At 35.1% G+C, this 56924-nt stretch carries 66 protein-coding genes, 1 other RNA gene and 1 other annotated feature (1 of these 68 running past the window's edge); of the genes, 9 read left to right on the top strand and 58 right to left on the bottom strand.

Going from position 1 to position 56924, the window contains the following annotated elements:
- Nucleotides 1-223 precede the first annotated feature (223 nt).
- The 16 genes from F5ESL0230_RS08445 to F5ESL0230_RS06260 form a co-directional block, all read right to left on the bottom strand.
- Nucleotides 224-520: a hypothetical protein gene (locus tag F5ESL0230_RS08445; protein WP_147441359.1), complete on the bottom strand. Its 297-nt coding sequence runs from the start codon at nucleotides 518-520 to the stop codon at nucleotides 224-226.
- A 431-nt stretch (nucleotides 521-951) separates the two neighbouring features.
- Nucleotides 952-2307 carry a DEAD/DEAH box helicase gene (locus F5ESL0230_RS06190; RefSeq protein ID WP_122022057.1) on the bottom strand — a complete coding sequence of 452 codons (1356 nt, stop codon included), beginning with the start codon at nucleotides 2305-2307 and terminating at the stop codon, nucleotides 952-954.
- Complete coding sequence (locus F5ESL0230_RS06195) at nucleotides 2300-3256, bottom strand: bifunctional oligoribonuclease/PAP phosphatase NrnA (protein ID WP_122022058.1); 957 nt, start codon at nucleotides 3254-3256, stop codon at nucleotides 2300-2302. The genes F5ESL0230_RS06190 and F5ESL0230_RS06195 overlap by 8 nt, the downstream gene beginning before the upstream one ends.
- Before the next feature lie 55 nt (nucleotides 3257-3311).
- The gene (dinB, locus tag F5ESL0230_RS06200) at nucleotides 3312-4451 is read right to left on the bottom strand and encodes a DNA polymerase IV (RefSeq protein WP_233551658.1); all 1140 of its coding nucleotides are present in this window, start codon (nucleotides 4449-4451) and stop codon (nucleotides 3312-3314) included.
- Complete coding sequence (gene zwf / locus F5ESL0230_RS06205) at nucleotides 4444-5892, bottom strand: glucose-6-phosphate dehydrogenase (protein ID WP_122022060.1); 1449 nt, start codon at nucleotides 5890-5892, stop codon at nucleotides 4444-4446. Before zwf ends, dinB begins: the two co-directional genes overlap by 8 nt.
- A 93-nt stretch (nucleotides 5893-5985) precedes the next feature.
- A complete protein-coding gene (gene yajC, locus F5ESL0230_RS06210; RefSeq protein WP_122022061.1) occupies nucleotides 5986-6375 on the bottom strand; it encodes a preprotein translocase subunit YajC in 390 nt (129 codons plus the stop codon).
- Nucleotides 6376-6437: 62 nt separating this feature from the next.
- A complete protein-coding gene (gene ruvB / locus F5ESL0230_RS06215; RefSeq protein ID WP_122022062.1) occupies nucleotides 6438-7451 on the bottom strand; it encodes a Holliday junction branch migration DNA helicase RuvB in 1014 nt (337 codons plus the stop codon).
- A gap of 43 nt (nucleotides 7452-7494) precedes the next feature.
- Nucleotides 7495-8079 (bottom strand): Holliday junction branch migration protein RuvA, encoded by a 585-nt coding sequence (gene ruvA / locus F5ESL0230_RS06220; protein ID WP_122022063.1) that lies wholly within the window; start codon nucleotides 8077-8079, stop codon nucleotides 7495-7497.
- A gap of 2 nt (nucleotides 8080-8081) precedes the next feature.
- Nucleotides 8082-9965 (bottom strand): DNA mismatch repair endonuclease MutL, encoded by a 1884-nt coding sequence (gene mutL, locus F5ESL0230_RS06225; protein WP_122022064.1) that lies wholly within the window; start codon nucleotides 9963-9965, stop codon nucleotides 8082-8084.
- 2 nt (nucleotides 9966-9967) lie between these two features.
- Nucleotides 9968-12547 carry a DNA mismatch repair protein MutS gene (mutS, locus tag F5ESL0230_RS06230; protein ID WP_122022111.1) on the bottom strand — a complete coding sequence of 860 codons (2580 nt, stop codon included), beginning with the start codon at nucleotides 12545-12547 and terminating at the stop codon, nucleotides 9968-9970.
- A 149-nt stretch (nucleotides 12548-12696) separates the two neighbouring features.
- A complete protein-coding gene (gene pcp, locus F5ESL0230_RS06235; protein ID WP_122022065.1) occupies nucleotides 12697-13344 on the bottom strand; it encodes a pyroglutamyl-peptidase I in 648 nt (215 codons plus the stop codon).
- 21 nt (nucleotides 13345-13365) lie between these two features.
- Nucleotides 13366-14289, bottom strand: a complete 924-nt coding sequence (locus tag F5ESL0230_RS06240) for a DUF979 domain-containing protein (protein ID WP_122022066.1) — start codon at nucleotides 14287-14289, stop codon at nucleotides 13366-13368.
- Nucleotides 14290-14952 carry a DUF969 domain-containing protein gene (locus tag F5ESL0230_RS06245; RefSeq protein ID WP_090093864.1) on the bottom strand — a complete coding sequence of 221 codons (663 nt, stop codon included), beginning with the start codon at nucleotides 14950-14952 and terminating at the stop codon, nucleotides 14290-14292.
- Between the two features lie 558 nt (nucleotides 14953-15510).
- A complete protein-coding gene (gene groL / locus F5ESL0230_RS06250; RefSeq protein ID WP_122022067.1) occupies nucleotides 15511-17139 on the bottom strand; it encodes a chaperonin GroEL in 1629 nt (542 codons plus the stop codon).
- Nucleotides 17140-17155: 16 nt separating this feature from the next.
- Complete coding sequence (gene groES, locus F5ESL0230_RS06255) at nucleotides 17156-17440, bottom strand: co-chaperone GroES (RefSeq protein WP_090093860.1); 285 nt, start codon at nucleotides 17438-17440, stop codon at nucleotides 17156-17158.
- Between the two features lie 185 nt (nucleotides 17441-17625).
- Nucleotides 17626-18258: a redox-sensing transcriptional repressor Rex gene (locus F5ESL0230_RS06260; RefSeq protein ID WP_090093857.1), complete on the bottom strand. Its 633-nt coding sequence runs from the start codon at nucleotides 18256-18258 to the stop codon at nucleotides 17626-17628.
- A 262-nt stretch (nucleotides 18259-18520) separates the two neighbouring features.
- On the opposite strand from F5ESL0230_RS06260, the gene F5ESL0230_RS06265 reads away from it, so the two are divergent.
- Together F5ESL0230_RS06265 and F5ESL0230_RS06270 are read left to right on the top strand one after the other, a co-directional pair.
- Nucleotides 18521-20431: an ABC-F family ATP-binding cassette domain-containing protein gene (locus F5ESL0230_RS06265; RefSeq protein WP_122022068.1), complete on the top strand. Its 1911-nt coding sequence runs from the start codon at nucleotides 18521-18523 to the stop codon at nucleotides 20429-20431.
- 53 nt (nucleotides 20432-20484) lie between these two features.
- On the top strand, nucleotides 20485-20889 hold the full coding sequence (locus tag F5ESL0230_RS06270) for a GNAT family N-acetyltransferase (RefSeq protein ID WP_090093853.1): 405 nt from the start codon (nucleotides 20485-20487) through the stop codon (nucleotides 20887-20889).
- Nucleotides 20890-20936: 47 nt separating this feature from the next.
- Here F5ESL0230_RS06270 and tsaD read toward each other — a convergent pair whose 3' ends face one another.
- The 41 genes from tsaD to F5ESL0230_RS06470 form a co-directional block, all read right to left on the bottom strand.
- On the bottom strand, nucleotides 20937-21974 hold the full coding sequence (tsaD, locus tag F5ESL0230_RS06275; protein ID WP_122022069.1) for a tRNA (adenosine(37)-N6)-threonylcarbamoyltransferase complex transferase subunit TsaD: 1038 nt from the start codon (nucleotides 21972-21974) through the stop codon (nucleotides 20937-20939).
- Between the two features lie 19 nt (nucleotides 21975-21993).
- Nucleotides 21994-22524 (bottom strand): ribosomal protein S18-alanine N-acetyltransferase, encoded by a 531-nt coding sequence (gene rimI / locus F5ESL0230_RS06280; RefSeq protein ID WP_122022070.1) that lies wholly within the window; start codon nucleotides 22522-22524, stop codon nucleotides 21994-21996.
- Entirely contained in the window at nucleotides 22508-23248 is a 741-nt protein-coding gene (gene tsaB, locus F5ESL0230_RS06285; RefSeq protein WP_122022071.1) for a tRNA (adenosine(37)-N6)-threonylcarbamoyltransferase complex dimerization subunit type 1 TsaB, read from the bottom strand. The genes rimI and tsaB overlap by 17 nt, the downstream gene beginning before the upstream one ends.
- Nucleotides 23249-23273: 25 nt before the next feature.
- Nucleotides 23274-23792 carry a folate family ECF transporter S component gene (locus F5ESL0230_RS06290; RefSeq protein ID WP_122022072.1) on the bottom strand — a complete coding sequence of 173 codons (519 nt, stop codon included), beginning with the start codon at nucleotides 23790-23792 and terminating at the stop codon, nucleotides 23274-23276.
- A 57-nt stretch (nucleotides 23793-23849) separates the two neighbouring features.
- Entirely contained in the window at nucleotides 23850-24587 is a 738-nt protein-coding gene (locus F5ESL0230_RS06295) for an acyl-[acyl-carrier-protein] thioesterase (RefSeq protein ID WP_122022073.1), read from the bottom strand.
- A gap of 9 nt (nucleotides 24588-24596) precedes the next feature.
- Nucleotides 24597-25457, bottom strand: a complete 861-nt coding sequence (gene rsmI / locus F5ESL0230_RS06300) for a 16S rRNA (cytidine(1402)-2'-O)-methyltransferase (protein ID WP_122022074.1) — start codon at nucleotides 25455-25457, stop codon at nucleotides 24597-24599.
- Between the two features lie 12 nt (nucleotides 25458-25469).
- Nucleotides 25470-25805: a DNA replication initiation control protein YabA gene (gene yabA, locus F5ESL0230_RS06305; protein ID WP_090093887.1), complete on the bottom strand. Its 336-nt coding sequence runs from the start codon at nucleotides 25803-25805 to the stop codon at nucleotides 25470-25472.
- An 11-nt stretch (nucleotides 25806-25816) separates the two neighbouring features.
- On the bottom strand, nucleotides 25817-26677 hold the full coding sequence (locus F5ESL0230_RS06310; RefSeq protein ID WP_122022075.1) for a DNA polymerase III subunit delta: 861 nt from the start codon (nucleotides 26675-26677) through the stop codon (nucleotides 25817-25819).
- A complete protein-coding gene (locus F5ESL0230_RS06315) occupies nucleotides 26678-27001 on the bottom strand; it encodes a cyclic-di-AMP receptor (protein WP_118895924.1) in 324 nt (107 codons plus the stop codon). It lies immediately after the preceding gene.
- Between the two features lie 5 nt (nucleotides 27002-27006).
- Nucleotides 27007-27654: a dTMP kinase gene (tmk, locus tag F5ESL0230_RS06320; protein ID WP_122022076.1), complete on the bottom strand. Its 648-nt coding sequence runs from the start codon at nucleotides 27652-27654 to the stop codon at nucleotides 27007-27009.
- A 103-nt stretch (nucleotides 27655-27757) separates the two neighbouring features.
- Nucleotides 27758-27988 carry a YaaL family protein gene (locus tag F5ESL0230_RS06325; protein WP_090093835.1) on the bottom strand — a complete coding sequence of 77 codons (231 nt, stop codon included), beginning with the start codon at nucleotides 27986-27988 and terminating at the stop codon, nucleotides 27758-27760.
- Nucleotides 27988-28587 carry a recombination mediator RecR gene (recR, locus tag F5ESL0230_RS06330; RefSeq protein ID WP_118895926.1) on the bottom strand — a complete coding sequence of 200 codons (600 nt, stop codon included), beginning with the start codon at nucleotides 28585-28587 and terminating at the stop codon, nucleotides 27988-27990. The genes F5ESL0230_RS06325 and recR overlap by 1 nt, the downstream gene beginning before the upstream one ends.
- A complete protein-coding gene (locus F5ESL0230_RS06335; RefSeq protein ID WP_090093831.1) occupies nucleotides 28588-28917 on the bottom strand; it encodes a YbaB/EbfC family nucleoid-associated protein in 330 nt (109 codons plus the stop codon).
- Nucleotides 28918-28931: 14 nt separating this feature from the next.
- The gene (gene dnaX, locus F5ESL0230_RS06340) at nucleotides 28932-30722 is read right to left on the bottom strand and encodes a DNA polymerase III subunit gamma/tau (protein WP_122022077.1); all 1791 of its coding nucleotides are present in this window, start codon (nucleotides 30720-30722) and stop codon (nucleotides 28932-28934) included.
- A gap of 55 nt (nucleotides 30723-30777) precedes the next feature.
- An RNA gene (gene ffs, locus F5ESL0230_RS06345) (signal recognition particle sRNA small type) lies at nucleotides 30778-30871 on the bottom strand.
- 28 nt (nucleotides 30872-30899) lie between these two features.
- Nucleotides 30900-31430 (bottom strand): tRNA adenosine(34) deaminase TadA, encoded by a 531-nt coding sequence (gene tadA / locus F5ESL0230_RS06350; RefSeq protein WP_122022078.1) that lies wholly within the window; start codon nucleotides 31428-31430, stop codon nucleotides 30900-30902.
- Nucleotides 31430-32050 (bottom strand): class I SAM-dependent methyltransferase, encoded by a 621-nt coding sequence (locus tag F5ESL0230_RS06355; protein WP_122022079.1) that lies wholly within the window; start codon nucleotides 32048-32050, stop codon nucleotides 31430-31432. The genes tadA and F5ESL0230_RS06355 overlap by 1 nt, the downstream gene beginning before the upstream one ends.
- A gap of 131 nt (nucleotides 32051-32181) precedes the next feature.
- The gene (locus F5ESL0230_RS08450; protein ID WP_158592431.1) at nucleotides 32182-32319 is read right to left on the bottom strand and encodes a hypothetical protein; all 138 of its coding nucleotides are present in this window, start codon (nucleotides 32317-32319) and stop codon (nucleotides 32182-32184) included.
- A 449-nt stretch (nucleotides 32320-32768) separates the two neighbouring features.
- Entirely contained in the window at nucleotides 32769-32966 is a 198-nt protein-coding gene (locus F5ESL0230_RS06360) for a hypothetical protein (protein ID WP_122022080.1), read from the bottom strand.
- 13 nt (nucleotides 32967-32979) lie between these two features.
- On the bottom strand, nucleotides 32980-33891 hold the full coding sequence (locus F5ESL0230_RS06365; protein WP_122022081.1) for an SLAP domain-containing protein: 912 nt from the start codon (nucleotides 33889-33891) through the stop codon (nucleotides 32980-32982).
- Between the two features lie 506 nt (nucleotides 33892-34397).
- On the bottom strand, nucleotides 34398-34760 hold the full coding sequence (gene rplL, locus F5ESL0230_RS06370; RefSeq protein WP_090093824.1) for a 50S ribosomal protein L7/L12: 363 nt from the start codon (nucleotides 34758-34760) through the stop codon (nucleotides 34398-34400).
- 48 nt (nucleotides 34761-34808) lie between these two features.
- Nucleotides 34809-35318, bottom strand: coding sequence for a 50S ribosomal protein L10 (gene rplJ, locus F5ESL0230_RS06375; protein WP_118895930.1), 510 nt, complete (start codon nucleotides 35316-35318; stop codon nucleotides 34809-34811).
- Nucleotides 35319-35352: 34 nt separating this feature from the next.
- Nucleotides 35353-35478, bottom strand: a sequence feature (ribosomal protein L10 leader region).
- Nucleotides 35479-35510: 32 nt separating this feature from the next.
- Complete coding sequence (gene phoU / locus F5ESL0230_RS06380) at nucleotides 35511-36179, bottom strand: phosphate signaling complex protein PhoU (RefSeq protein ID WP_118895931.1); 669 nt, start codon at nucleotides 36177-36179, stop codon at nucleotides 35511-35513.
- 19 nt (nucleotides 36180-36198) lie between these two features.
- Nucleotides 36199-36954, bottom strand: coding sequence for a phosphate ABC transporter ATP-binding protein PstB (gene pstB / locus F5ESL0230_RS06385; RefSeq protein WP_122022082.1), 756 nt, complete (start codon nucleotides 36952-36954; stop codon nucleotides 36199-36201).
- Nucleotides 36955-36966: 12 nt separating this feature from the next.
- Nucleotides 36967-37767, bottom strand: coding sequence for a phosphate ABC transporter ATP-binding protein PstB (pstB, locus tag F5ESL0230_RS06390; protein ID WP_090093816.1), 801 nt, complete (start codon nucleotides 37765-37767; stop codon nucleotides 36967-36969).
- A 9-nt stretch (nucleotides 37768-37776) separates the two neighbouring features.
- Nucleotides 37777-38670 carry a phosphate ABC transporter permease PstA gene (gene pstA / locus F5ESL0230_RS06395; RefSeq protein ID WP_122022083.1) on the bottom strand — a complete coding sequence of 298 codons (894 nt, stop codon included), beginning with the start codon at nucleotides 38668-38670 and terminating at the stop codon, nucleotides 37777-37779.
- A gap of 7 nt (nucleotides 38671-38677) precedes the next feature.
- Nucleotides 38678-39670, bottom strand: coding sequence for a phosphate ABC transporter permease subunit PstC (gene pstC / locus F5ESL0230_RS06400; RefSeq protein ID WP_122022084.1), 993 nt, complete (start codon nucleotides 39668-39670; stop codon nucleotides 38678-38680).
- A gap of 2 nt (nucleotides 39671-39672) precedes the next feature.
- Nucleotides 39673-40539, bottom strand: a complete 867-nt coding sequence (locus F5ESL0230_RS06405; protein WP_122022085.1) for a phosphate ABC transporter substrate-binding protein — start codon at nucleotides 40537-40539, stop codon at nucleotides 39673-39675.
- A 140-nt stretch (nucleotides 40540-40679) separates the two neighbouring features.
- On the bottom strand, nucleotides 40680-41372 hold the full coding sequence (gene rplA / locus F5ESL0230_RS06410) for a 50S ribosomal protein L1 (RefSeq protein ID WP_090093808.1): 693 nt from the start codon (nucleotides 41370-41372) through the stop codon (nucleotides 40680-40682).
- A 71-nt stretch (nucleotides 41373-41443) separates the two neighbouring features.
- Nucleotides 41444-41869 (bottom strand): 50S ribosomal protein L11, encoded by a 426-nt coding sequence (gene rplK, locus F5ESL0230_RS06415; protein WP_090093806.1) that lies wholly within the window; start codon nucleotides 41867-41869, stop codon nucleotides 41444-41446.
- 125 nt (nucleotides 41870-41994) lie between these two features.
- Nucleotides 41995-42543, bottom strand: a complete 549-nt coding sequence (gene nusG / locus F5ESL0230_RS06420; RefSeq protein WP_090093805.1) for a transcription termination/antitermination protein NusG — start codon at nucleotides 42541-42543, stop codon at nucleotides 41995-41997.
- A gap of 99 nt (nucleotides 42544-42642) precedes the next feature.
- Complete coding sequence (gene secE, locus F5ESL0230_RS06425) at nucleotides 42643-42813, bottom strand: preprotein translocase subunit SecE (RefSeq protein WP_090093804.1); 171 nt, start codon at nucleotides 42811-42813, stop codon at nucleotides 42643-42645.
- A gap of 6 nt (nucleotides 42814-42819) precedes the next feature.
- Nucleotides 42820-42969, bottom strand: coding sequence for a 50S ribosomal protein L33 (rpmG, locus tag F5ESL0230_RS06430; RefSeq protein ID WP_118895935.1), 150 nt, complete (start codon nucleotides 42967-42969; stop codon nucleotides 42820-42822).
- A gap of 138 nt (nucleotides 42970-43107) precedes the next feature.
- Nucleotides 43108-43326 carry a hypothetical protein gene (locus F5ESL0230_RS06435; RefSeq protein WP_122022086.1) on the bottom strand — a complete coding sequence of 73 codons (219 nt, stop codon included), beginning with the start codon at nucleotides 43324-43326 and terminating at the stop codon, nucleotides 43108-43110.
- Nucleotides 43327-43390: 64 nt separating this feature from the next.
- Nucleotides 43391-43963, bottom strand: coding sequence for a sigma factor (locus F5ESL0230_RS06440; RefSeq protein WP_122022087.1), 573 nt, complete (start codon nucleotides 43961-43963; stop codon nucleotides 43391-43393).
- 274 nt (nucleotides 43964-44237) lie between these two features.
- Complete coding sequence (gene rlmB / locus F5ESL0230_RS06445) at nucleotides 44238-44993, bottom strand: 23S rRNA (guanosine(2251)-2'-O)-methyltransferase RlmB (RefSeq protein ID WP_090093800.1); 756 nt, start codon at nucleotides 44991-44993, stop codon at nucleotides 44238-44240.
- Nucleotides 44980-45420 carry a Mini-ribonuclease 3 gene (locus tag F5ESL0230_RS06450; protein ID WP_090093799.1) on the bottom strand — a complete coding sequence of 147 codons (441 nt, stop codon included), beginning with the start codon at nucleotides 45418-45420 and terminating at the stop codon, nucleotides 44980-44982. The genes rlmB and F5ESL0230_RS06450 overlap by 14 nt, the downstream gene beginning before the upstream one ends.
- Nucleotides 45413-46837: a cysteine--tRNA ligase gene (gene cysS, locus F5ESL0230_RS06455; RefSeq protein WP_122022088.1), complete on the bottom strand. Its 1425-nt coding sequence runs from the start codon at nucleotides 46835-46837 to the stop codon at nucleotides 45413-45415. The genes F5ESL0230_RS06450 and cysS overlap by 8 nt, the downstream gene beginning before the upstream one ends.
- A 121-nt stretch (nucleotides 46838-46958) precedes the next feature.
- Nucleotides 46959-48458, bottom strand: a complete 1500-nt coding sequence (gene gltX / locus F5ESL0230_RS06460) for a glutamate--tRNA ligase (protein ID WP_122022089.1) — start codon at nucleotides 48456-48458, stop codon at nucleotides 46959-46961.
- A gap of 73 nt (nucleotides 48459-48531) precedes the next feature.
- On the bottom strand, nucleotides 48532-49908 hold the full coding sequence (gene radA, locus F5ESL0230_RS06465; RefSeq protein ID WP_118895938.1) for a DNA repair protein RadA: 1377 nt from the start codon (nucleotides 49906-49908) through the stop codon (nucleotides 48532-48534).
- Nucleotides 49908-50459 carry a dUTP diphosphatase gene (locus F5ESL0230_RS06470; RefSeq protein WP_122022090.1) on the bottom strand — a complete coding sequence of 184 codons (552 nt, stop codon included), beginning with the start codon at nucleotides 50457-50459 and terminating at the stop codon, nucleotides 49908-49910. The genes radA and F5ESL0230_RS06470 overlap by 1 nt, the downstream gene beginning before the upstream one ends.
- A 188-nt stretch (nucleotides 50460-50647) precedes the next feature.
- On the opposite strand from F5ESL0230_RS06470, the gene F5ESL0230_RS06475 reads away from it, so the two are divergent.
- The 7 genes from F5ESL0230_RS06475 to F5ESL0230_RS06505 all read left to right on the top strand — a co-directional run bounded on the left by F5ESL0230_RS06475 (nucleotide 50648) and on the right by F5ESL0230_RS06505 (nucleotide 55950).
- Nucleotides 50648-50947 carry a hypothetical protein gene (locus tag F5ESL0230_RS06475; RefSeq protein ID WP_122022091.1) on the top strand — a complete coding sequence of 100 codons (300 nt, stop codon included), beginning with the start codon at nucleotides 50648-50650 and terminating at the stop codon, nucleotides 50945-50947.
- A 79-nt stretch (nucleotides 50948-51026) separates the two neighbouring features.
- Nucleotides 51027-52373: an aminopeptidase C gene (gene pepC / locus F5ESL0230_RS06480; RefSeq protein WP_122022092.1), complete on the top strand. Its 1347-nt coding sequence runs from the start codon at nucleotides 51027-51029 to the stop codon at nucleotides 52371-52373.
- Between the two features lie 235 nt (nucleotides 52374-52608).
- A complete protein-coding gene (locus F5ESL0230_RS06485; protein WP_122022093.1) occupies nucleotides 52609-53292 on the top strand; it encodes a hypothetical protein in 684 nt (227 codons plus the stop codon).
- Nucleotides 53289-53993, top strand: coding sequence for a rhodopsin (locus tag F5ESL0230_RS06490; protein WP_122022094.1), 705 nt, complete (start codon nucleotides 53289-53291; stop codon nucleotides 53991-53993). The genes F5ESL0230_RS06485 and F5ESL0230_RS06490 overlap by 4 nt, the downstream gene beginning before the upstream one ends.
- 12 nt (nucleotides 53994-54005) lie before the next feature.
- Entirely contained in the window at nucleotides 54006-54641 is a 636-nt protein-coding gene (locus F5ESL0230_RS06495) for an ATP-binding cassette domain-containing protein (protein ID WP_122022095.1), read from the top strand.
- Nucleotides 54631-55152, top strand: a complete 522-nt coding sequence (locus F5ESL0230_RS06500; RefSeq protein WP_122022096.1) for a hypothetical protein — start codon at nucleotides 54631-54633, stop codon at nucleotides 55150-55152. Before F5ESL0230_RS06495 ends, F5ESL0230_RS06500 begins: the two co-directional genes overlap by 11 nt.
- Before the next feature lie 12 nt (nucleotides 55153-55164).
- Nucleotides 55165-55950, top strand: a complete 786-nt coding sequence (locus F5ESL0230_RS06505) for a hypothetical protein (protein WP_122022097.1) — start codon at nucleotides 55165-55167, stop codon at nucleotides 55948-55950.
- A gap of 180 nt (nucleotides 55951-56130) precedes the next feature.
- Here F5ESL0230_RS06505 and F5ESL0230_RS06510 read toward each other — a convergent pair whose 3' ends face one another.
- Nucleotides 56131-56924: the 3' portion of an AAA family ATPase gene (locus F5ESL0230_RS06510; RefSeq protein ID WP_122022098.1), read on the bottom strand. It continues 142 nt past the right edge of the window; the window shows 794 of its 936 coding nt (coding positions 143-936); its start codon lies off the right edge, out of view; it ends in the stop codon at nucleotides 56131-56133.

Consider the following 56924-nt stretch of genomic DNA (forward strand, 5'->3'; position numbering starts at 1 on the left):
ATCAGATGCTCTCGACTCTGTCAAGAACTTTTTTTCTGACCCGCGCTGCCGCTTCTTTAAACAACAGCGCTTTTTATATTACTAAACTCAGTCGCTTTTGTCAACTGGTTTTTTATATCTTTTTTGCCGCCTCGCCTTTGCCTTACTGGCTTTGCCCTGACGACAGTTATTTATATTAGCAACCTTTTTTTGTTTTTGCAACCCTTTTTTAAAAAAATTGCATTTATTTTTTTAATGTCTTGGTATTACTTTCTAAGTGCTCTAATAGTAAATTGATTGATTGGTAGACATCACGAATATCAGGTTTACAATCATTTAATATCCAATTGAAAATAATTGCATAAATCCCGTTTGATATAACTTCAACTTGTCTTACTGAAAATGATCCTCTCGGTCGCATATAAAGTTCAATCGCATGAGCAATTTCTTTGCGTAAGGTTGAATAGAACTCTCGCGGTTCTTTTGTAATCATTAGCATATTTAGATAGAAAAGCTTATTATCACGAATTTTAATTAGCATCTGATAAAACAGTTTTTCTATCGTCTCGTTGCTCACACTTCTAAGTGCTCTTCTTATTTGTAAAGATAGAACTGAGATAAACAAATCACTAATATTTCTATAATAATGATAAAATACTCCTCTATTTATATTGGCATCTGCACAAAAACTGATAACTGTATATCTGTGCACGATATTGTTTGAAAGTTTATTTTGCAAAATATGTTCTGCTTTTACTGTTATCAACTGTATTTACCACCTTTTATTATTTTGCAAAACAAATATATCAATAAATAGTCAAATATACAATATTTTTTTATTAAAAAATATGTGTAATTTAAAACTTGATAAATAAGTAGATATTAACTAATATAACCATAAATAAATCTAATAAAATATTCGTATTATGACAATTAAAACAGGCAAAGTTAAAATTTAACTTTGCCTGTTTATTATTTATCGCGTCTTTTTTTGCGTTGAGCTTTTGCTTTACGAATTTTATGTCGTTGCTCAATTTTACTTTTTTGAATCTTATCTTCCTTAATTGCTTGCTTAATTTTTTTCTTATACCCAGGTTTACGCTTATGCTTTACCTTTTTCACATAACCTTTAATCCTACTATCAACTTTATGTGCAGCAAAATTTAAACTTTCTCGACGATTGTGATGTTTACGTGCAACTAGCTCGCCATTTTTTATTTCAACAAAATCAAAGTGAATTCCAGATTTTTCTAATCCAGTAATGCGATTTAGTTCCTCTTCCCGAATTAAGGTTACTGCATGCCCTGATAGCCCATTACGTCCCGTTCTACCTATGCGGTGCACAACAAATTCTAAATCACGAGGAATTTCATAATTGATTACTAGACTAACGCCTGCAATATCCAGTCCTCGCGCTGCTAAATCAGAAGCAACAACATACTGGTATTTTCCTGCTTCTACATCCCTAATGGTTCTCTTTCGTTCACGTTCAGTAATCCCACCATGAATTTTAGCGACCCTTAGGCCTTCTTGTTGTAAATATGTAGTTAATTCATCAACCTTTTGCTTCGTATTGGCAAAAACTAAAGCTAAATATGGTTGCCCCATCGTCAATAATTGATATAAAATTTTCTTTCGACTTTTAGCACCAATATCAATTAAATCATTCTTAATTGTTGGCGCAATCACTGCTGGATTATCAATTACGATTTGTTTCGGTTTTGACATATATTTTTGCAAAAAATTAGTTAATTTAACTGGGATAGTAGCTGAAAAAGCAGCAATTGTAGTATTTTTAGGTAATTTTTGTACAATAAAATCAATATCATTCAAAAATCCCATATCTAACGTCATATCTGCTTCATCAATCACAAAATTTCTTACATAGTCTAAAAATAAAATTTTCTTTTCCACAAAATCATATAATCTTCCTGGAGTTGCTATCACAATTTGTGGTCTTTTACTGCCAATTTTTTTTAATTGTCGCTCACGGTCCGTCCCACCAGCTATATGAGCAATTGATATGTTAAGTTCAGCAGCATCACGCAATTGACGTACCACCTGATATAATTGATCCGCCAATTCTCTACTTGGAGCAGTTAAAACAGCTTGCGTATAGCCTAAGCTTTCGTCAATTTCATTTAAAATTGGAATTAAGAAAGCATGGGTTTTTCCTGATCCAGTAACAGCTTGTACGACTGCATTTTTGTGTTCTAGCAAAACAGGGATTACTTTTTCTTGCACTTTTGTTGGCTCGGCAAAGTTAATATTACTTAGTCCGTTTTGAATTTTGGGTTTAATGCGATTACTTTTAAAAATATTATTCATGTGTTTTTCGGTATTCCTTAGTTACTTGTACCAGTTCAGCAAAAATTTGCTTTACTTCAACCATATCCTTAGCATTGGCTCCACTAGCTAAAGCATGACCACCACCATCGTGTTTAGCTGCAAGTTCATTAATAACTGGACCTTTTGAACGGTAATGTACTCTAAATGTTTTATCAGGTTTTTCTACAAAAACATTCCAAGCAATAATGTCCTTAATTCGCCCTGGTGTTGAGACTGTACATGAGGCTTCATTAAAATCAATCCCCAATTTAGTCAAGGTTTCTTGGGTTAAAATTGCATATGCAGCACCACTTGCATCAACTTTCATATATTCTAATACTTCAGCCTGTAGCTTAGCTTGGGCAAAGGTAACATCACTAATATTACGGGCAATTTCATTAATATTGATACCAGTTGCAGCTAATTTAGCTACCACTAAAAAAGTATGTGTCGAAGTTTCAGGATACATAAAACGACCAGTATCACCTACAATACCAGCATATAAAGGATAGGCAACTTCTTTAGTAAGTGGTAAATTTTGAGCAATAATAAAATCTGCCACTATTTCTGAAGCAGCTGGTGCTTCATCATCAACAAAACTTAAATCGGCATAAGGTTCAACATCTGGATGATGGTCAATTTTTATTAAAAAATCACCCTGATCATATAGTTTATTAGCAATTCTAGCTGTATTAGCTGTGTCTGTAGTAATTACTAACGCACCTTGATAATCACTAGCAGTTACTTTATCCATCTCATTGATCCAAATCAAGTCACCCTCATCATTTTCTCCTGCGCATAGAATCCGCTTATCAGGAAACTTAAGTTTTAAAGATCTGGCTAATCCAGCTTGTGATCCTAAGGCATCCGGATCTGGACTAGTATGGCGGTGCAAAATAATAGTAGAATATTGCTTGATTTTTTCATATATTTTTGGAAAGGTATTCATAATTTCTCCTTTAATCCTTCATTCAGTACTTTAGTTAGTTTACCAGAAAATGTAATTAATCCGAAAATAAGTCTAAATCAATATTTGTAAAATCCGCTTTAGAAAAATCGGTCACGGTTATCCCCAATAATCTGATGCCTGAACTTAAAAATGAATTAGCAAGTGGCATAAATAATTCTTTAGCAACATCATAAAATTCAAATGAATTTCTGCTTGCATGAGCTAATTTTTGTCTTTTGGTAATAGTTTGAAATTCATTATTACGAATTTTCAAAACTAAAGTATGAGCATAGAGATCACTTTTTTCTAATTTTCTACTTAAAGTTACAGTGTAATTACGTAATTTGGTCAAAGCCGTTTGTTGATCATAAATACAAGGTTCATATGTACGTTCAATTCCAATTGACTTACGCTTCTGTTCATCATCAGGAACTACTCTAGATGGATCAATTCCATTAGCATGAGCAGCCATTAGATAACCCAGCTTGTTAAAATACTTGATTAGAGTTCGTACGTTCGTTTGTTGCAAATCTTTTCCAGTATAGATACCCATTTCAGCTAATTTTGCTTGCGTTTTGGGACCAATACCATAAAAGTTGGTAAGCTTTTGTCTAGCTAGAAATTCTTTTGCTTCACCTGGTAAAATGACTGTGCGCCCGAAAGGCTTTGCATATTCTGATCCCATTTTTGCCAAAAACTTATTATAAGTAGCTCCAAAGGAACAAGTTAATCCGAGTTCTTGAACTATTTTTGTCTGTAATTTGACTGCAATTTCAACTGTTGATGTCAAACCCAACTTATTTTTAGTTACATCTAAATATGCTTCATCCCATGCAATTGACTGAACCATATCAGTAATTTCATACATCAGCTCGTGAATTTCAGCCGATACTCTATGATATTTTTCAAAATCCGGCTGCAAAAAAACTAATTTTTCAGCTGGTATTAACTGCAATGCCTTAATTGAAGGCATTGCTGAATGGACACCAAACTTTCGGGCAATATAATTAGCCGTAGCTACAACACCATGCCCATTATTTTGACGAGGGTCTTGCCCAATAACTAAGGCCTTATTCTTTAAAATAGGATTATCCCTCATCTCTATTGAGGCATAGAAGGCATCCATATCAAGGTGAATTATCCGGCGATGGGTATCATTTTTAGGTAATAATTCAGCCGTCACGACACTATTCATAAATCCAATGCTCAGTTGGCAAGTCAAAAATTTGCTCAGCCGCTTTTGGCCCCATCCGATATGGCAAATACTGCTCTGGTTTTTGTCCAGTTTCATTTTCTTTTGCCCAGGCAGATTCTATTGCATCAATGAACTTCCAATAATTTTTTAGTTCGCTCCAATGAGTAAAATTAGTAGAATCATTTACAAATACATCATGCAAAAGGCGCTCATAACCATCTGGAATCTCTTTTTGCTCTGAACTAGAAAATTGATAAATTAAATTTTGCCGACGGATCCCTAAAGCATTAATTTTTTTACCATTAATTGTAATATACACTTGCATTTCGGGATCAACAACAATAGTAATAATATTGGAATGTGCTTGACCATATATATTAGATTTTTGCTTTAAAACAATATCTATTTGAGTTTTCTTTTCCCGCATCTCTTTACCTGTTCTAAAGTAAATTGGTGTTCCTACTAGTGGGCCAGCAGCAAATTTAACTTCGCCAGCTACAAAGGTTTCTGTATTCGAATCTGCAGCAACATTCGGTTCTTGACAATAGCCAAAAGTCATATCACTACCAAGATATTGACCACGTACAAAATGCGCTGCAATTTCATTTTCATTTGGAATAATTAAGCTATTAAGTAATTCACCTTTGGCTTCATGTATGCACTTAGCAGTTAAAGCTTTAGGTTCAGGCATTGCCAGCAAAGTAATAATTTGAAAAATATGATTTTGCACCATATCTCTGAGTGCTCCCGATGTATCATAATAGCCACCACGAGCCTCAACACCCAGACGTTCTGCTAAAGTTATTTGAATATTTTTAATTGTTTCACTATTCCAAATATTATTAATTAAGGGATTAGTTAAGCGCATGGGTAAAATATTTTGAATCATTTCTTTACCTAAATAGTGATCTATTCGAAAGATATCATCTTCAGCAAAAGATGCTGTTATTTGTCGATTAAGCTCTTTGGCAGAGGTTAAATCATGACCAAATGGCTTTTCAACAACAATTCTGTTAAAACCATTGCCAGTTAAGTTTTGATCGTTAATGTGTTCCGCAATTGTCCCAAAAAAGCGCGGTGCCATCGCCATATAAAATATACGGTTACCTTGGGCACTATAATAGCCATCAAGCTCTTCTGCTAAATTCTTTAGTGTCACATAATGTTCAATATTCGTAACATCATGGGCTTGATAGTAAAAATGATTAACAAAGTTAGCTAAATTATTTTCATTAACTTCAGTATTCATTTCATGTACTGCATCTTTTACTTGTTCACGCAGATATTCATGCGACCATGGTCGTCTTGCCGTTCCGATAATAGCAAAATTGTCATGAATTAGACCTTGCTCATATAAATTAAATAAAGCAGGATAAAGTTTACGATGTGCTAAATCTCCACTACCACCAAAAATAATCATAATAACTGGGATATTTTTCATAGGAAATCCTTTCCAAATACAATACTTCTGTTAGGTATATTTTATAATAATTGGGTAAAATAAAAAGTGCCAGAAACGGCACTTTTATTTAATTTATTCTTTAGTAGAAGAATCATCTGCTGGCGATTTTTCTGATTCACCTTCACTTGGTTCACTTTCATTTATTGAATTTTCATTGTCTGAAGAATTAACTGGCAAAATTTGTTGTACTGCCATTCTACTAAAAGTTAAATAAATGCCATCAGCATCAATAATAACCGTGTTATCTTTAGTATTAACAGAATCAATTTTACCATGGAGGCCATCAATTAAAATTACACTATCACCCTTTTTTAATTGATTCATCATTTCTGCTTTTTTCTGTTGCTGCTTTTTCTGCGGCTTAATCATCATAAAATACATTAACGCAATAAGAACTATAAACGCTATAATTGTTCCCATATTGCCTATACCATTATTAGCTGCCAAAAATAAAGTATTCACTTTTACACCTCATTATTAAAAATATTACCACTTAATTATACAGAAAATATGTGCCAATTGCACTACTCGTTTGGAATCGGCAAGCCTAATTGAAGATATGCTTTCTCTGTCACAACACGACCTCTTGGTGTCATTAATAAAAAGCCCTGTTGCAGCAAATATGGCTCATATAAGGACTGAATTGTTTCAACATCTTCTCCTGTATTAGCAGCCAAGGTTCTAATTCCCACAGGACCGCCATGGTAATTTTCAATCATGACCCTTAAGATTTTACGATCCGTTTGATTAAGCCCTTCATCATCAACTTGCAATTGCTTTAAAGAATTTGTCGTGGTAGTAAAAGAAATTATTTGTTCACCTTTTACTTGCGCAAAATCCCTCACTCTTCGAAGTAAACGGTTAGCTACTCTAGGCGTGCCTCTTGAACGTCTAGCTAATTCATGAGCTGCCTGAGCAGCAATTTCAATCTTAAAAACGCTACTAGATCGGGAAATTATTTTTTCAAGTTCACTTATGCTGTAATATTGCAAATGCTCAACAATTCCAAATCGATCACGCAAAGGAGCAGACAACTGTCCTGCTAAAGTAGTTGCTCCCACTAAAGTAAAGGGTGGTAACGGTACATGCACGGCATGAGTTGTTTGTCCTTCACCTATAACAATATCGACATAATAATCTTCCATTGCTGAGTAAAGCACTTCTTCGATGGGCTTGGCTAAGCGATGAATTTCATCAATAAATAAAATATCCCCTGGGTCAAGGTCTGTCAATAAAGCAACTAAGTCACCGGCTTTTTCAATTGCTGGTCCACTAGTACTTTTTAAATTAACCCCTAATTCATTAGCAATCACAAAGGCGAGTGTCGTTTTACCTAATCCTGGTGGACCGTATAGCAAAACATGGTCGAGAGCTTCATCCCGCTTTTTGGCAGCCTCTATATATACGGCTAATTCTTTCTTTACTCTATTTTGCCCTAAATATTCTTTTAAGGTCTGCGGTCGTAATGAAAATTCTGTCTGTTCCTCTTCTATTCCCTGGCTTTTACCAGACACAATTGAATTTTCTTTATCCTCCACCAGTTTCACTTCCTTTAAATACTTTAACTTATTATAGCAAGAATTACTTCTTTAGTAGAAAAGCTAAGCCCTTTTTAATATATTGATCAGCCGTTGTTTCATTTTCAGCAATCAATTTAGGCGTGATCTTGTCTACTTCTTTTTTCGTATAACCTAAAGCAAGTAGGGCTAGCAAAGCATCATTTAATTCCGGTGAAATATTTTGATCAGCCGTTTGATCAATTCGTTGAACATAGTCACCTAATTTCCCCTTCAAGTCTAAAACTATCTGGGAAGCTGTTTTTTTGCCAACACCTGGAAATCTAGTTAAATATTTGACTTCGCCCTGCTCAATTGCTGCTGCTAATGAATCACTATCTTCAGCAGCCATAATTGCTAAGGCTGACTTTGGTCCAATACCACTAACACTCAGTAACTTTAAAAATAGGCCTCTATCTTCTTCAGATTGAAAGCCATATAAAGTAACACCAGTATCACGCACAACTTGCTCAACAAAAACACGAGTTTTTTGGCCTTCATGATAAGCAAATGGTGTTGGACTATAAATTTTATAACCAATATTATTAACATCTACCACTAAATAATCCGGTTTGATTGCCACAACTATCCCTAATAAATATTCATACATTATTAATTATCCTTTTTAAACATCTTACGCAACTCAGATTTGTGCCAACAAATAATCACCACATTGCCTTGCGCATCATGGTATGGATCCTTTGTTTTTCCAAGCGCAGTTAAAATTGCATTACATTCTGTAACCGTTAGTTTTTGGCGTCCGGTAATTTGCCGCTGGGCTTGCTTACCAGCAATTCTTGTAATTAATTTAGTTGTATCATTTTGATCAACATTTAAATACTCATCTAAAATTAAACGGACTTGACCTTCAACGTCTTCTTTGAGCCAAGTAGGATAGGAGCGCAATATAAAAGTGTTTTGGCCAAATTCTTCCAAATATAAACCAATTTCTTTAATTTGCTTTAGCTTACTCTTAATTTGAATAAAATCCAAACTACTAAATTCTAAAACTAAGGGACTTAATAATCCTTGCTGATTAACATTTTGATCAGTTAATTCCTGTTTTATTTTGGTAAACAAAATTAATCTTCTAGCTGCAACTTGATCAATCAAATATAAGTTATCATTGTTTTCTGCAATAATATAGGCACCAGTTTGACCAACAAATTTCAATTCTGGTAAGTTGTTTAAGAGGACTTCATCACCAATCGAAATAACAGTAGCTGCTTTATTTTTACTTGGAAAAGGACTAAGTTGCTTTTGCCTTGCAACATTTTTTAGCCATGTTGTTGTAATAACATAATAATCATCTTCTCGTGGTACATTTAAGTCAACATATTGAATTGCTTCATCGTGCCTTACTTCAAGTGGTTGACTTTCATTAACTTCATCAATTGTAGCTGTCTCACGCTTAGTTTCGACTACATTTTTATTCAAATTGAATTTTAATTGATCAACTAATGTATCTGCTTTCTTACTAATTAAATTTCCACTACCACTAGCTTGAACATCGCTTAACAATAATTTCTGACTAATTGTCTTAGTAATTAAACGGCATAATTGGGTTTCTTTAGACAGTCTAACCTCTCTTTTAGTTGGATGGACGTTGACATCAACCAATAAAGGATCAACTTTAATTTTTATAATTGCAAAGGGGTAATGCTTATCAGTTAAATTATTACCATAACCAGCTAGAACAGCTTTAACTATTTGGAAATTATTAATATACCGACCGTTTAATAAAATGGAAATAAAGTTACGGGTTGATCGCGTTATTTCTGGTTTTGAAATTAAACCCGTAATTTCAAAATCCTGGTCAGCCTCGTCTAATGAAATCATTTTTTCAGCTATGTTGCGACCATAGATGTTAGCTGCTGTCTGCTTTAAATTTCCGTTGCCAACCGTTTTAAGTAAAATGCGACCCTCATTTTTTAAAGTAAAAGCAATATGAGGATACCCCAGAGCTAAGCGATTAATAATGTCAACAATTTTCATAATTTCCGTACGTGGACTCCGTAAATATTTTAATCTAGCTGGAGTATTATAAAATAAATCTTTAACTGTAATCCTTGTACCCACTGCTGCCCCGGCTTTTTCTTGCAACTGTTTTACCCCAGCCGAAAATTCGGCTCGTTGCCCAACTTGACCAGCACTATCCGTTAATATTTCGACATGGCTAACAGCTGCAATTGAGGCTAGAGCCTCACCTCGAAATCCCAAAGTACCAACATTAAATAAATCACGCTCATTTTTAATTTTACTAGTTGCATGCCTAGTAAAGGCTAGATCAAGTTGATTGCTTGGAATACCACTCCCATTATCTTGAACAGTGATTTTTTTAAGTCCTGCATCAACAAAGTCAATTTGAATTTGCTTGCTGCCAGCATCAATTGCGTTTTCCACTAATTCCTTCACTACACTTGCTGGACGTTCAATCACTTCACCGGCCGCAATTTGGTTAGCTAAATTAACCGGTAGCTCACTAATTTGCACCATTGTTAATCGTTATCCTTTAAATCTTTTTGCCAATTTGCAACTAATTGCATCACTTGTAGTGGTGTTTGTTCGGCTAGATACAAGTGAGAAATTTCAGCTAAAATAGCTTGCTCCTTAATTGTCAAATCATTAGTCTCAGTTTGAGCAGCTTTGTTTTCGCTACTAGTAGCACTGGGTGCAGGTGTATTAAATAAATCAAGTTGGGTTGTGGTATTCAAACCACTACCTTGATTTTCTAAATGCTTTAATAATTTTCTTGCCTGCCGTAAAACTTTAGGTGGTAATCCTGCCAATTGCGCCACATGAATACCATAGCTTTGGTCTGCTGGCCCAGGTAAAATTTTATGCAAAAAAATCAATTGACCCTTTTCTTGGGTTGCACCAACATGAATATTCTTTAGCCGCGCTAATGTTTGTTCCATTGCTGTTAACTCATGAAAATGTGTGGCAAATAAAACTTTTGCTCCTACTTCATCATGTAAGTATTTGACAATCGCTCCAGCTAGTGCCATCCCATCATAGGTTGCAGTACCGCGACCAATTTCATCAAATAAAACAAGGCTGCGTTTAGTTGCATGCTGTAGCGCATCATTTGCTTCAGTCATCTCAACCATAAAAGTACTTTGACCCGAAATTAAATCATCAGCAGCCCCAATACGGGTAAAGATTTGATCAAATATTGGTAATTCAGCACTTTGTGCTGGTACAAAAGAACCAACTTGCGCCATAACTGCAATTAGCGCTAACTGTCTCATGTAAGTACTTTTACCAGACATGTTAGGACCTGTTATTAGTAAAATATCAGTCTCTTGGTCCAAATTAACGTCATTAGGTATATAAGAATTATCCTTAAGAACCTTTTCAACCACAGGATGCCTTCCTGCGACTATTTTTACATCTTGCTTTTTTGAATGAAAAATTGGGCGACAATAGTTATTTTCTTCAGCAATTTGAGCAAAAGAACAAAACACATCAAGCGCAGCTAATTGACTGGCCAACTTTTGTAAGGCACTAATATACTTTTTAATTTCTTCGCGTAACTTAACAAATAAGTTATACTCCAGCTCAGTTGATTTTGTCTGCGCTTCTAAAATCAAATTTTCATGTTCCTTAAGTTCAGGTGTAATATAACGTTCAGCATTAGTTAACGTCTGCTTACGTGTATACCGATCAAGTGGTACTTTTTTCTTGTTGGAATTAGTCACTTGAATATAATAGCCAAAAACTTTATTATAACCAACTTTTAAATTTTCAATTCCTGTCTTTTGCCGTTCATTCTGCTCCATCTCCACCAGCCACTGTTTACCATTATTCATTGCATCACGATAACGGTCAAGCTGACTGTCAACACCAGATTTAATTAATCCCCCTTCTGTAGTTAAAACTGGCGGTTGCTCAACAAGAGTGGAACTTATTAATTTAGCAGTTCCCTTCAAAGGATCAATTTTTTGAGCAAATTTTTGTAAAGTTTCATTGGCAGATGCTTGCAAAGCAGTCAAAATTGCTGGTACTGCTTCTAAAGAAGTGGCAAGCTGCAATAATTCACGCGCATTAACATTACCAAAGGCGATTCGACCACTTAATCGTTCTAAATCGTATACGCCCTTTAAACTATCACTTATATTAGCTCGAGTAAAATAGCCATCAATTAGTGCTTGAACCATTGCTTGACGCTGAGCCAACTGATCAGTTGCAATGAGTGGCCTTGACAGCCACTGTTTAAGTAGACGACCACCCATTGCTGTATGAGTTTTATCAAGAACCCAAAAAAGAGAACCCATCTTTTTACCAGTTTTAGCGGAAGCCGTTATTTCCAAATTTTCACGTACTGTATGTGACATTTGTAAATATTGACTAACTTCATAGCTTTGTGCTGCTTGTAAGTGGGCTAAACTACGCTTTTGTGTCTGCAACAAATAACCTACTAATTGTTTAACTGCTGCTTTTTCTGCCAAATTAGTTAAATTTTGTTGGGCGAAAGAAATTTCGGCATGTTCTTCACTTAGAGTAACTGGTTTAGACACAGTAATGTTAGCCTGATGAAAGAATTCATTTGCTTTTTCACTTAAATGTGAATTACAAACTACTTCCTTAGTTCGAAGCGACAAAAGTTCGTTGGCAACTGCCGAAAAAGTTAATAAGTGGGTGGCAAAAATTTCTCCAGTAGACAAGTCGCTGTAGGCAAGTCCAAAGCAATTGTGACTTGAAACAACTGAAGTTAAATAATTAGATTCTTTTGCATCACTAGGATTATCATTCATTAACGTGCCAGGCGTTACTAACTGCGTAATCCCCCTTTTGACCATACCTTTAGCTTCCTTAGGATCCTCTAGTTGTTCACACAAAGCAACTTTATAACCCTTTTCTACTAGCGTATCTACATATGAATTCACAGCCACATGCGGTACACCGGCCATCGGAATTGGATTATCCGTTTTATTCGAACGATGAGTTAAAGTTAATTCTAAAATTTGAGCTCCTTTAATTGCATCATCTTCAAATAATTCATAAAAATCACCGACGCGATAAAAAAGAAAAGCATCGGGATATTGCTTCTTAATTTTATAATATTGCTCCATCATTGGAGTTGTATTTGCGTTAGCCATTTAATCCTCTTCTTTATAGTTAATTAATCTTTATTATACGCTAAAATAATAAGCCAAAAGAAAAAAGACTGCAATTAGGCAATCTTTTATGATTTATGTTCCAAAATTCAAAGCTTGAATCATAACTAGGAAATCTGTCCCTCAATACTGTTAATATCATCCTGGCCATCCCTATGAACAATTGCTTGAATAGCAGCTGTTATTCCCTTCACATCATCAAGCAAACTAAGACTCGGTGTTTCAGGGTGATTAATCACTTGCTCAGGTAAATACGGAATATGCATGAAACCTGCTTTAAGATTAGGAAATTCTTTATCAATCATATATTGAACTTGATACATAATATGATTACAGACAAAGGTTCCAGCAGTTGTCGAAACATAGCTTGGCAACCCTGCTTTGCGAATTTCTTTAACCATTGCCTTAACAGGTAATTGAGTAAAATAGGCATTTTGACCGTCTTTATGGATGGCAGTGGCAATTGGTTGATAGCCTTTATTATCAGCAATTCGCCCATCATCAAAATTAATTGCTACTCGCTCAGGAGTTAGAGCAAAGCGCCCACCAGCTTGACCAATATTTAAGACATAATCAGGCTCTTCTTTGACAATTGCCTCACGTACTACTTGAGCACAATCGCCAAAAACAGTTGGAATTTCTAACTTAATGATTTTAGCACCAGCAATCTCATCATCTAAAAGCTTGACTGCTTCAATTGCTGGATTAATTTTATCTTCACCAAACGGATCAAAACCGGTAACTAATATTTTCATTGTTTTTCTCTTTTCTAAAAATTAAAAAGCTAAGAAATACATTAAAACGATGTGGACAACTAACATACTAATGGCAATAGGAAACTGCTGTTTAATTACTCCTAATGGATCTTGCATCTCCATTAGAGCTACTGGCAAAGTATTAAAATTGGCAGCCATTGGCGTCATTAATGTACCACAATAGCCAGCGGTCATTCCTAATGATGCAACAACAACTGGTGAACCGCCTTGTGCCACAACAAAGGGAATTCCAATACCAGCGGTAATTACTGCAAATGCTGCAAAAGCATTCCCCATAATCGCTGTAAAAACAGCCATTGCTATACAGTACAAGCATACACCTAATAAGTGATTGCCGACAGGAAATAAACCCGAAATTGCCTTAGCAGTAATTTTACCTACACCTGAAGCAGTAAACACTACACCCAAAGTAGCAAGTAATTGTGGTAACACTCCAGCTGAGCCTACCGAACGAACCATTCTTTGTGTATCTTCATAAACCGTTTTTGGATTTGATTTAGTCAAAACCATCGCTACAATTAGTGAAACGATAGCAGCAATGCCAATGCCAACCTGTCCACCTAATTTGGTAAACTGCGCAATCACTAATGCTAAAATTGCCAATAAAATACTAGGTAAGAAAATCCAATTACCAATACGCTTAACTGTTTGATTAGCAATTTTTTCATCAAGTTCCTTAATTTTACCAACTCGAACTTGTTTAAGAAGAGACAGTAGCGCAATAATTAATAAAATTCCACCATTTATTTCATTGGGTATCCATTGACCAGCTGCAAATAAAATTGCAAATAAAAGCCAAAAAAGACCCGTTCCCCAACGTGCAGGATTAGTTTTATCACGCCAGGATTCAACTGCAGCTGCCAAAAAGAACAAACCAATTAAAATATAAAAAGCTAACAAAAGATTATTAATTAGTATATTCATTTATTTCCCCTTTTTTATTTTTTTGTCAAAAGCATGATTGTAAAGTAAGCATAAAATATAACAAATCACAGCAATCGGAATAGTAATTAATACCACAGCTGACGTGCTAATTGGATATCCTAATGATTTCATAGTACTAGAAATTAACAATACACTAGATGAAGCAACAAATAAGTTTTGTGCAAAGAAATTACCAAAATTATCACTAGCAGCAGCTCTTGCTTTAATTTGATCAACTTCTAATTCTGTCATTTCGCCATTAACTTTGCCTGCAGCTTGTGCCATTGGATTGATCAACGGAGCGATAAATTGTACCTGCCCTTGGACAGAAATCCCAAATAAACAAGCAAGTTCACGAATAGCTGTATAAATATCAAAAATTCTTCCTGGTGTTAGATTTTTCATTTTTTGAATCAGATTAACTGCGGCTGTCTTAAGACCATGGCGTTCTGATATACCAATTGTTGGTAAGGTTAAGAAAAATAATGAGACCATGCGGTTATCAATGAAACCTTTCCCCAGAATTTTTAAAAAAGAAACAAAGTCAATTCCTGATACCAATGCAGTAACTAATGCTGCAATTACAACTACGGCAACCGTATCTAGTCCTAAAGCAAAACCTATAACGATCACTAGGATGCCAAGTAAACTCAAATATTCCATTATTTTTTGTCAAATTGGTTTCAGTCAACTCGGTTTATTCTGATAACAACTAAATGACTGTTTTATTAATATGGTTAAAACTCCTTCGGATTAATCAGCTGACCTTTAGCAATAGCCCCATAAAACTTTCCTTTAATTTTAAAGGCATCCCCATAATTACAAATACTTGTACCGCTTTGTTTACCATAACGATTATAAATTTTTAGGGTTTTCGTTCGCTAATCATAATAAACGCCAGTCACATTTTTAGCAGTAACACAATAAGGCTTAAACAGCATAAAAATCGCAACTGCTAACTTTGGTCCTAATTGCAAAACGCAAACTAGAAGCTACGCCAAAACCATTTATCCATTTTCCTTTATCATTATAAATGTATGTCAATTTCACTTCCTTGAACCTACACAATCTGTTTTGATCACATTGAATCGCTTTACCTAGACAAGTTGTACGGTCGAATTAGAGCATAGGATAACTGATGTCAAAGGTAAAAAATAATTAGCTAATAACAAAAAGGAACTGTTCCGACCAACAGTTCCTTTCTAAATATCGGTTATAAAATTACATCATGCCTGGTGCACCAGCAGCAGCAGCATTTGGATCAACTTCTGGCTTATCTTCAGGTATTTCTGCTACAACTGCTTCAGTTGTTAATAATAAAGCAGCAATTGAAGCAGCATTTTGCAAAGCAGTACGAGTTACCTTAGTTGGGTCAATGATTCCAGATTCAACCATATTTTCCCAGTTGCCATCGGCTGCATTGTAGCCAATTTCTAATTCTTGACTCTCAAGTTTATTCAAAATAACTGAGCCATCTTCACCGGCATTTTCAGCAATTTGACGAACTGGAGCAGTCAATGCCCGCAAAACAATGTTAATTCCAGTTTGTTCATCAACACTGTCACCCTTCAAATCCTTAACAGCACTCTTAACATCTACTAAAGCAGTACCACCACCGGCAACATAGCCTTCATCTACAGCTGCCCGAGTTGAATTTAACGCATCTTCAATCCGGTAGCGACGCTCTTTTAATTCAGTTTCAGTAGCAGCACCAACATGAATAACAGCTACACCACCAGTTAATTTAGCTAAACGTTCTTGCAACTTTTGTTTATCAAAGTCAGAAGTAGTCTCAGCGATTTGTTTTCTAATAGAATCTTCACGATCCTTAATAGCATCTTCTGAACCAGCACCATCAACAATAGTGGTTGAGTCCTTAGTAATTGTGATACGCCGTGCTTGGCCTAATTGATCAAGTGTAGTATCTTTTAATTCAAGACCAAGGTCTTCAGTAATCACTGTACCACCTGTTAAAGCCGCAATATCTTGCAATTGTTCTTTACGACGATCACCAAAGCCTGGTGCCTTAACAGCAACGACATTGAAAGTACCACGAATCTTATTCAAGACCAAAGTTGGTAAAGCTTCACCTGAAACATCATCAGCGATAATTAATAAAGACTTACCTTGTTGTACAATTTCTTGTAATAGTGGCAAAACATCTTGAATATTCGAAATCTTTTTGTCAGTAATTAAAATGTATGGGTTGTCTAAATCAGCTTCCATCTTATCATTGTCAGTAACCATGTATTGTGACAAGTAACCACGGTCAAATTGCATTCCTTCGACCACAGAAAGCTCAGTTTCAATACCACGTGAATCTTCAATGGTAATAACTCCGTCATTGCCTACTTTTTCCATTGCATCAGCAATCAAATCACCAACTTCTTTTGAAGCGGATGAAACAGCAGCAACTTGAGCAATTTGCTCTTTAGAAGAAACTGTATGACTAATTTTATGTAATTCATCAACAACAGCTTTCGTAGCCTTTTCAATTCCGCGACGAACACCAACTGGATTAGCACCAGCAGTAACATTCTTCATCCCTTCGCGAATAATAGCTTGCGTTAAAACAACAGCAGTTGTGGTTCCATCACCAGCAATATCATTAGTCTTTTGAGCAGCTTCAGCAACAAGCTTAGCACCCATATTTTCATAATGATCTTTTAATTCAATTGCTTTAGCAATGGTCACACCATCATTAGTAATATCAGGATTACCATAAGATTGTTCTAAAACAACGTTTCTTCCTTTAGGACCAATTGTTGCCTTAACTGTATCAGCTAATTTATCGACACCCTTTAATAGAGAACGTCTTGCATCTTCAGAAAATTTAATATCTTTTGCCATTTTTCTTACTCCTTAATTACTTAACAACTGCCAAAATATCTTTTTCATGAAGGACTAAGTATTTTTCACCTTCGTAATTAACGTCAGTGCCTGAGTACTTATCGTAGAGCACAATATCACCCTCTGCAACAGTCATTGGAATTTTACTACCATTTTCAGCATAGCTGCCTGCACCTACAGCAACAACTTCACCTTCAGTTGGCTTTTGTTTAGCATTAGAAGCAAGGACGATTCCGCCTACAGTTTTTTCTTCTTCTTCTTTAACTTTTACGATCACGCGATCACCTATTGGTTGTAACACGTTTGTCCCTCCTAAATTCAATTTAATATCTTTAATTTTAGTCATTAGCACTCAAATTAGCTAAGTGCTAACTTATAATTATGATAATAACCCCTTTTTGTTTAAAATGCAAGAAAAAATTAGCACTTTTTCAATTAAAGTGCTAATTTGTTTTAATCACTAAGTCTACCTAATATTTATGCGGGCTACTTCTTATCACTTTCTAAAAAATAAATTAATGTTTGCAATTCAGTAGCTAAATCAACATTTTGTATTCGTATTCCGCTCGGAGCTGAGAGTCTGATCGGCGTAAAGTTCATAATTCCTTTAATACCTGCTTCAACCATTTCATCTGCTGTTTTTTGAGCTGTATTAGACGGAACTGTTAAAATCGCAATTGTTATCTGTTGGTCACTCAGTTGCTTTTTAAGCTCACTCATATCATATACAGGAACGCCGCTTAAAATTTTGCCTGTTATTTTTTGATCTATATCAAAAGCACAAGAAATTCGAATATTATTACTTCGCTTAAAATTATAATTAAGCAAAGCATGTCCCAAATTACCAACTCCTACCAAAGCCACATTGGTTAAAGTATCTTGATTCAATATTTTTTTAAAAAAAGTCAGTAAGCTTTTTACATCATATCCATACCCACGCTTACCTAATGCACCAAAGTACGAAAAATCGCGCCTAATTGATGCACTATCAACTTGAACAGCTTCAGATAATTCAGTTGAGGAAACTTTCTCTTTGCCAGCTTCATTCAAGATGATTAAGTATCGATAATAAAGCGGCAGTCTTTTTGCTGTCGCCGTGGGAATTTTTATTTTTTCCATTTATTACAAAGCCTCCAACTTAATTATGCTAGCAAATTTCATTTGTGAATTACTCATCAATTATTTATTATTTTACCTATAAACTAGTGTTAGTTGCAAATATTTTTCACAATCTTTTAGATTTTAACACAACAAACACTACTTATCTAATTATTTTCAATGCCTCAAAAATCAACTATTAATTTATCTTGCTATATTTTGAAACAGACCATAGTCACTTTTAACTCGCTTCATATGCTAAAATAGTTTTTAGGTGAAAAATATGATAATTGCACAAGGACACGATTTAGAAAAACAATTTGGAGCTACTACACTATTTAAAAATGTCAATTTTTCAATCAATTCAAATGCAAGAATTGGCTTAGTGGGCTCAAATGGGGTAGGTAAAACTACTCTTTTAAAAATTATGACAGGTGAAGAAGAAGCTACACACGGTGAGTTTATTGTTAATAAAGCAATTGAAGTGGGCTACAGCGCTCAAGAAAAAGCTTTAAATGAAAATAAAACCATTTGGGACGAATTACTCGGTGTTTTCTCTTCTTTAATCGAAATGAATACACAAATGCAAGTAATGCAACAAAAAATAGCTGAACATCCTCAAGATAGTCAACTTTTAAAAAAATATGATCAATTACAATTTGATTTTGAGCAAAAAGGTGGCTACAGCTATCAAGCTGATATTAAAAGTATTTTACATGGCTTTAATTTCCCAGAAGAAACTTGGTCTAAAACTATCAGCAACCTATCTGGTGGAGAAAAGACCCGCTTAGCCTTAGTCAAACTACTTTTACATAAGCCCCCCCTACTTCTACTTGATGAGCCAACTAACTATTTAGATTTAAATACGTTAGATTGGCTAGAAGCATTCCTTAAAGGTTACAATGGAGCAATTTTAGTAGTTTCACATGATCAGTACTTCTTAGACCATTTGGCCAACCAAATCTTTGAATTACAATTTGGCCAATTAACAGCCTTCAAAGGTAATTACTCCGATTACGTAAAACAGCGTCAATTAAGGGATCGTCAGCAAGAAGAGGCTTACGAAAAGCAGCAAGAAAAAATTAAAAAAGATGAAGAATTTATCCAAAAAAATCTTGTTCGCGCCACAACTACTAAAAGAGCCCAAAGTAGACGTAAGCAACTCGAAAAAATCGAGCGCATTACTCCACCAAAGCATAAAAACAAGGTCAAAATTAATTTCAAAAGTGATTGTCCCTCTGGTAAAGAGGTGTTAATCTTACATGATTTATCAATTGGTTACCCTAATAAGGTCATGGTGAATAATATTAATCTGCAAGTTAATAAAGGGGATCGCGTTGCTGTTATTGGACCTAATGGCATAGGTAAATCTACTTTACTAAAAACTATTATGAAGAAATTGCGACCTAAGATGGGTTCCATTAAATACGGAGCATCGCTTGATATTGGTTATTATGATCAGGAATTACAATTGCTGGATTCTAGTAAAACTGTGCTGGATACTATTTGGGATCGCCACCAAACTATGCCTGAACGTGATATCCGTGCTGTTTTGGCTAGTTTCTTGTTTACAGCAAAAGATATTGATAAAACGGTCGGACAACTTTCTGGTGGACAAAAAGCAAGATTAACGCTAACCGTTTTGTCCTTAGAACATAGTAATTTCTTATTGATGGATGAGCCAACTAATCATTTAGATTTGGAAGCCAAAGAAGTGCTTGAGCAAGCTTTACAAAAGTTCGATGGTACCTTACTATTTGTCTCACACGACCGCTACTTTATTAATCAATTAGCCAATAAGATTGTTGAAGTTAATCCTCAACAGGCAACAGTCTATGAAGGAGATTACACTTATTATTTAGATAAAAAAAATAAGCAACTTAACACCACCAAAATTGTGCCTAAGCTAGACAATGAAGACGCACAAAAAGCCACTAAATTATCTTACCAGGAGCAAAAAGTAAAAGACTCACAAAAGCGTAAACTACAGCGACAGGTTGAAGAAATTGAAGTTGAAATTGATAATTTAGAAAGACAACAGAAAACAATTCAGAGCGAAATGGCTGATCCGCTAATTGCAACTGACTTTAGCAAACTTGGACCTTTACAAGAAGACTTATCAGCAATTCAAACTGAACTAACTAAAACGAATGAGAAATGGGAAGAGATTATGATTGAGCTTGAAAATTTTTAATGTTAATAATATAATTTAATTTAATATAACTTTAATATTAGAAAGGAGCGTCAATGGAGTATCAAGTAACTAAAAATATAAGTTTGGCAGCATTAAAATCTTTATATGAAAGTGTCGGTTGGACTTCATACACTGTAGACATGCCCTCTTTAAAAATTGCTCTTGAAAATTCCCTAGATGTTATTGCAGCCTTTGATAATCAACAATTAGTTGGCTTAATTCGAGTTGTCGGTGATGGTATTTCGATTATTTATATTCAAGATTTATTAATTCAACCTAAATATCAGCATAAAGGAATCGGTTCTCATCTAGTAACACTAGTCTTAAAAAAATACAAAAATGTAAGACAAAAATTATTATTAACCCTTGATGAACCTAACACTCGTTCCTTTTATCAAAAATGTGGTTTTATGTCCTGCGATCAAGGATCATTAGTAGCCTTTTATCGTGAATATTAAAAAAGTTGACTTCTTTAATAAAGAGGTCAACTTTTTTAATTCAAAATCTAATCAGCATAAGGTAATTCAAGTGAAGGATCAGCATTCAGCGTTAAATCAGCAAACTTTCCTTCGTTATATAAGTTATAGGCAGCTGCACCAATCATGGCTGCATTATCACCACACAATTTTAATTCTGGAAGAATAACTTTCAAGTCAAAGTTTGAAGGAAGTTGCTTAATTTCTATCTTCATCCGATCACGTAAACCTCGATTAGCTGAAACTCCACCGCCCATAATGAAAGTTTTGGGATGATATTGCTTAATTGCGCGTATTGTTTTTTTAGCTAAGACATCAACTACTGCTGCTTGAAAACTAGCCGCTAAATCATACTTATTCAAGCTCTGATGAAGCTGATCTGCATGGTGACAGGTATTGATAAAGGCACTTTTCAGACCAGAAAAAGAAAAGTCGTAATTGTCATCTTCCATCATAGCTCGCGGAAAGTCAAATGTATCTTGTCCCCGATGCGCCCACTCATCAATCGTCTTACCGGCGGGATAATTAACACCCAGCACTCGACCAATTTTATCATATGCTTCGCCTACAGCATCATCGCGCGTATCACCAACAATTTCAAAATGGGTTGCGTCCTTCAACAAAACAATTTCAGTATGTCCACCAGAAACTTGTAAAGCAAGTGCAGGATAATCAATTTTAGCAGTTAATTGCGCAGCCATGATATGACCCATAATATGATCAACGCCAATCAAAGGGATACCAGTTGCCATTGAAGCTGCCTTGGCAGCACTGACGCCAATTAAAAGTGCACCAACTAAGCCTGGTCCATAAGTTACAGCAATCGCATCAATATTCTTCCAAGTAACCTTTGCCTCTTCTAAGGCCTTTGTGGTGATTTGACTAATCACTTCAATATGGTGTCGACTAGCAACTTCAGGAACAACGCCACCAAAGCGTTGATGACTTTTAATTTGAGTAGCCACCACCATACTTTCTACTTCACAACCATTTTTAACTACTGCAGTTGAAGTTTCATCACAGGAACTTTCATAAGCTAAAATACGGACTTCTTTTTTTCTATCCAAATTTAAATCCTTCCCTTTGTTAATGCCTTAATTCCAAAATCATGCCCAGACCATCTTGCTGAACATCTTGATAATAATTCGCGTGTACAAATCTAACTCGAAAGCCTAAACTTTCATAAAGCAGACGTGCCCTTTCATTGTCTGCCCTAACTTCTAAACTAATCAAGTAACATTGCTGCTTTTTAGCAAATTTAGATAAAAGTTGGATTAGATATGTGCCCAAACCATGATTTTGCCATGCTGGATCGACTGCTAAATTAGTAATATGCGCTTCCTTACCTTGTAGCCTTATTCCAGCTAAAGCAATTAACGCTGTTTCCTTGTAAACCAACAAATAGAGCGAGTCATTTTTACACAATTCAGCTTGAAAAATTGTGCTATTCCATGGTAAGTAGCCATGATAAACCCTGCTTTCCAGTAAAAGTATCTTAGAAAGGTCACTTAGTTGAGCTGGCACTATTTTTAAACAATGGTTGTTCATTTTAAAGGTAAACGCCTTAAAAGCAAGTCCGTGCTCTGAATAGAATGCTTGGCTAAACTTCTTCCACATACTTACTATCTGGGCCGAAATCTTGCCCCGTCTTTTTGTGCCAGTCTACTTCTGCTTGCGTTCGGCGCAGATAATTAGGTAATAATTTATCTGGCTCGACTGTTTTTTCAGAATTTGCTAATCGCCCAATAAGACCCGCATGAATTTGATTTTGTTGCATTGAGCCGTAACTGTATGGTACATCAATGTTTTTAATTAATTCTGCCTGTTTTTCAAAACCTGTACCCACAAAAATAACTTGCTTAAGTTTATGATCGACAAAATAATTTTTAATTTTCGTTAGTAATATGTCAATATGATAATGACCATCAGCAATTATATTAGTCAACTGCTTATCTGCATTTACATACGCACCAGCAAAGAAATTGTCATTGCGCGCATCAAGACCAGCAACAATAAGAGTTTGGGTTGCGTTACAACTTGCCGCTAATGCCTGTAGAGTTGAAACTCCAACCACTTCTTTTTGTAAAATACTGGCGAACATTTTTACTGTAGTTACGCCAATACGTAATCCCGTATATGATCCTGGTCCAAGCGCTACTGCGAAACGATCAATATCTTTAAGTTCCAAGTGATTAGACTCTAAAATATCTTTAATCAATGGATCAAGATGTTCGCTATGATTGCGCTCATCAATTTCATTTTTTTCAACTACAATTGTATCATCTTGATTTAAGGCTACACTTAAATTATTAGTTGCGGTTGACACACTTAAAATTTTCATTTTTAACTACTTTACCTTTTTCAAATTATCGATTAATCTTGATGCGTGAAATTGCCATTAAAACAAAGTAAACCACTATCATTTGAACCCAGGGAACTATTATTTCCATTGGTGCTCGCTGAACTAATGCTGCCTTATAGTCTACATTATAGAGAAGATGAAGCCATAAGGTATTCATACCAACGTTTACAATAATTGAAACTAATAATACTGCAACCACAATTCGCCATATTTTTACTGGCTTTTGATAAAAGAATAAACCATAAATAAATGGACCTACCATTGCACTTAGTGTAAAGCCAATAAAAAAGCCCCCTTGATTGCCAAATAATGCTGAAGAAACCAAATCAGCAATTCCACCTCCAGCAGCACCCCAAACTGGACCAAACATATAACCTAATAAGACACTACCGATAAAACCTAGTCCAATATGAGCTAAGCTAGTTCCAATAGTAAAGCGCTCAAGAATAATTTTCATTGCAACTATAATGCCCAACAAAATCAAATCGCGCAATTCGATCTTTAGCATTTTTTTTATTGGCATTCACAGCACTTTCTTTCCATATTTAATTTAGTTTTTTATAAAAAAGCATAAATTATATTATAACTTGCGCCATAATATTTCACAAACTGATTTGTCATTTCGATCTTGATCACTAATTGCATGATATGACTTAATCTCTGTTTCATGATCAACAGTAGTTATACATGAATATGGTAGATCACCATAACGGACTTCTAAATTAAACTTAATGTCAATTACTTTCGCTACATGCTGCTTTAAAAATTCCCGATCAAACATATCAATAAACCAATTAAAATAGTGCCCATTGGTCATATGATGATTAGTATCTAAATCATCATAGCACACCCGATACTGCCGCTTTTTGTCATACTTTGCTTGAACTCTTAATCGGGGAAAACGTGGCAATTTTTTCAAAAAAGGAATACCAATTTCGGCCATCATTTCTTGATCAGTCGAAACTAATTTACGCTTTTGTAAATCAAACAAAACCCATTCACTTTCTACATTAATTAGTTCATTTCCTTTTTGATCACTGAAAAGATAATTTCGATATTCTAAAAAGCGGTTATAGCCTACCGGTTCAGTCGAGACAATAATTTCTTCGTTTGGTTTGGGTAAGCGATTAATTTCGATATGATATTGCGTTACCACCCAGCCAAGTCCCTTTTTAGCTAAGACATTAGTACTTGCAATTCCACTACTTAACTGATGTTCGGAAACACTCATCATTAAATCAATCATTGCCGGTAATTTTAAATTTTCATTTTCATCACATTCATAAAATTCTACTTGATGTTTTTCACTATATTTCATTTGATCTACCTATAATTTTTCTTGATGGTAACGCTCATATAATTCGTTTTTAGATACATTATTTGTGGTTGCAACTTGCTTAATAGCTGATTTTTTGCTTTCACCTTGACTAACTTGTCTATCTACTAATTCAATTAACTCAGGCCATGTTAATGATTGGGGCTGGTCAGAATTTGGCGATATCAAAATCACAAATTCTCCTCGAGGAGTATTCTGCTTAAAATAATTGGTCACTTCTTCAAGTGTACCACGTATAAATTCTTCATGAATTTTAGTTAATTCACGTGCAACGACAATTTTACGCTCAGGTGAAATAACAGTCTTCATATTAGCTAGTGTTTTAGATAAACGATGCGGTGCTTCATAAAAAATTGAAGTTGCATGTGCAGCATTCATTTGGTTAAAAAATGGCTGTTGCTCACCTAATTTCCGTGGCAAAAAGCCATAATATGTAAATGGCTGTGCATCAAAGCCAGATGCAATTAGAGCTGTTGTAAAAGCTGATGCCCCAGGCAAAGGGATTACTGCAATATCATTTTCAATGCAATGCTGTACCAAAATATAACCTGGATCAGAAATGACTGGCATACCGGCATCGCTAATCTCAGCAATTACTGCTCCTTCTTTCATCATCTTAACTAATTCTGGTGCCCGTTCTTGTGAATTATATTTATGAAAAGCTAACATGTGATTGTGAACACCAATTTTTTCTAATAAGATTCCACTAGTTCTTGTATCTTCTGCTGCAATATAATCTGCATTTTGTAAAATATTTTTTGCTCTGATTGTGATATCTTCTAAGTTTCCAATAGGAGTCGGTACTAAATAAAGTTTACCTTCATCTTTATCATAACTACTTTGCCGTTGCATCTAATCTATCCTTTACCGTGATTTCTTTTTCTCACCAAAATTGTCGAGAATATCTAAACAAAACATGCAATCTGAACTAGGATCGCGATGCGAGCCATAGTACATATTACAAATGTGATAGCCTGAGTTATAAATTTGCCGTAACGATTCTAAACCACTTTGATTTTTGATTGAACCATTATTGGCTGCATTTAGTTTATCCATCTTTTCACGAAGTAATTGATTTTCTACTTTTAGCTCAGTATTTTCTTTAAGTGTATCTAAAATACTGTTTTCTAAACTCTCAATTGTCTTAGTCATCCTGACCATTGATTCATGGAGTTGTTGTAACTTTGAATAAGAATCCACCATCTATACACCTACCGTTTCCATTGCAAAGCAAGATAATCAAGAAGATTACGAAAATTAACATTACTACAACGCATTTGATCTATTTTAAGGAGGTCTTTTAGCATTTTGCCACCTGACTGCAAATTACCACTATCAATATCTTTTTGGGCTAAATCTTTTAATAAAAACCATAAATAATCTTGTTTTGCTCTACTTTTGACTGTATCAGCAAGTTGATGGGCGCTAACTAAAGCTAGTGGATTTTGTTCCACCATTTCTTCGTAAAAATATTTGCCTAACTTTGCTAAATTTGTTGTATCATCAAGTTCTTCAAGCTCATTTTGACTAAAGCCTTGTTCTATTAGTTTTTCGTTCCTATCAGTATTTTGTGAATTAGGTACAAAATTGATTATTTGCGTGCGCGATTTAATTGTTGGCAAGATTTGATTCACATTATTTGCGATTAAAATTGTAACTACCGGTGCAATCGGTTCTTCCAATAAATTAAGCAACGCATTAGCAGCGGGAAGAGATAATTTTTCAGCTTGATTAATAAAAAAGAACCTTATAGGGCTCTGAACTGGGCTCTTAGCTAGTTCTTCTTTTAAAAAACGAATTTGATCAATACTTAAACTTTGCTTATTTTCAGGTTCAATAAGTAAAACATCAGGATGATTACCTGAAATGATTTGCTGGCAATTCTTGCAAGTTCCATCCGGCTTTTCCATCCCAGTGCAATTGGATAAGCAAGCAAGCCAATAGGCTGTATTTACTGCTTCTTGTTCATTGATATCTATAAACAGATAACTATGGCCTAATTTCCCTTGTTCATAAGTACGCCTTAAGAAAGCAACTTGCTTTTGAGCGGGATTAGTAATATCAACTAGCATTTAAAATTTCTTAAATTCTTCTACTGACAACACAAAACACGTTGCACCGCCCACAGTAATTTTAACTGGTTGCCGGCTCACATCAAAACCAGTCATCATCATATTAGGGTTCATATACTCTTCGCGTGCTTTTGATTCATCCTTAATGATGCGCAAAACTTTTTTAACACGTTGCTCATCAACTCCAATCATAAACGTAGTATTTCCTTCGCTTAAAAAACCCCCGGTAGTTGATAATTTAGTAACTGGAATACTTTCCTTAACAAAGGCATGTTGTAACTTATTAGCGTCTTCTTTTTGAACAATTGCAATTATTAGTTTCATTATATTTAATCCTTTAACAATTCTTTTGGTAAACTGTTTATAATAATTTTAGCACAAGCCTGTACCACTTGATTAAGTGGCTTTTGCGCATCAACTATTTTGATCCGTACAGGATTTTCTTGAATAAGTTTCAGGTAACCATGGTAAACTTTTTGATGAAAAACTAATTCTTCTTGATCTAAGCGATCCACTTTTATTGAACGATTTTTTACAATTCTAGCTAAACCAACTTTAGGTTCGATATCTAAAAAAATTGTTAAATTTGGTTCAATTTTACTAGTAGCAAAATCATTAATTTCTTTAATAGCAGAAATTCCCAGATTACGGCCAACCCCCTGATATGCAAGTGAGCTGTCCACAAAACGATCCGAAAATACAATTTTTCCTGCTTTAAGAGCTGGAATGATAGTTTCTGCCATATGCTGACTACGAGCTGCTGCATATAGCAACGCTTCCGTTTTGGCACTTATTTTTTCATTGTCGGGATCTAAAATGATCTGCCGAATTTTTTCTGCAATTTGTGAACCGCCTGGTTCACGTGTTACTAGATATTGTGTTTTAATGAGTGGCGCAATTTTAGCGACCACATGTTCTAAAACTGTACTTTTTCCGGCCCCATCTGGCCCCTCAAAACTGATAAAATAACTTTTCATAAAACTCTCCATGAGTCTATTCTACAAGAGTTTGTTCTATATGAACACCCTAACGTACTTTTAATTTAAACAAAAATAAAAAAGTCCTATAATCAAGGACTTTTTATTCTGAAATCGCATTGGTAAAACCACTAAATCTTGTGTTTCGGTGCCGTGCCTCGTCATACAAAAAAGCATATTTAGCAAGTAAAATTTTCCCTGCAACTATATTATTTTCTGACATATCAAGCGTTGTTGCATCTAAACTTTTTTCTACCGCAATTTCGGCTTGTAATTTTTCAATAGTAGTTATTAATCGCTGATCGCCTAATTCTTTAACTTTATTTTGTGACATTAAATTGATGTTCTCCCTTGTACTGCCCGCTTTAAAGTAATTGAATTTGCATACTCAATATCACTACCTACAGCAAGACCTGCAGCCAAACGTGTCACTTTAATTCCAGCCGGCTTAATTAACTTTCCAATATACATCGCTGTTGCTTCACCTTCTGGCGTTGAGTTTAGGGCTAAAATCACTTCTTTAACCTGGTCTTGTTTTTGTAAGCGAACAATAAGCGATTTAATGTTGATTTCTTCTGGACCAATCCCATCTATTGGCGATAAAACACCATGTAAAACATGATATAAACCGCTATATTCGCCCATTTCTTCAAAAGCCATGACATCTTTAGGTTGTTCAACCACCATAATCGTTGACTGCTCACGCTCAGAATTGCTACAAATTACACATGGGTCGTGCTCTGTGATATTGCCGCAAATCGAACAACGATGCAATTTTGCTTTAACTTCATTTAGTGCAATACTAAAATCATGAACATCATCATCAGGCATATCAAGTGTATAAAAAGCTAAGCGAATTGCTGTTTTTTCACCAATTCCGGGCAACTTCATATAAGAATCAATTAAATGTGCAATTGGTGTTGGATATTGCAATTAAATCATACCCTTCGTGTACTTACCTAAACTAGCTTGTGTAGCCTCATCAATTTTTGTTAATCCCTTATTAACTGCATCAATCACTAAGTCTTGTAACATATCTGGATCATCTGGATCAATGGCATCTTTGTTAATTTTAATCCCCTTTAAGTGGCGATCACCACTAAAGGTGGCCACAACTAAATCATCAACCGAGCTACCAGTAAATTCTTGCTCAGTGAGATTTTGTTGTTCTTGCGTCATTTGCTCTTGTAACTTTTTAGCTTGTTTCATCATTTGTTGCATATTCATGCCACCAATTCCACCAAAACTAGGTCTTTTACTCATCTTTTTCTCCTTTATTAATCTTTTATATTTACTGCTTCACCAAATAAGTCTTTGGCTTTGGCAACAACTTCAATATCAGTTTTATCCTTAAGTTCACTTAATTCTTTACTACTATTTTTGGGACTAGCAGTCTGCTTTTTTTTATTTGCCAGCTCTTGCCGATGGCTTTGTAAAAATTCACTGCGAACAGTAAACCAATCCTTATCTGGGACTAAAACAATTTCATAATTATGTTGCGTCGACTTGGCAATTTGATTAGTTATTATTTGTAATAAATCTTCATCTGAACTTGCTTTTTCAAACCAAAGGGTATACTTGCATTTCATTACAACTTGGTCTGAACTCGCTGCTACTGGCTCTAGGACCTCAAGAACGGCTCTTTGTGAAACACCTAGAACCGACTGTAAATCAGCCCAAACATCTTTAATTGTCTGCAAATCATGTTTGGTCGCATTTTCCAAAACATGATAAACCCGTTGCCGATTCTGTTGGCTAGTGTGCCCACTCTTTTTCGCTCTTTTTACGCTTTTAATTTCTTTGACTGGCTTGCTCTTTTTCGTCACACTATTATTTTCACTATTAATATGGTAGACTCGGCTACTATTAATGCTAGTTGTAGTCTCACTTAAGGAAGATACTTTTTGCTTTAAAACGACCATTTGCTCTTTTAAAGCATGAATTTCTTCGCTTAATTTTTTTTCAGAATTAGTGCTATTCGCTTCACCTAAGCTAGTTTGACTAGTACTTTCAACTATGAATACTTCAAGTGGGATTTGTTGCTGATTGGTATATCTCAAATTAGTCAAAGCATTATTGGCAAAAACTATCAGATCAAAATAGCTATCTACTGTAAATTCTTTAATTTGCTCAATGAAAGTTTCACTACAAAAATTACTATGATTATCAGTCCCAGTTTTGAGCACTAACAAACAGTTAGTTGCCAAATCAATTAACTCATCTAAAATATTTTTTGAGCTGGCACCCTGTTGCAACTGCTTATGGGCAAGTTCTATTGCCTTAACGGCATCCTTATTTAAAATTGCTAATAAAATTTGTTCAATCGTTTCTCTAGCAGCAAAACCTGTAATTTCTAAGGCAGTAGCATATTTTACTGTATCTTGTTCATAACTTAATAATTGATCTAAGATACTTAATGCATCCCGCATACCACCATCAGCAACTTGAGCAATCACCTTTAAAGCTCGATCTTCATATTTGATATTTTCTTGCTCAAGAATATACTTCATCCGTTGCTTAAGATCATGATTAGTAATCCGTTTAAAATTATAACGCTGCGTTCTAGAAATAATGGTAGCAGGAACTTTTTGCAATTCGGTTGTTGCCAAAATAAAAACTACATGCTCAGGTGGCTCTTCCAATGTCTTCAATAGTGCATTAAATGCCCCCATTGATAACATGTGAACCTCATCAATAATATATACCTTATACTTACCCTGCGTAGGCGCATATTTTACTTTATCACGAATCTCACGAATTTCGTCAACCCCATTATTTGAGGCAGCATCAATTTCCATGATATCAGCCATAGCACCCTTATCAGCAGCAATACAATTAGCACATTCATTGCAGGGCTCGCCATCTTGGAGATTAGTACAATTTAAAGCTTTGGCAAAAATTTTTGCACACGAAGTTTTCCCTGTTCCCCGCGGTCCAGCAAAAAGAAAAGCATGCGAAATGGTATCACGCTTAATCGCGTTTTTTAAAGTATTTGTAATATCTGCTTGACCAACTACACTGTCAAAAGTTCGTGGTCGCCATTTGCGGTATAAAGCTTGATAAACCATTGATAATCTTCCCTAGTAAAAAACTCTTAACTCTTCGAAAGAGTTAAGAGTTTGTAAATGTCTAATAAAAGGCACATGTCCAAGCAACCTTAGTGCTGCTACCTTCCGGTCCTGACACGCTTTGGAGGTCGAACATTGCCCATAAAGTATAATAACTTATTTTACTAAATTTTTCCACTAATTTGCGGAATCTTTTCCGATTTCCTGATCATTTTTTAAAGCTTTTTTGGCTAATTTTTGTTTCCGGCGAATTGCTCGGAAAAAATCCTTTAACATTTGACTAGCTTCTTCACGGTATAAGCCGCGAATAACCTGAGGATGATGATTAAATTTACTAATGCTAAACAAGTCAATCACACTGCCTGCCGCACCAGCTTTAGGATCCAAGGCGCCAAAGTAGACGCTTTTTATTCTGGAATTGATAATTGCCCCAGCACACATTGGGCATGGTTCTAGTGTGACAAACAAGCTACAATCGATTAATCGCCAAGTGTTTAGCTTAGTGCATCCCTGCCTAATTGCCATCATTTCAGCATGTTGCGTAGCATCTTGATCAAGTTCGCGCCGATTATACCCGCTACCAATAACTTGACCAGCTGGATCCACTAAAATTGCACCAATCGGAACTTCACCTTTTTCTTGCGCTTTATTTGCTTGCTCAAAGGCTAATTGCATGTACTTTTTCTTTTCTTCACTTGAAAAAGACATTAATTATTCACCGCCTGCAAAATGTAGTAACCTTTATCTCGGTCCAAGATGGTGCAATTCCCAAAAGTAGCCTTTAAAAGCTTGCGTGCACTAGGTTCACCTTGCTTTTTTTGGATGACAACAAGAATTTTGCCATTTTTAACCAGGTGATTTTTAGCACCCGATAAGATACTGGTAACAACACTTTTACCAGCACGAATTGGCGGATTAGTCACAATTAGCCCAAATTTTTTGTCATTCGCTATTTTCTCATAAACATTAGACTGATAAATTGCCACATTGCTTATTTGATTCATGGCGGCATTTCTCTTTGCTAGCGCCAAACCGCGCTCATTGACATCAATCATCTCCACAGTTTGCTCTGGCCAAAATTTCGCAGCAAAAAGGCCCAACGGACCATAACCTGCTCCGACATCTAAAATTCCTTTAGCGGGAAAAGAAACTTGGGCCATCTGCTTAATTAAAGCACCTGAACCATAGTCGACCCGCATTTTTGAAAAAACACCTGCATCCGTGGTGAATTTTAGGTCTATTCCAGCAACATGATAGTCAACTATGTGCTCATCATGGTCCGAAGTAGGATTAGCCACATAATACATTTGATTTTTTTGCTCAGTCATCACTTACTCATCTCTAACTTTAATCTTATTGAAATTATTCTATCGTTGATTAGGCTTTTTGCAAAGAGAATTAGTAATCGCTCCTATAAAAAAATCAGTTTAAATCAATAAAATTTTAACTTTTATGTTAATTAACTTCGTTGATGCACGTTAATTGCTTTAGTACTTGGAAAAACTCTTTTTGCATAATAATACTTTTGAAAATCAGCATGCCAATTAGAGTCGGTAGGTGATGGAGCAATTCCAGTAGCATACAGGCACTGCATCACTAAGCCTGAGTCGTCAATTGATGTTCCTATTTTTTAGTGGCAACCTCGCTTAATATAGTCGTTTCTTGTAGAAGAGTAGTTCAAATTTTTATCAAGTAGACTTGCCTAATATCCCTCAATATAGAAACTACTCATTTGTGGTTGACGAAACTACTTAAGAATTTGATAACGCTAAATAGTCATAAGTGTAATTGGTTTGCTCTGATTTGCTGAACTGGAGCAACAACTTTTGGATTATTACGATATAAGTATGTTTTTTAGTCTGTTTTATTTACTCTTTCTTCAAAAATTTCAAATAAAATCTGACTAATTTAAAAAGCATGCCATTAAGTTAAGTAATCAAAGTTACTAAAAATAAAATACATGATTCTGTTTATTACAGAATCATGTATCAAACTATATTCTATAGCTAAAACAGCTAAATATATTTACTTTAAGTCCTACTAGCATTAATAAATGACACCAATAGCAGAGTATACTTGTCCTTCAGCAGTTACAGTAACAGCTCCGATACCAATTGCCTTATCGTTAGGGTTTAATAAAATCTTCTTATGATGCCAGTCAGAACCAGCATCATCATAAATATATTCATATAACATATTAGCAGCTACTTGCGCACTAGTCCCGTTTTTTAATGATATTGGCATATTTGTATTGTGATCAATCGTTACCCCCCCAAGGAAACATCGCAATACATTCCGCTGTACTATGCCGTTTGATTTTAGCTTGATTAAAATAATTGTTTAAGATAAATCCTCCTTGCTCATCATAATGAGAAAAGCTAGTTGGCAACAGATGGGTCCTATTTTGGACCACTTGATCACAGTTTGCATCTTCACTAACTAGATTAAGACCACGTAACGCTCTTTCCTTGTTTAAGACCTTTAAAAACTCTTGCCGAAATTCTGTTAGCGAAAAATCAGCAATTGTTGACGGTTTACTCGTTGGTTTATTTTCATCCGCTGGCTTATTTGGCTTTGTTTCATCTGTTGGCTTATTTGGCTTCGGCTCATCCGCTGGCTTGTTAGGCTTGGGCTCGTCCGCTGGCCTATTTGGCTTTGGTTCATCCGTTGGTGTATTTGGTTTTGTTTCATCCGCTGGCTTGTTAGGCTTGGGCTCGTCCGTTGGTGTATTTGGTTTTGTTTCATCCGCTGGCTTGTTAGGCTTGGGCTCGTCCGTTGGTGTATTTGGTTTGGACTCATCCGCTGGCTTATTTGGCTTTGGTGAAGTTATCTTAGTCGGTAATTTATATTTTTTTATTTCAACATTTTTTACCGGAACATATTTCTTTAATGCTGGTACATAATAGTATTTTTTGCTTTTTATTTTTTTAACAACAGTAACTTTAATTATTGCACCCTTCTTTAAGACCTTCTTTAATTTGTGCCCCTTTTTGTTATATACATGGGTTTGCTTAATCACTTTTACCCGTTTAGTAGTCGAAATTGTAATTGGGCTGGAACTTTTTACCACACTAGCCCTAAGAACAATGGGACTCAAAAATAAACTACTACCAAGACTAGCTGTGGCTAAAATAGATAATAACGCTTTATGATGTTTATTATTTTTCACAATTAACTCCTCTTACTTAATAGTTACCTACATGTCTACTAGTTCATTTATAGTAAGAATAACAAAAAATTATTGTATTTTAATAAGTTATTAGTTCTTAATTATTAATAAATTATAAACTACTATATTTTATATATTTAATCTTTGGTCAACCTGTATTAACAAAATAATTTGTTTCATACCCTTAACAATAAATATACATATATATTTTATCACAATTAAAAAATAAAGAATGTTTTTTATTATTAATAAACAAAAGCGCGCCAAAACTAAATTGTTTAAACTAGAATTTGAAATTTCTAGCTAGGCCTTATTTATTGCAGTATTTGCCCCTCACTAGATATTCTAGATAAGCTGAAAAATATTACTATATATTATTTTTATCTATACACTAGTAAATGAAATTAGGAACACATCAGGAACACAAATTACTCAAAAGTAAAAAGACGCAAGCCCAAATCGTTGAGCCTACGCCTTTTTTATTAACTTGTCCAGTCGGACTGTAACTATTTCAAAGTTACAGAAGCGCCAACTTCTTCAAGTTTAGCCTTAATGTCGTTAGCTTCATCTTCAGAAACGCCTTCCTTAACGTTCTTAGGTGCACCATCAACAAGATCTTTTGAGTCCTTAAGGCCAAGTCCAGTAATATCACGGACAACCTTAATAACCTTAACCTTTTCTTGGCCTGCACTAGTCAATTCTACATCATAGCTTGACTTAGCTTCAGCTTCACCAGCAGCACCAGCTACAGCAACTGGAGCAGCAGCTGAAACGCCAAATTCATCTTCAATAGCCTTTACAAGGTCATTTAATTCAAGAATTGAAGCACTCTTTAAGTCTTCAATAATCTTTTCAGTATCTAAAGCCATACTTATGTATCCTCCGAAATTTTAATATTTAGAAAAAAATTATTTTATTTATTCTGCAGATTCATCCTTTGAATCAGCAACAGCTTTAACAGCATATGCGAAATTGCGCACAGGTGCTTGTAATACAGAAACAAGCATTGAAAGCAAGCCTTCGCGACCTGGGATAGCAGCAAGAGCCTGGATTTCTTCTTTAGAAGTTATCTTACCTTCAAGCACACCACCCTTAATGTCAATAACATCAAAGTCCTTCTCATACTTAGCAACAATTCGAGCAGGCTCAGTAATATTATCTGCATTATCAGTGTAAACAACAGCTGTTGGTCCAACAAAAGTGTCTTCAAGACCTTCAATGCCCGCCTTAGCAGCCGCACGTCTTAAGTAAGTATTCTTAATAACCTTCATCTTAACATCATTAGCACGAAGTTCTTGACGCATGTTAGTAACTTCTTCAACAGTTAAGCCAAGGTAATTAATCACCAAAACAGCTTTGGCAGCTTTAAGTTCTTCAGCAAATGCATTAACAAACTTTTCTTTTTCAGCAATAGCAGCTTTACTCAAACGAATTCACCTCCATCAAATTCATTAATAAATTCCATAAGGCCTAAAAACTCCATGCCAAGCAAGACATGGAGTTTTAAAAATCTTCATCATCTTCTGGCCTCGGCGGGAAATTAAGGCACTAGACCACCCGCGTCTTAGGTAGAATTTACTTTCAATAGTATAGCAGGCTTGCATTGTAAAAGCAAGCTATCAATTATTTTTATTCTCAATTAGTTCAAATAATTCGCCAGAAACCTTATAAATTACCCAATTGGCAATATTAACTATGTGATCACTAATTCTTTCAAGTAAACGAATAATCACAAAATAACTAGCTGAAGCAACGGCAACGTTGGGATCTTGTTCAACCCCATCAATAATCATTTTTCGGGCTTTCTTATAATCATCATAAACTTCTTTATGACCTTCAACCATTTCACGCGCAGTCTTTTCATCTTCTTGCACATAAGCTGTCAGAACCTTAATTAGCATTGAACGCACCTGATGAGTCATCCGTGAAATAATTTCTTCGACTTCTGAGATACGCGGATTACCTTTAACACGTACAGTCTCTACCGCTATACTGTTAGCATTCTCACCAATTCTTTCAAGGTCTGTAGTTGCTTTAAGAATACTAATTACTACCCGAAAATCAGTTGCAACTGGTTGCTGCAAGGCCATTAAGTCTAAAGCTTTTTTTTCAATTTTAATTGCTTCTTTGGCCACTTCTTTATCTTCTTCAATCATTTCTTGGGCCATCATTTTATCATGGGCCACAAATGATCGGGTTCCTTTGTCAATTAAATCATTAACTAGTACACCCATTTCCATAAATCTGGTATTTAATTTTTTTAGTTCATCTAAAAATATTTCATGCATAAAAACTTACTCCTATATATTAACCGAACCGACCATTTAGATAATTACTTGTAATTTCTTTTTTAGGTGCCAAAAACATTGCTTCAGTTGAACCAGATTCAATTAATTCACCATTCATTAGAAACGCCACTTGATCTGAAACGCGACTAGCTTGTTGCAAGTTATGGGTCACCATAATAAAGGTGTACTTTTTCTTTAATCCCATTAGAGTTTCTTCAATTTCTGCACTTGAAATTGGATCTAATGCGGAGGTCGGTTCATCAAGCAAAACCACTTCTGGTCTAACCGCCAAAGCACGAGCAATACAAATTCTTTGTTGCTGCCCACCAGAAAATTCTTGAGCATTTCGCTGTAAATTATCTTTAGTTTCTTCCCAAATTGCAGCTTGCTTTAAACTTTCTTCAACTCGCTGCTCAATTACAGTTTTATCTTTAACTCCAGCTACTCTCAGACCATAAGCTACGTTATCAAAAACTGAAAACGGAAAGGGGGTCGGCTGTTGAAAAACCATCCCAACTTTTTTTCGCAAAGAAACTAAATCAAGATGAGTATGATAAATATCCTTATCTTCTAACAAAATTTTGCCACTAATTTTAATATTATCGATATCATCATTCATGCGATTTAAGCAACGTAAGAAAGTCGACTTACCACATCCAGATGGACCAATTAATGCTGTTAATTTTTGAGCTGGAAATTTTAAAGTTATTCCATGTAAGGCTTCATATTTTCCATAGCTCAATTTAACATCTTGTGCTTCCATGACATTTTTCATACGCTTGCTCCTTTAGCCAAAACTACCTTGAATATACTTTTCTGTGATTGAGCCCTGCGGATTAGTAAAAATATTAGAGGTGGTGTCATATTCAAGTGCATGGCCTAAATGAAAGAAAGCTGTATATTCACTAATCCTTGATGCCTGCTGCATATTGTGTGTAACCATAACCATCGTATATTTTTCTCGCAACTGCTTTAACGTATCCTCTAGTTTAGCTGTTGAAACTGGATCTAATGCACTTGCTGGTTCATCCAAAAGCAAAATTTCAGGCTTTAGGGCAATCGCCCGAGCAATACATAACCGCTGCTGTTGTCCACCAGAAAGGGCTAATGCGCTTTGGTCTAATTTATCCTTAACCTCATCCCACAGAGCAGCTGCCCGCAAACTTTCTTCAACTAATTGTTCCAAAGTAGCTTTATCATGCTGCCCGTTTGCTTTTAAAGCATAGATAATATTATCTTTAATTGATTTGGGAAAAGGATTAGGTTTTTGAAAAACCATTCCAATTGTCTTACGTAATTCATAAACATTAATCTTCTTTTGGTTCACATCAAGATCATGAAAAATTATACTACCATCAACTCTAGCAACCTGATCATTCATGCGATTAAGTGAACGTAAAAATGTCGATTTACCTGATCCTGAAGCACCAATAAGTGCTGTGATTGTATTTTTTTTAAAGCCCAAACTAACATCAAACAGTTTTTGAATTGTACCGCCATAAAATACACTCAAATCTTGTGTATAAATAGCACACTCGTCTTCATCAAAAGTTTTAATATAGTTAGGTTGATTTTGCCAATTTTCCATAGAAGTTCCTTATTTTATCTTAGCCCCAGTTAATCGTTTATACAGATAATTACCTAGTGCCCGAGCACCAAAATTAAATATAATTACCACAATTACTAATAGAGCGGAAGTAGCTGCTGAAACAACATTTACATCTGGAATAATTCCTTCTGTATTAACTTTCCAAATATGAACAGCCAATGTTTCAGCGGGACGCATTACGTTTAAAAAACTAGTTGGGCTGAACATATTCCAGTTTGAATAGTCGACTGTCGAGCCACTTTGACCTGCTGTATAAATTAAAGCTGCTGCTTCACCAAAAACACGTCCTGCACTTAAAATTACTCCAGTGATTATTCCGGGTAAAGCGGCAGGAATTACAATTCCTCGAATAGTTTTCCAATTTGATAGTCCCAAAGCCCAACCTGCTTCACGTTGGGTCTGCGGTACACCTTTAATTGCTTCTTCAATATTACTTGTTAAAATTGGTAAATTGAAAAAGGTTAAGGCAAGCGCACCAGAAATAATAGAAAAACCTAACCCAAATTGCACTACAAATACTAAATAACCAAATAAGCCAACAACTATCGATGGTAAAGAACTCAAAATTTCAATTGTAGTTCTAATTAATTGCGTTAGCCAATTATTGGTTGCGTACTCGGCAAGGTAAATCGCTGCCCCCAGTGCAATTGGTAGCGAAATAATTAAAGTTAATAGTAGCAAATAAAGTGAATTAAACAGTTGATCTCTAATTCCTCCCCCAGCTTCAAAAGAAGAAGAACTGGAGGTTAAAAACTGCCAAGATAAGTGTGATATCCCTGAAAATATAATATTACCAATAATACCAATTAATAACAAAATTACGATGGCAACTAAAAAATAAATTACTCCGGTAGCAATTTGATTATTTCTTTTTGAATTCATAATAACACTAGCCCTTCTTTCCAATTAAGTGTACTAAGAAATTGAAAAATAAAGACATCACTAATAACAACAAAGCTAATGACCATAATGCATTATTAGGTAAAGTTCCCATTACTGTGTTACCCATTTGACTGGTTAATTGACTAGTTAAAGTAGCTGCTGGGCTAACCAAATTAAACGGCATCAATACAGCATTCCCAATTGCCATTTGTACAGCTAGTGCTTCGCCAAAAGCCCGAGCCATTCCAAATATAATTGCCGTCATTATTCTACTTCTTGCCGCCCGTAAGACAACATGATAAATAGTTTGCCATTTAGTTGCTCCTAAAGCTGCTGATGATTTACGTAGCTCTTTGGGCACCGCTTTAAAAGCGTCAACGGTAAGTGAAGTAATCGTTGGCAAAACCATAACAAATAAAACTAAAGTTGCAGTTAAAATACCAAAACCAGTACCACCAAAAATTGTTCTAATCAACGGTACTACCACCGTTAACCCTAAAAAGCCATAAACAACAGATGGAATACCAACTAACAGTTCAATCACAGATTGCAATAAATTTGCCCGCTTATGAGAAACATATTCTGTCATAAATAGTGCTACAGCCACTGAAAACGGGGTGGCAATTAAAGCTGCTAAAAGTGTTACTGCAAAAGAAGTAACAATCATCGCCGCTGCCCCGACATGATCTTTTCCTGCACTTGGGTTCCAATCAGATGAAAATAAAAATTTGAATATATTAACTTTATCATTGAAAAAAGTAGCCAAGCCATGACTACCAACAAAGCCAATAATAGCAATAATTAAAATTACAATTAAAATAATTGCTAAAAAGGTCAACCCTTTCCCCCAGCGTTCTTGTCGAGTTTCTTTTGATGGCTTAGTCAGTCGTGCTACATCAATATTTCTGGGATCGATTCCCTTAAATTTAACATGTGGAACCTTTTGCGCCGAGATTGCTTTTTCAACAACCTTTTGCAAATCCTGTTCTTTTTTTACCATAGTTAATTCCTTATCTTTGAAACTTTATTTTGACTGTCACGAACAACTTTCATTTCATTTATACTTAAATAACCAATTTTTGGTACTACTTCTTTTTGTACCTTTGGGCTCAATACGTAATCAATGAAGGCCGCTGTTGCTTTATTAGGCTTGCCCTTAGTATACATATGTTCATATGACCATAATGGCCACTTATTGGAAGGAATATTCTTATTATCAGGCACAACATGATTAATACTTATCTTTTGAATATTTTGATCGTTAGCGTAAGGAAAGGAAATATAGGAAATTGTTCCTGGGGTAGAATTAACAATTTTTTTAACACTACCATTGGAGTCTTGTTCTTGTGAATTGACTGCATCTTTACCATTAAGTATTAGATCCTCAAAAGTTGACCTTGTCCCACTACCACGCGAGCGGTTAATTACAATGATTGGTAAATTTTTTCCGCCAACCTCATGCCAATTTTTTATTTTACCAGTAAAGATATCAGCTAATTGTTTTTTTGACAAATTCTTGATGCCCACAGCTTTATTAGCAATTGGAACTATCCCCACTATTGCTACAGGGTAATCCTTTAATTTTTGGGCATCGATTCCCTTTTGTGTCTCAGCAAAAACATCTGAAGTACCCACTTCAACTGCTCCTGCTTGAACCTGGCTCAAGCCAGTACCTGAACCGCCACCTTGTACAACAATATTACTATTAAGGTGAGCCAGATGATAATCATTACCTGCTTGCTCGATGAGCGGTTGCAAGGCACTAGAACCAACTATAGTGATTTTTTGACCGTTTTTGCTGCAACCAACTAAAAAAAGCGGCACTAACAAACAGCAGGCCAGCAGTTGGACAAAATTACTTTTTCGCATTATAAATTCCTCAATTAAACATTTTAATTTCAATTTTAGTTTATCAAAACTTGAGCAATCAACCAATCATAATTACTTAAAATTAAGTAAAAAAAAGACAACTTGCTAAGCGGCAAAGTTGTCTTTATTATTTATTCAAATTAATCCAAATTTAGTGGATCCAATTTAATTCCAGGGCCAAAAGTTGCAGCAACTGCTACACTCTTAACATATTGCCCTTTGGCAGCTGATGGACGCGCACGCAAAATAACGTCACGCAAAGCATCAAAGTTTTCAATCAATTGTTCATCAGTAAATGAAACTTTACCAATTGCAGCATGAATCGAAGCTTGACGGTCAACACGATATTCTACTTGACCAGCCTTAACATTCTTAACTGCTTTTTCAACATCCATTGTTACAGTTCCGGTCTTAGGGTTAGGCATTAAACCTTTAGGCCCTAAAACTCTACCTAAGCGACCTACTTTGGCCATCATAGTTGGGGTAGCAACAACAACATCAAAATCTAAGTAACCGTTTTGTACTTTTTCTACCAAGTCATCAGAGCCAACTTCATCAGCTCCAGCTGCTTTAGCTTGCTCAGCTTGAGCACCTTCAGCAAAAACAATCACTTTTTGCGTTTTGCCGGTACCATTAGGCAAAACAATTGAACCACGAATCTGTTGATCTGCTTGTTTAGGATCGACACTTAAATTGTATGAAACTTCAACTGAAGCATCAAAGCCTGCGTATGAAGTTTCTTTAACTAGCTTCATTGCTTCAGCGACTGAATACAATTTCTTTGAATCTACTTTTTTAGCAGCTTCTAAATATTTTTTACCATGCTTTGGCATGTGATTTCCTCCTTAATATGTGGTCAAGCAAGCCTAAGGCTCTCCCACCTAAATTGTTATAAATAACAGGATTAGTCTTCGACTTCGATACCCATACTTCTAGCAGTACCTTCAATCATCCGCATAGCAGCTTCGATATCAGCAGCATTAAGGTCCTTCATCTTAGTTTCAGCGATTTCCTTAACTTGATCTTTAGTAACCTTACCAACCTTCTTGGTGTTAGGTTCGCCAGACGCCTTATCAATTTTAGCTGCTTGCTTCAAAAGTACTGGAGCAGGTGGAGTCTTAGTCACGAATTCAAATGAACGATCTTCGTAAACTGTGATGACTACAGGGATAATCATGCCTTTTTGATCAGCAGTTCTAGCATTGAAGTCTTTGGTAAAGCCAACAATGTTAATTCCAGCTTGACCTAAAGCAGGACCAACTGGAGGAGCAGGTGTTGCAGCACCAGCTGGTATTTGTAATTTGACAACGTTAATAACTTTTTTTGCCACGGTCAAAACCTCCTTGATTCCGTGTGCGGTTAAAATGGAAGAGTATCTACTCTTCCTCCCACAATAATAAAACTACGTTAATAGCGTAACATCGTTTAAGTTGATTTGCAATAATTGAGATAATTTTAACTGATTTTCTTTACCTGATCATAATCTAATTCAGTTGTAGTTGCCCGGCCAAACATATCAACCGAAACAAAAAGTTTGTACTTATCCGGTTGAATTTCTGTAATTTTACCTTCAACTCCATTAAAAGCTCCATCAATAATGGTAACTGTTTCACCAACTTCAAAATCAATTTGCGGACGCTTGGCTGGTTCACCCTGTTGCCGCAACAGACGATTCACTTCTTCATCAAGTAATGGTGATGGTTTAGATCCCCCACCATGAGAACCAACAAAACCAGTGACATTAGGGGTATTTCGTACAACAAACCAACTTTCATCTGTCATAACCATTTCCACTAATACATAACCTGGAAAGATTTTTTCTTCAACTTCTTTTTTCTTATCATTAACTTTTTCAATTTTCTCTTGTTCAGGAACCATTACCCGAAAAATATAATCCTGCATCCCCATGCTTTGTGCCCGTGAAAGCAAGTCAGATTTAACTTTGTCTTCATATCCAGAATACGTATGCAGAACGTACCATTGTTTTTTAGTTGTTTCAACCATTATTAAAATTCTCCTTTTATTTTTGGCAAAGAAAAAAACCTCTGCACTAGAGGTCTCTTTAATTATATGCATTATAACACGATTAGCAAATCTATGCCATTACATCACTATTTGTGTCAAACTGCTAAACAATAAGTCTAACAAACCTAAATAAGTGGCAAACAAAATTGAAGTAACAATCACAGTTCCCGTATCGTGACGATTCTGCTTGGCAGATGGCCAAGTAACCAGTTTCATTTCTTCAACAACACTTTTAAAAAACTTAATCACTACTTCTTACCTCGTTTCTTTATGTAAAGTCATTTTACTGCAATGCTTACAAAATTTATTCAATTCAAGTCGCTGAGTGCGATTTTTACTTGCCGTGATTGAGTAATTACGCGAGCCACAACGGCTACAAGCTAAAGCTGCTTTTTTCACTGCCATAATCTCACTTCCAAACTATTGTATTTTAGCAAACATTTTTTTCTTAAGCAATTAATTTAATACTTCTACGCCATTTAGCTATTTTAACCTAAAACTAAGTCTAAGTACTAATTATTAGCAAATTAATTAATTAAAAATCTACTTTTTAAGATTTTCAGTTAAGAATAATTTTATTTTTTCATCACCAACATTTAAAAAATAAAGCATGTCTTCCTCAGCCTTGATAGCATCTCTGCCATCTTTTTCCAGCAAATAATCCCAGAGAACATCTCTAACGGAAAGTTCCAAGTCGCTCCAATCAAATACTTCTTTCATTGGTTGGTTTAATAAAGTTGATTTGCTTAACTCCTCTGTCATCTTACATACCTTTCCACATATTTTCTAAGGATTCATTATACATCTTTTTATTTAGTAGTCACTATTACAATAAATGGTAACGCATCTTTTGCACCAAACGAGACTTAGCTCTTATAAGAGATTTTTTCTCAATCTTTAAATTGGCCAATACTTCTTCTTGCGGCACAATTCCTAAAACAACTAACAAAGCTATCCCTTCTAAATCTGATAAATGATCAATTATCTCGGCTAATTGATCATTTAAAGGAACTTCACTTGGACTAACTTGATTTACCTGTAAAGGACGCAGCCCACTGGCAACTGCCTTTTCAATCGAGATCGACTGGGTAAGAGCACGTCGACGATAGGCATTTTCATAACGAACTAATGTTTTAGCATGATTAGTCAATCTGGTCTTATAATAACTGGCAAATTTACCTTTGCCGTCGACGTAGCTAATCGCTGATTGATAACAAATAAAAAGTGCATCTTGTTCCCAATCCTGTTTGTCATAGCAGCGCAAGTAATATTTGTTAATAATGCTATTAACAAGTGGTTGATACCGAATATACAATTTTTTCAGGGCATCTTCTTTGCCATTCTTAACTTGGTTAATTAAAGTAGCTTCTTCGGCTAGATTGTCCGTAAACTTCTGCATTTTCTTATCTCCTTAATTTTTAATTTTTGAATGCAGAATACGTAGTTTTTAAAAAGATAAATAGCGAACTTTAGTTTATTGTTCTCATGATTTTTCAAAAGCTTTTTTACTAGTCACAACCATTTTCCCATGTGAAATATTAGCTGAGTTTTACTTTACAAAGTTCTAAAATTAATTACCCGTATTGTCCTTGTATATTCTTTGACCTTTTAAATAAAAAACTCCTAGCTGTCAGTTTTTAATCTGACAGCTAGGAGTTTTTTTCATTACAACATTATTGTAAGGGATTCCGACTATTAAGCATTTGATAAAGCAAGACACCAGTAGCAACACTTGCGTTTAGTGATTGAACTTGCCCAACCATTGGCAAAGTTAACATTTGATCCATTTGTTCCTTAAGTAAGCGTGAAATGCCCTTACCTTCATTGCCAATAACTAAAACAGTTCTACCATTACTATTCCATTTACGATAATCTGTCCCCGTCATATCCGTACCAAATAACCAATAACCTCTTTTTTTAAGCATTTGACTAGTTTGAACTAAATTATTTACTCTAGCTACGGGTACGTGATCAATGGCCCCAGTTGAAGTTTTAGCAACGACAGATGTTAACCCAGTAGCATGACGTTTGGGAATGATAACTGCATCAACCCCCGTTGCATCAGCTGTCCGCAATATTGAACCTAAATTATGGGGGTCTTCAATTGAGTCCAACATTAATAAAAACGGCTCACGTTCTTGACGTTCAAATTGATCCAATAATTCATCCAAAGCAGCATATTCAAAGCTAGCAATCGTCAAAACTAACCCCTGATGATTAGCTCCTGCTACTAAACGATCCAATTTACTTTTTGGAACAAGCTGCACAATTATTTTCTTTTTCTTAGCTAAAGTGTATACCTCATTAGTTAAACTTGCTTGTAGATTTTCTTGCAAGAAAATCTTATTAATTCGATCAGCATTTTGCGTCTTTAAAAAATCTAATCCTGCATGCTTGCCAAAAACAAAATCTTTTTCATTCGAATTCATAATTATCAATACCACCATTCTCTACGGTTTCTATACACCATTTTGTTAATTCATGAATGCGTTCGTTTTTATCTAATAATTTCAAATAACCCCAAACTGCCTCAAAACCAGTAGAGAGCTGATACGTAGCTAAACTTGTATTTTTAGCTTTAGTATGTGCTTTAGCATTGCGTCCTCTTTTAAAAGTAGCAATTTCAGCTTGAGTAAGCAAATTATCATTTTGTAATTTAGTAATTAAGGCTGCTTGTGCTTTAGCTGACACATAATAAGTTGCTTGGCGCTGTAAAACCTGTGGTTTAACAATTTGACATTTAATTAAATGTTCACGAATAGCAATTTCATAAACAGCATCCCCCAAATAAGCTAGAGTCTGACCATTAAGCGTATCCGGATTTATTTTTTGCTCAATTAAATTTTTCTTAATCACGTCTCCACCTTGTTCCTTGCGGAGTATCTTCTACAGTTATCCCCATTGCTTTCAACTTATCCCGCAACTCATCACTTTTTGCCCATTCTTTATTTTTTCGTGCTTGTTCTCGTTGGGCAACTAACCGAACTATTTCATCATCATCCTGTTTTTTAACTGTGGTAAGCAATTTTTTAGTACTAATACCAAAAATTCCTAACCAATCAGTCAACAATTTTTGCGCATGCTTTAAGGCTTCTTTATCTACTTTTGCCAAACTAAGATTAGCATTAAGTATTGGCAATAAATCATAAATTGCTGCTAAAGCATTTTGAACATTTAAATCATCATCCATTGCTTTAATAAAGTTACGCTCTGTTTGAGCAATAGCTGCTTGAACTGCAGGCGACTTGTCACTTATCGAACTGTCATTTAGCCGATATGCCAGATTTACCAACGTATTTTTAAATTTTTGCAAAATATTCTTTGCTTGCTCAAGATTTTCAGTTGAATAATTAATTGGTCGCCGATAGTGAACACTTGCCATAAAAAAGCGCAATACCTGGGGATCCGTTGTTTTCAACAAATCGTGTACGGTTACAAAGTTATGTAACGACTTAGACATCTTAGCTTGATCAGCTCCAACTGTTACAAAACCATTATGCATCCAATAATGCACAAACTTTTCGCCAGTAGCAGCTTCACTTTGCGCAATTTCATTTTCATGATGAGGAAATTCTAAATCTTGACCACCACCATGAATATCAATAGTATTACCTAGATATTTAGTCGACATTACTGAACATTCAATATGCCAGCCTGGCCTCCCTAAACTCCAAGGTGATGCCCAAGCAATTTCATCAGCTTGCTTTTGTTTCTTCCAAAGGGCAAAGTCAAGTGGATCTTCTTTGCGCTTTTGTTCGGCCACATTAACGTGTTCAGAAGCACCTGCTTCAAGTTCAGTAATATTTTGGCTGCTTAAAGCACCATAATTAGCAAACTTACGGGTACGGTAATAAACGTCACCAGCAGATTCATAAGCATAGCCTTTAGTAATTAATTGCTGAATAAATTTAATAATTGCCGTAATTTCATTTGTTGCACGAGGATTTAGCGTTGCTGGCTGGACATTAAGTGCGGCCGTATCTACACGATATGCTTCAATATAGTGCTGAGCTAAAGCCGATACTGAGATTTTTTGCACCCGTGCCTCATTAATCATTTTATCGTCGACATCGGTAAAATTAGAAACATAATTAACTCGGTAACCTTTATATTCAAAATAGCGGCGAATTGTGTCGAATGCAACCACGCTACGCGCGTTACCAATATGAATATAGTTGTACACTGTTGGTCCACAAACATACATCGAAATCTCACCAGGCTTAATTGGGCGAAATTCTTCTTTAGTCTTAGTTAAAGTATTGTAAATTTTCACAGCGGCTAACTTGCCTTTCTAAAAAATTTTCTTTTAACAAAAACACAATTAATTAATTGATTTTTACTAAAAGAAATAGCGTATTCCGCTTTTAAGGCGTAATACGCTGTTCCTTGCTTAATTACAAACCGTTTTCACTCATTTGTTTCAAGGTTAAATCAAGGTGTTTTAATACCCGTTCTTTGCCCAAAAGCTCCATTGCTTCACCAATACCTGGTCCAACCATTGACCTAGTTGTAGCAATTCGAATAGGCATAAACAGTCTTCTACCTTTAATACCTGTTTGGGCACGCGTTGCTTGAACTGCCTGCATAATTTGAGTGGCCGTAAACCGCGATAATGATGTCAGTTGTCGTTTGAATTCTTCAATTACTGGTCTAGCTTCATCCTTACGGATTTCGTCAATTTCTTCATCACTCAAGTCTTTAGGAGCGGCAAAGAAAATCTTAGTTAAATCAACGATCTGCTTAGTATATGACATTTGCACAGAATAAATATTCACTAATTGACGCACCCATTCCATTTTTTCTGGACTAGGATCTAGCTCAATTAACCCTACTTCTTGTAAATTGTTAAGAGCTAAGTCAAGTAAAACATCTCGATCGGCCTGTTTAATATATTGGTTATTAATCCATTCCAATTTCTTTTGATCAAAGGCAGCCGGTGATTTAGATAGCCGGGCGGGATCAAACTGCTTAATTAATTCCCGTTGTGAGTAAATTTCACTTTCACCAACTGGTGACCATCCCAAAAGCGTAATAAAATTAAACATGGCATCTGGTAAATAACCCAGGTCACGGTATTGTTCAATAAACTGAAGCACTGATTCGTCACGTTTAGACAGCTTTTTACCAGTTTCTGGATTATTAATCAACGTCATATGTCCAAACTGCGGTGGTTCCCAGCCTAATGCTTCATATACGGCTAATTGTTTTGGAGTATTTGAAATATGGTCATCGCCGCGCAAAACATGCGTAATTTCCATTAAATGATCATCTATGGCGACTGCAAAGTTATACGTTGGCATGCCATCGCGCTTTTGAATAATAAAATCGCCACCGATAGTATCAGATTCAAAACTCAAATGGCCTTTAACGATATCATCCCAAGCATATGTTCTCATTTCTGGAATATGAATTCTGACTACTGGAATTAAACCCTTGGCCTTGGCTTCTTCTTGGCTAGCCGCAATTTCAGTTGCAGTCATTCCTTCATATTCATAAGTATAGTGCGGAGCAATTCCCATTGCCCGTTGTTCTTCACGTTGTTCTTCAAGTTCTTCTTGTGTCTTGTATGAATAGTATGCTTTACCTTCATCAAGCAATTGTTGGATATACTGATTGTATATGTCTTTACGTTCAGACTGCCGATATGGCCCAAAATTACCGCCCTTATCAGGTCCTTCGTCCCAATCAATTCCTAACCAATGCAGGTTTTCCATTTGCGATTGGGAACCGCCTTTAACATTACGTTTAGTGTCCGTATCTTCGATTCTTAAAACAAACGTTCCTTTGTTATGCCGTGCAAATAAATAATTAAATAGCGCGGTTCTTGCATTTCCTATATGTAAGTGTCCCGTTGGACTCGGGGCATACCTTACTCTTACTTTTTGTTTTGCCAAAATTTATGCCTCTTTCAAATAGTTAATTACACAATTTTAGTTTACCCGTAATATGACAAAAGTTCAATCTTTCCTATTCTAATACCAACTTTAAAGCTTGTAAAATACTAGCTACAGGAATCACATCAATTCCTAATTCTTGCAAACTACTACGCATATTGTGCTTAGGAATAAAAATTCGTTTAAAACCAGTCTTAGCTGCTTCTTTAATTCGCGCATCAATTTGATTAACGCGCCGCACTTCACCCGTTAGACCTACTTCACCTACGAAACAATCAGTTGGAGAAATTTCTTGATTTTTATAACTAGAAGCAATCGCCATAATAATTGCTAAATCGACAGCTGGTTCATTTAAACGAATCCCACCTGTTGCAGTTAAGTAAACATCTTGATTTTGGAGCATTAAATTACCCCTTTTTTCTAAAACTGCTAACAATAATGCTGCCCGATTAAAATCTAATCCTGAAGTTGTCCTTTTTGCATAGCCAAAAGCGGTCGGAGTAACTAAAGCTTGAATTTCAGCTAGTAGCGGCCGCGTCCCTTCTAAAGAAACTACAATTGCCGAACCGGTCGATTGCGGCAAGCGCTCATCTAAAAAGATTGCTGATGGATTGGTTACTTCTTTAAGACCTTTGTGAGCCATTTCAAACATGCCAATTTCATTAGCAGCTCCAAAGCGATTTTTAACTGAATGCAGGATTCGATAAGCGTGATGCTCATCGCCTTCAAAATATAACACGGTATCTACCATATGCTCCAGGATTTTGGGACCAGCAATTGTTCCTTCTTTAGTTACATGCCCAATCACAAAAACTGTAATTGCATCTATTTTTGCAATTTTCATCAGTTCACTAGTGACTTCTCGTACCTGTGAAGCCGAACCAGTCATTGAATCAAGACTAGGTTCATTCATTGTTTGAATTGAATCAATAACAACAAAGTCAGGCTGAATAGTATCAATTTGCTGGCGAATCTCTTCCATATCTGTTTCAGGATAAAGTAGCATATTATCAGCCTCTAGTCCCAAACGTTCTGCCCGCAACTTGATTTGGTTAGCAGATTCTTCTCCTGAAACATAAAGCACTTTATGCTGTTGCGCTAATTCACTCATAATCTGTAACATTAAGGTTGACTTACCAATACCTGGATCTCCCCCAATTAAAACTAGCGAGCCCGGAACAATACCACCACCTAAAACACGGTTTAATTCAGCCATACTAGTCTGAATTCGTTCTTCTTTTTCTGCCTTAACCTGTGCCATCTTAACAGGTTCACTGCCACCAGTTTGTTTAATTAACCGACTGGGACTGCCTTTACTAGAACGAGTTGGACTTGTTTCAGTTTCTTTTTCGAACTGATTCCAAGCACCACAATTAGGGCAGCGTCCCAAATAACTCGCTGAAATATAGCCACAAGAATGACATTTGTATTTGGTTTTTACTCTAGCCATTAATCCTCCTTTAAATTGGTCGATCCAAAGCCTGATTGTCTCTGGCGTTCAACTGGTAAATCATCATCAGTTTTATAATATTTAATAAAAATGCCCTGACCAATTCGTTGTCCTTTTTTAATTTTAATTGGTCTAACACCATAATTGAGTACCTGAATAAAAATTTCACCTTCATTTGTTTTATTATTATAATAATCTGCATCAATCACTCCAATACCATTAGGTAGACTTAAGCTGCGCTTAAAAGTATTCGATGAGCGGTTGGCCAAAATTAGTACTTCATCTTCAGGCATATATGCCTTAATGCCAGTAGGGATAAGCAATGGCTTCAAAATACTATCAGCTAAAGCATAATCCGGTTCATATAATTGATGACCATTACGCAGCAAACGAAAAATTCGCACAAAATTAAGTCGCCAGATACTAGGAATCTCGATATCAACAGCTGCTTCTAAATCATAACCAGCGCTGGCAATGGTCTGGCGTCTAGGTAAAGTAATATTTTTATCTTGATATTTAGATACAATTTCAAAGCCCCGTAGTTTCGTCATTTTGTCTCCTCTAAATTAATAAGCTCTATTTTACAATAGATTAGCTATTTTACTTAAAATATTCTACTATTATATATGTAAAAGCTCTTAAAAATGCTTGTTCAATTAAGTTATTTATAAACTTTGCAGGTATTAGCGACTTTTGTAAAACAGAGAATGGTCAAATTATTAATACTGAAAGGAATACGATGTTCAATTTAAATAATTCTCACCAATTTTGTAAAGTTTATGATGATGACGATATTCTTGTCTGTCACTGGGTCATGGATAAAGTATCTCGGTCAGATAGAGACGTTTGGATTATAGAGCACTTCTTTTTTAACCCAGCAGCAGAACAAGCTTTTTTTATTAATGAAATGCATAATATTTTTGAAATTGCTACCACAACTGCCACACCTGTTTGGCCACTTGACCCACAAATAATTGCTTATTTTAAGCAGCACCCTAAATTTGCCAAAATTTGGTACCATAAGCCTGATAGTATATAATCAAGCTAGCTTTCTATAATAGACTACTTAAGCTGATTAAGCTAAAATAGAACTAATATTTTAAGGAGGAATAATATTTATGACAAAAGAAATTACCAATGATAATATTGCCAACTATACAGCTGATTTAGCTAAGCATGCCGGTATCAACATTGCTAGCCGCGCTGCCCAACAAAATGGTATCTATAAGGCTAGTCAAAATTTACAATCTAAAATCGACTTAGACCCAACTTTTTCAATTGAAATTGACACGGGAAAACCATCTGATCAAAAGCAATCAGGTCGCTGCTGGATGTTCTCAGCTTTAAATACGATGCGTCATCCCCTACAAAAGGAATACAAAGTTAAAGACTTCGAATTATCCCAAAACTATACTAACTTTTGGGACAAATTTGAAAAATCAAACTGGTTCTTTGAAAATGTGATTGCCAGTGCTAAGCAACCATTGGGTGATCGCAAAGTTAGCTTTTTATTTGCTACCCCACAACAAGATGGTGGTCAATGGGATATGCTATGCGGTTTAATTGAAAAATATGGTATCGTACCAAAATCAGTTTATCCAGAAACAGCCAATGCTACCAATTCAAGTGCTTTAAATGACACCTTGAATACGCTCTTACGCAAAGATGGACTAGTTTTGCGCACTATGATTAATGAAGGTAAGTCAGAAGATGAAGTTGAGGCACGTAAGAATGAATTCTTAAACGATGTCTTCCGTGTTCTGGTAGTTTCATTAGGAATGCCACCAAAGAAATTTGACTTTGAATACAAAGATGATGAAGGTAATTACCACCGCGAAGCTGGAATTACTCCAAAAGAGTTCTTCGCTAAGTATGTTGGTATGAATCTTGAGGATCATGTCTCAATTATCAATTCGCCAACTGCTGACAAACCTTATCATAAAGTCTTCTCAGTTGAGTACTTAGGTAACGTGGTTGGTGGTCGTCAAGTACGTCACTTAAACTTAGAAATTGCTGAAATGAAAGATTTAATCATTAAGCAATTGCAGGCTGGCGAAGTTGTTTGGTTTGGTTCCAATGTTGGTAAGGATTCGGAAAGACAACTTGGCTTACTCGATACTAATATTTACAAGCGCGATGAGTTATTTGACATTGATTTATCCATGTCAAAAGCTGATAAACTTGATTCTGGTGAAAGCATGATGGATCACGCAATGGTTATTACGGGCGTTGATCTTGTTGAAGGTAAGCCAACTAAATGGAAGATTGAAAACTCTTGGGGTGAAAAACCCGGCTTTAAAGGTTACTTTGTGATGAGCGATGCTTGGTTTGATGCTTTTGTTTACCAAGCTGTTATTAATAAGAAATTCTTGTCAGATGACTTGAAAGCTGAATTTGCCGATGGTGCTAAAGACCCTATTCAACTCCTACCATGGGATCCAATGGGTGCTTTAGCTTTTAAATAAAAAATTTAAAGTAATTTAAAATATAAAAAGACTAACTTATGCAAATATTTGAAGTTAGTCTTTTTATTTTACCTATAATTCTAATTAGATAGGCAACTAATTATAAACGGTAAGTACTTGCCACCTAGTCAAATTCACAATTGACAATATTTGTATATAGTTTAACAATATAAGTAAGCGCTATCTTAGAATATTATAATTATGACCTAGTCATTAAAAATCAAAGGAAGCTATAATGTACCATACAGTTTACCAGCAACAAAATTATCTTAATCGAGCTTTTCTAAAAAATTATTTTCTATCTGGAATTGTCTCTTTGATACTTGCTTTATCATCACTGACTTTTTTAAAGGCAAGTGATTATTCAGCTTTAAGCCTAATTAACTTTATTTTCTTACGATATAATATTTTTTTTGGTTTAATTCCGACATTTATACTTGTGCTCTTATCCACTTTAAAAATACGCCTAGGCGATACTTTACGATGTCATACTAGAAATGTTTTATTAGCACAAATAGTCTATCGTATTATCTTCAATTCGATAATCATTACAGCAACTTGGTTTTTAGCAATTATGATCGTTATTTTCTTAAGTGGCTATTTCCCTATTTTTCTAAAAATTTGGGCTGAATTGTTACTTCGAATAGTTTATTTTGAAATTGTAATACTAGTCTTTGGCTTTATCAGCGCAATCTTTTTTTATTTAACTGAAAATAAAATTTTGACATTTTTACTAGTATTTGCCATCAACTGCCTAAGTTTTATTTTAAATATAAATCATCAGGCATCATTATTCTATGATTTTTTAGCACTCGACTTTGGTTCAATCATCTTTTCTAGAAGCTTAATTTTATTAGGTTTGCTATTTTTAACCGATGCTATTTTAAATCTGATTATCGTAAAGAAGGATTTTTTATGAAGCAATTATTTTGGGATCAATTACTATACTTGTGGCAAATAATTAAGCAAAGATTATTATTTTGGTTAATTTTAATCAGTTTAGCAATTGTTTTGTCCAATATTCCTTTTAGTGCCAATCCTCATTATTCTGTTTTTACATCCTTTTTTGCTGGAGTAGATTTTATAACAATACATTTACCGATTAACTGGTTTATTTATTTTATAATTCCTATGTTAATTATGCTAAACAGTTTTCGCCAGCTATGGCATGCAAGAGTAATTCAATTAAGAGGTTTGCAATATTCCGCTAGAACTTACGCCAAGATCAATATCGAGCTCTTGGGATTAATTTCTCTCGTTTATGTCTTAATAACTGAAAGCATTCAAACTTTATGCACGCTTTTATTACAGTTACCAATGCTTCGAATTAATTATTTATCTGGAGTAGAAACTCTAGGATTAAATTGCCTAGTTAATTGGCTAGGAATTTTATGGTTGTTGCTACTTCAAGCAATTATTAATCATTTTAATGCACCACTCGGCATAATTATTCCTATTACTTTATTAATTATTACAGCTTACACCTTATGGAAAAATAACCCTTTAAATAGCTTAATGCTATTAAGAATTAATCAAAACAACATCATTTCACTAGTTATCACTACAATCATTACAGCATTCATTTATTTATTGGTTGAGCGCCATACTAGTTTTGAATAAAGGAGAAATCAAATGAGTTTTATTGAATTGAAACAAGTAGGGAAAGTCGTTAAAAAAAGAGCACTTTTACATGATATTAATGCCTGCATTGAACAAAATAGTATTACTACATTAGAAGGAATCAATGGTTCAGGTAAAACACTAATTTTAAAAGCTATTTTAGGGCTAATTAAAGTTACTGGTAGTATCACGGTTAATGGTAAATTGGTTAAACCAGAAGAGCCCTATCCTGTCAAAGCAGGTATCTTAATTGAAAATCCAAGTTTGATTGAAGAATTCACTGCTTATCAAAACTTACTCCTTTTAGCTAAATTAGATTCAAATATTCAAATCGAAGAAATCAACTATCTGCTTGACTATTTTGATTTATCAAGGTTTCCTAAGCAAAAAGTTAAAAAATTTTCTTTAGGAATGAAACAAAAATTAGGAATTGCTCAGGCCCTTTTAGGAAGATACCCCTTAATTGTATTAGATGAGCCAACTAATGCCTTGGATCAAGAAAGCATTGCTAAATTAGTTAAGCTGATTCATAAATACCAACATGATGGACTAACGTTTCTCATTGCTACTCATGACTCTAACTTTGTTGAACAAGTAGCAACTAAAGAATTATCTGTGCAAGAAGGGACCGTTAATTATGAAAAATAAAAAAATACTATGGTCAATATTTTTGGCAATTTTTGCCTTAATAATCGTCAGCTATTTACGCTATCAGCAAGTAAATAGTAATCTTACGCAATCTGGGGTAACAGAAGAAAAATTTTTTCAACAAAAAAAGGTAGTTCATGCCTATCATGTTAACTTCATTATTCACCAAGTAAAATTAATTAAGTCCAAAAATGAAGTAAGCGCGCGAGTTCAACTCTCACTTCATCAAACCGGTACTCCGAATTATGGTATGAAAAAGAATTATGCTAATTACATTGAAAACTTTTATTTAAATAATCCATATGGCCTTAGTAATCCAGTTGATACGTGCTATGACAGAAATAACCATCTTGTAGGACCATATCCAGCAATTGTTCATGCTAAGCAGCCAGTTACACTACATTTTTCAATTCCACGTAATTCCTATGATAAACGCACTAAAAAGCTGCGAATTAGCTTTTTAGTGCCTACAAAAAAACATTATGTCAAATATTCGTTACTTTTAGAATAAAAAGGAGAAAAAATGAAAGTTTTATGGTCACGCTTAGCTAAACGCTGGCTAATCTTAGCTATTATCATTGCTTTAATAATTAGTTTTTTACAATTTGTCACCTTAACAAAAATTCCAATCGAAGATTCACCTTATACACGCTGGCTTTCAATTGATTCTTTTAATTTTGCTCCAATTGTCTTCTTTATCTTATTACCAATTTTTAGTAGCCTACCAGCAAGCATTATGCTTAAAGAAGACTATGATAGCGGCTTACTATATAAATGGAAACTACAAAAATCGATTAAACAGGTTCTATTCGACTATATAAAAATTGCCTTTATTACTGGTTTCATTGTAACTGCACTCGCTTTATCTGCTAATTTATTTAGTTGGTTTATGATTTTGCCAAATATCAAGCCTGATAATCTATTAAATAAAAATATTTTAGTAATCAACTTTAATACATTATTTGTTTCCCTCTACTATACTCATCCATTTATACATGCAATTCTTTCAATCATTTTTGCAGCTTTTTGGAGTGGCTTATTTGCGGTTTTTGTCACAGTCACATCCCTGTGGGTTAAAAATAAATTTGCAGCTGCTTGTTCTGGTTTAGTATTACAAATAGTCTTATTACTCTTTAATAATCTTTTCAAATTACCTAACCTAGTTAGCTATGCCCCAGCGGACTTTTTACATGAAACCGCCCCTACAACCAATATTAGTTTACCAGTAACCATGATAGTCACTTTGCTACTAATGATTTATTGTGGTGTAATGTTTTATATTGATCAAAAAAAATTAATTAACCTTTAAACTAGTAATTTTACTACATTTATTTTAAGCTTTCTGTTTAAGTACTGCTAATGGAAAATTCTATTAACAGTTTTTTTGTGGCCAAAATCAACTTAATTGAAACTAAAAAGACCTGATGCCGATTAAACATCGGATCAGATCCTAGTTCTTTACCAACAATGACCTACTTGCGTCTTAATTTTACCAAATATGCAATAATCGGTCTGGTTGCAATTTACTTAAGTTGAATTGATGAACATGCTGTGGCTTACTTGACGGGAAAGGTGCAACGAAGTCAGCTAAATTTACTAAACCAGTTGAATAAGTCCAAACACCTTTGACCTTTTTAATTGGATCTAGCAGTTCATTTCTAATTGGATAAGCAGAAATTAAAAAGTGCTTATGATGAAACTTAAATACAAAATAGGGTAAACGAAATTGATTAATAATTTCATCTTTTGTTTTACCAATTGTTACTACGTTACGATATGTACCATACTTTGCAGTAAATTTATCATTAAATGAAAAATAAAAATTAGAAATATGTACATGGGGAAAGTCTGCTTCAGCCATCTGATCAGGAATGGCAACTACATGAGCAAAATGATCCAAATTACTTTCTCTTTGTGACAAAACTTTAGCCATTTGATTAGGATTGATTACATGCGCCCATTCTGGCAAGTCAAAATTATCTTGATAAGATAAATACATTTCCCGCACAACCTCAGGCTTAACCCAATCATATTGCCGGCGAATTTCATTACGATTAAGTAAATTTTGCAAATTCTTGTGGTACATTAAATCAACCACAAATAATTCATAGCGATAGCGTTCAAGCAACGGCTGATAATGCTCAATAGTTTCAACAGAAATATGAGTACTATCAACAATAACGGTTTCGCCACGCTTCATTTTTTCTTCTACGAGGTAATCTACCACTTTTTCCGTTTGTTCATTTGCTGAGCGCGGAATAACTTGACGCAGGCAATCGGTAT

This window comes from Lactobacillus sp. ESL0230 (assembly GCF_003692805.1).
Taxonomy (GTDB): domain Bacteria; phylum Bacillota; class Bacilli; order Lactobacillales; family Lactobacillaceae; genus Lactobacillus; species Lactobacillus bombicola.

Excerpts from the sequence above, each read along its gene's own strand:
- F5ESL0230_RS08445 (WP_147441359.1), bottom strand. The coding sequence starts at position 520 with ATGCTAATTAAAATTCGTGATAATAAGCTTTTCTATCTAAATATGCTA.
- F5ESL0230_RS06190 (WP_122022057.1), bottom strand. The coding sequence starts at position 2,307 with ATGAATAATATTTTTAAAAGTAATCGCATTAAACCCAAAATTCAAAAC.
- F5ESL0230_RS06195 (WP_122022058.1), bottom strand. The coding sequence starts at position 3,256 with ATGAATACCTTTCCAAAAATATATGAAAAAATCAAGCAATATTCTACT.
- dinB (WP_233551658.1), bottom strand. The coding sequence starts at position 4,451 with ATGAATAGTGTCGTGACGGCTGAATTATTACCTAAAAATGATACCCAT.
- zwf (WP_122022060.1), bottom strand. The coding sequence starts at position 5,892 with ATGAAAAATATCCCAGTTATTATGATTATTTTTGGTGGTAGTGGAGAT.
- ruvA (WP_122022063.1), bottom strand. The coding sequence starts at position 8,079 with ATGTATGAATATTTATTAGGGATAGTTGTGGCAATCAAACCGGATTAT.
- mutL (WP_122022064.1), bottom strand. The coding sequence starts at position 9,965 with ATGGTGCAAATTAGTGAGCTACCGGTTAATTTAGCTAACCAAATTGCG.
- mutS (WP_122022111.1), bottom strand. The coding sequence starts at position 12,547 with ATGATGGAGCAATATTATAAAATTAAGAAGCAATATCCCGATGCTTTT.
- pcp (WP_122022065.1), bottom strand. The coding sequence starts at position 13,344 with ATGAAAATATTAGTTACCGGTTTTGATCCGTTTGGTGAAGATAAAATT.
- F5ESL0230_RS06240 (WP_122022066.1), bottom strand. The coding sequence starts at position 14,289 with ATGAATATACTAATTAATAATCTTTTGTTAGCTTTTTATATTTTAATT.
- F5ESL0230_RS06245 (WP_090093864.1), bottom strand. The coding sequence starts at position 14,952 with ATGGAATATTTGAGTTTACTTGGCATCCTAGTGATCGTTATAGGTTTT.
- groL (WP_122022067.1), bottom strand. The coding sequence starts at position 17,139 with ATGGCAAAAGATATTAAATTTTCTGAAGATGCAAGACGTTCTCTATTA.
- F5ESL0230_RS06260 (WP_090093857.1), bottom strand. The coding sequence starts at position 18,258 with ATGGAAAAAATAAAAATTCCCACGGCGACAGCAAAAAGACTGCCGCTT.
- F5ESL0230_RS06265 (WP_122022068.1), top strand. The coding sequence starts at position 18,521 with ATGATAATTGCACAAGGACACGATTTAGAAAAACAATTTGGAGCTACT.
- F5ESL0230_RS06270 (WP_090093853.1), top strand. The coding sequence starts at position 20,485 with ATGGAGTATCAAGTAACTAAAAATATAAGTTTGGCAGCATTAAAATCT.
- rimI (WP_122022070.1), bottom strand. The coding sequence starts at position 22,524 with ATGTGGAAGAAGTTTAGCCAAGCATTCTATTCAGAGCACGGACTTGCT.
- tsaB (WP_122022071.1), bottom strand. The coding sequence starts at position 23,248 with ATGAAAATTTTAAGTGTGTCAACCGCAACTAATAATTTAAGTGTAGCC.
- F5ESL0230_RS06290 (WP_122022072.1), bottom strand. The coding sequence starts at position 23,792 with ATGCCAATAAAAAAAATGCTAAAGATCGAATTGCGCGATTTGATTTTG.
- F5ESL0230_RS06295 (WP_122022073.1), bottom strand. The coding sequence starts at position 24,587 with ATGAAATATAGTGAAAAACATCAAGTAGAATTTTATGAATGTGATGAA.
- rsmI (WP_122022074.1), bottom strand. The coding sequence starts at position 25,457 with ATGCAACGGCAAAGTAGTTATGATAAAGATGAAGGTAAACTTTATTTA.
- F5ESL0230_RS06310 (WP_122022075.1), bottom strand. The coding sequence starts at position 26,677 with ATGCTAGTTGATATTACTAATCCCGCTCAAAAGCAAGTTGCTTTCTTA.
- F5ESL0230_RS06315 (WP_118895924.1), bottom strand. The coding sequence starts at position 27,001 with ATGAAACTAATAATTGCAATTGTTCAAAAAGAAGACGCTAATAAGTTA.
- tmk (WP_122022076.1), bottom strand. The coding sequence starts at position 27,654 with ATGAAAAGTTATTTTATCAGTTTTGAGGGGCCAGATGGGGCCGGAAAA.
- F5ESL0230_RS06325 (WP_090093835.1), bottom strand. The coding sequence starts at position 27,988 with ATGTCACAAAATAAAGTTAAAGAATTAGGCGATCAGCGATTAATAACT.
- F5ESL0230_RS06335 (WP_090093831.1), bottom strand. The coding sequence starts at position 28,917 with ATGAGTAAAAGACCTAGTTTTGGTGGAATTGGTGGCATGAATATGCAA.
- dnaX (WP_122022077.1), bottom strand. The coding sequence starts at position 30,722 with ATGGTTTATCAAGCTTTATACCGCAAATGGCGACCACGAACTTTTGAC.
- tadA (WP_122022078.1), bottom strand. The coding sequence starts at position 31,430 with ATGTCTTTTTCAAGTGAAGAAAAGAAAAAGTACATGCAATTAGCCTTT.
- F5ESL0230_RS06355 (WP_122022079.1), bottom strand. The coding sequence starts at position 32,050 with ATGACTGAGCAAAAAAATCAAATGTATTATGTGGCTAATCCTACTTCG.
- F5ESL0230_RS06360 (WP_122022080.1), bottom strand. The coding sequence starts at position 32,966 with ATGCCAATATCATTAAAAAACGGGACTAGTGCGCAAGTAGCTGCTAAT.
- rplL (WP_090093824.1), bottom strand. The coding sequence starts at position 34,760 with ATGGCTTTAGATACTGAAAAGATTATTGAAGACTTAAAGAGTGCTTCA.
- phoU (WP_118895931.1), bottom strand. The coding sequence starts at position 36,179 with ATGCATGAAATATTTTTAGATGAACTAAAAAAATTAAATACCAGATTT.
- pstB (WP_122022082.1), bottom strand. The coding sequence starts at position 36,954 with ATGAAAAATGTCATGGAAGCACAAGATGTTAAATTGAGCTATGGAAAA.
- pstB (WP_090093816.1), bottom strand. The coding sequence starts at position 37,767 with ATGGAAAATTGGCAAAATCAACCTAACTATATTAAAACTTTTGATGAA.
- pstA (WP_122022083.1), bottom strand. The coding sequence starts at position 38,670 with ATGAATTCAAAAAGAAATAATCAAATTGCTACCGGAGTAATTTATTTT.
- pstC (WP_122022084.1), bottom strand. The coding sequence starts at position 39,670 with ATGGTAAAAAAAGAACAGGATTTGCAAAAGGTTGTTGAAAAAGCAATC.
- F5ESL0230_RS06405 (WP_122022085.1), bottom strand. The coding sequence starts at position 40,539 with ATGCGAAAAAGTAATTTTGTCCAACTGCTGGCCTGCTGTTTGTTAGTG.
- rplA (WP_090093808.1), bottom strand. The coding sequence starts at position 41,372 with ATGCCAAAGCATGGTAAAAAATATTTAGAAGCTGCTAAAAAAGTAGAT.
- nusG (WP_090093805.1), bottom strand. The coding sequence starts at position 42,543 with ATGGTTGAAACAACTAAAAAACAATGGTACGTTCTGCATACGTATTCT.
- rpmG (WP_118895935.1), bottom strand. The coding sequence starts at position 42,969 with ATGGCAGTGAAAAAAGCAGCTTTAGCTTGTAGCCGTTGTGGCTCGCGT.
- F5ESL0230_RS06435 (WP_122022086.1), bottom strand. The coding sequence starts at position 43,326 with ATGACAGAGGAGTTAAGCAAATCAACTTTATTAAACCAACCAATGAAA.
- F5ESL0230_RS06440 (WP_122022087.1), bottom strand. The coding sequence starts at position 43,963 with ATGCAGAAGTTTACGGACAATCTAGCCGAAGAAGCTACTTTAATTAAC.
- rlmB (WP_090093800.1), bottom strand. The coding sequence starts at position 44,993 with ATGAATTCGAATGAAAAAGATTTTGTTTTTGGCAAGCATGCAGGATTA.
- radA (WP_118895938.1), bottom strand. The coding sequence starts at position 49,908 with ATGGCTAGAGTAAAAACCAAATACAAATGTCATTCTTGTGGCTATATT.
- F5ESL0230_RS06470 (WP_122022090.1), bottom strand. The coding sequence starts at position 50,459 with ATGACGAAACTACGGGGCTTTGAAATTGTATCTAAATATCAAGATAAA.
- F5ESL0230_RS06475 (WP_122022091.1), top strand. The coding sequence starts at position 50,648 with ATGTTCAATTTAAATAATTCTCACCAATTTTGTAAAGTTTATGATGAT.
- pepC (WP_122022092.1), top strand. The coding sequence starts at position 51,027 with ATGACAAAAGAAATTACCAATGATAATATTGCCAACTATACAGCTGAT.
- F5ESL0230_RS06485 (WP_122022093.1), top strand. The coding sequence starts at position 52,609 with ATGTACCATACAGTTTACCAGCAACAAAATTATCTTAATCGAGCTTTT.
- F5ESL0230_RS06490 (WP_122022094.1), top strand. The coding sequence starts at position 53,289 with ATGAAGCAATTATTTTGGGATCAATTACTATACTTGTGGCAAATAATT.
- F5ESL0230_RS06495 (WP_122022095.1), top strand. The coding sequence starts at position 54,006 with ATGAGTTTTATTGAATTGAAACAAGTAGGGAAAGTCGTTAAAAAAAGA.
- F5ESL0230_RS06500 (WP_122022096.1), top strand. The coding sequence starts at position 54,631 with ATGAAAAATAAAAAAATACTATGGTCAATATTTTTGGCAATTTTTGCC.
- F5ESL0230_RS06505 (WP_122022097.1), top strand. The coding sequence starts at position 55,165 with ATGAAAGTTTTATGGTCACGCTTAGCTAAACGCTGGCTAATCTTAGCT.